This is a genomic window from Pelodictyon luteolum (genome assembly GCF_001622165.1).
Classification (GTDB): domain Bacteria; phylum Bacteroidota; class Chlorobiia; order Chlorobiales; family Chlorobiaceae; genus Chlorobium; species Chlorobium luteolum_B.
Genome location: NZ_LVWG01000036.1, coordinates 1 through 57,671 on the forward strand (window position 1 = coordinate 1; position 57,671 = coordinate 57,671).

Consider the following 57,671-nt stretch of genomic DNA (forward strand, 5'->3'; position numbering starts at 1 on the left):
AAAACAAGAAAGGCCGTCTCAGATCAGTATGCTGAGACGGCCTTTTCTCTGTACGGGCTTGAAGGAGGGGATCAGTTGGAGCGGACTACCTCTTCTGCTGCGAAGAAAAATCCTGCCTCGACGGCGGCGTTTTCAGCAGAATCCGAACCATGGACGATGTTCTCGCCTTTGCTGTCTGCATAGAGTTTGCGGACGGTGCCTTCGGCGGCTTCGGCCGGATCGGTTGCTCCGATCAGGGTGCGGAAGTCCGCAACGGCATTGGCCTTTTCAAGAATCATCGGAACGCATGGGCCTGAAGACATGAAGTCGACCAGTTCGCCGTAAAAGGGGCGCTCGCGGTGGACGGCATAGAACTCTCCTGCGGTTTCCTTCGTGAGCCTGGTCTTTTTCATGGCCACGACGCGGAATCCTGCGCGTTCGATCTGGTTGATGACTGCGCCGATCAGCTGCTTCTTCACACAGTCGGGCTTGAGGATGGTGAGGGTTCTTTCCATTTGAGTCGGTCGGTTTTTCGGTTATGGGTATGAAAAAGAAAGTGCCAGCGAAGATACAAAAAAGTCCTTGAATCCGCCACCCCAGGAAGTTCAGGCTTCGTCGATTTTCTGCAGCAGATCCTTCATCGGCTGGTAGGTAATCGGAAGGAAGTCGCTGTATGCCAGCTGTACGGTTCCCTCTTCGTCGATGAGCACATAAGCGCGCTGAGACATGCCGAGGAAGCCGACTGCACCGTAAGCCGTCGCAACCTCTTTCTCTTTGTCGCTGAGGAGGGTGAAGGGGAGCTGGTGCCGGCCGGCAAAGCTTTTATGGGATTCGGGGGTGTCGGAGCTCAGACCGAGTACCTCAATACCGCGCCGGGTGAATTCCGAAACGTTGTTGCGGTAGTCGCAGAGCTGCGCTGTACACACCGGAGTATCGTCACCGGGGTAAAACACAAGCAACACTTTCTTTCCCCTGAAACTTGAAAGGGAGATCATCCGGTCCTCGCTGTCGGGTAGGGTAAAGTCCGGGGCGGGAGTTCCTGTAGAAATCATTGGAGTCCTGTTTGTCCTGTTTGTCTGTTGATCTTTTCAGATGTTTCATTATCGAATTCTACAAGAATGCGCCCGACGCGCTGTCCGTTCATTTTTATTACCCGGAACTGGATGTTGTGCCACCGGAGGGTGTCGGAAACCGCAGGTACTTCACCGAGGCGGGTCATCATGAACCCGCCCATGGTCTCATAGGGGGCTTCCTTTTCCCCAGAAAAGTCGTCGGCCTCAAGATAGAAAGTCGAGAGGAACTCGTCGACAGGAAGAAGGCCGTCAATGATCCATGTCCGGTTGCTCCGGCGCAGGATCCTTTTTTCTTCGCGTTCCAGGTCATCGGCCGGTACATCGCCAACGATGCTTTCAAGAACATCGGTCAGGGTAATGGTGCCCTCTACCGATCCGTGCTCGTCGATGACGAGCGCCATATGCACCCTGTTTTTGCGGAACAGCTCCAGCACATGGAAAGCCGGAACCGATTCCGGAACGAAGAGCGGAGGTTTCATGGAGGCCCGGATTGCCTCCCTCATGCCTCCCCGGCCGCCAAGCTCGAAGCTCACCAGATCGACAGAACGTACGACGCCCATGAGGTGGTCGAGGCTTCCGGCACCAACAGGGAAGCGTGACCGGCCGCTCGCCATGATGGTTCCGGTCAGTTCTCCGTCGCTTTTTTCAAGGTCAAGCCAGTCTGTTTCCGATCGGGGCGTCATCATGGCGCTGGCCCGTTTGTCGCTCAGCCGGAATATTCTTGAGACCATGTCATACTCGACGGATTCGAAGATGCCTTTTTTTGCACCCTGCCGGATGAGGAGCATCACGTCTTCATCACTGACCAGAGGTTTCTCGCTGCTCTCTATGCCTATGGCTTTCAGCACGAGGTTTGTTGTGCCGTTGATGAGGGTGATGGCTGGTGCGCTGAAGCGGCAGAGCATGTCGATGGCTCCGGCGATCTTGAGCGCGATTCTTTCAGGATGCTGCAGTGCGATTTTCTTTGGCGCAAGCTCTCCGATGACGAGGGTGAAAAATGTGACTCCTATTACTACAGTAGCTACGGCAAGCTCTCCGGCATACGCTGCGAGCGATGGGACGCCGGCAATCATGGCAGCAACCGGGCCAGCGAATGCCAGTCCACTGAATGCGCCGGCAAATGTGCTGATGAGGGTTATGCCGACCTGAATGGCCGAGAGGAAGCGGCCGGGGTTTTCAAGAAGGCGAAGGGCCGTTCCGGCGGAGAGATTTCCTGCTTCGCGAAGCTCATGGAGACGGGTGGCGTTCGAAGAGATGATGGCGAATTCAGCCATGGAGAAAAAACCGTTCGCGGCAATCAGGCATGTAAGGATCAAGGCTTCCAGTAATTCGGGCGGCATGTGTTCGGATCTAATTCATCTTTGCCGGTCGAGCGGCGCTTGCAACGGAGTATATCTTTCTTTGTGTTCTAGATAATAAAATAACAGTTGACGGGGATTTATTTTATGCGTAAGATTTATCGGAAAATAGAGGCACCACCCATACACACATCTCAACAGGGAGCTGGAGGCTCCAATCCATGAGCATCCGTAGGACGGGGCGGCTGTTTGTACCGTTTTTCTTATTCATCCTCGCTTCATGCAGTTCCGGCATTGAGGATGCCGGCCTGCCTCAGGAGCTATACCGTCAGGCTCGTGAACACAGCCGCAAGGGGGAGTACCGCCAGGCGCTCAGTTGCTACGCCCGGGGTCTCGAAGGAGAGGATCTTTCCCACCCTTCTCTTGAGGCAGTTGTGGCGCTCAATGAAAAACGTTCCCTTGAGGGTCTGACCGGTTCGTATGCCGAGGCGTTCACCACGACGGCACTGCTTAGCGGCCTGCCGGAAGGCACCCTTACCGATTCTCTCCGGAATGCGTTGCTGCTCGACCGTTCCCGATGGCTCGGTGAGCTCGGCCGGCTCAAAGAAGCCGCCGATGCCCTTGACGGACTCAGGAGTCCTTTGCCGGAGGTGCAGCTAGAGCAGGCCTCGTATGCACTTCGCGGAGGGTTCATTGACCGGGCTGAGGGCATATACCGCGGTCTTGTCGACAGTGAACGGGATCCCATCATACAGATGCATGCATGGTCGGGCCTCATGCAGTGCGGAGCACGCCGTCCGGGCGTTGTGGAAAATGATCTGTTGGAGATGGCACGGAAGATTGTGGCGCTTTCGGGACGGGTCATGTCGACGAAAGAGCGTCCGGTCGAGCGTGTGCAGGCGCTTCGCCATGCCGCATCGAGCCTTCAGCTCACCCAAAAGCACCGCCGCGACGCGAGCTTCCTTTTGTTCCGCGCGCTCTCGATTGCCGGTGAAGCCGGAAGGCCATTCCTCGAGGAGGTCCTGCGTCTTGAGTCGAACGCCGCCATTGTCCGTAAAGAAGAGCCGTTCAGGGAGTCTGCGTCATACTTTGACATGAAGAATATGCCCTATGCCGAGGCTATGGCACTCTTCATGCTTTCGGGGAGCGACGGGGTCGACCCGGAAGAAATGACGAAGGCGCTGCAGGGCGGCTTTATTGCCGCCCGCGATGCGGCTCCTCTCTGGCCTCGACCCTGGATGCGGCAGCTTGAGACGCAGGCCCTGTTCCGGCTCAATGGGCTGCTCCTCACGAACTCCAGAATTTTCGAGATCTTTGATGCCGCACAGCAGTCGTCCATGCTGAACCTTTCCCGTGCCCTACTGCGCCGGGCAGACCTATTCAGCCCCAAAGGGGCAGAGCCCGATTCGGTGATGGCAGAGGTTCGCACACTGCTTCAGGACATGGGTGGACTCCGTCAGCGTAAAGTGGAGATGCTCGTCAATGCCGGCGGTGAAGAGCGTCGCAGGGTCACCGACAGGTCTCTGAACATGAAGCACGGCCGCTTGCTTGAGCTTCTCTCCACCCTGCGCGCATCCCATCCTGTGGCAGCTGAAGCCCTTTCGCTCAACCCGGTGACGCTGCGTACCGTCCAGCATGCCCTCAAAGATGATGAGGTGGCTGTAGCGCCCGTCTTTTCAGACAGCCTGGCGGCCCTGTTGGTCATCGGACGGCGGAGTGTACAGATTGCATCGTCCCGTCTGCCTTTCGATAGTGAGCACCCTGCGGCAGCCATTGCCTCCAGACTGCACCGTGAACTTGCCGCCTCTGCTTCGCCTGAGGCAATGCGGGGCGGGGAGTGGGAGTGGTTTACTCGCAGCATGGAGGGACCAGCCAGAGATGCAGTGAAAAATTATCGGCGCGTCATTGTGGTTTCCGATGCGTTGCTGCCGCTACACCTTTGGAGCGGTGTTGGCGATCCTGCTTCGGGTCGGCAGGTTTCTTTCCTTCGTTCCTTCAGGGAGCTGGTGATTCTTCGCGCCAATGCCGCACTTCCTCCTGCGGCTTCCGAGATCTGTTTCTATGGCGCCGAAGATCATGACGGCGCTGCGGCCCATAAGATGTATTTCCCTCGCGACAGGGTGTTTGTTCTCTGGAAGGCCTATGGGGACGAGGATCTTGAAGCGATGAAGCGGGAGATCGGCGAGTCGATGCAGGAGACGGTTTCGGGTGCTGCTGCCCTGCAGGCGCTTCGTCGCGACGACCCTCAAAAATGGGCAGCTGTTTCTGTATACGGCGCTCAATAACATTGTTCGCAGCAAAGCATTTCGGTTGCAGAATCCCGCCAAACATTCCTGTTTTGTTTCTGATGTTTTCTGGATCCTCCTGTTTTTTTTGTTTTTTATTGACAGTTTGTTTGGCGTTTTTGTAAATTATGTGTAGTGCCTGTTCTATGCTTTACCCTCATACTAACGGCAACCCCCTGAACAGCGGTTATGCAGGATCCCCTTATGCAGGAACCCTTATCGGGCAGTACCATACTGTCGCGTGTTGCAAGCGATCTCAAGGCCGCCCGTCTGCAGCGGGGCCTCTCGCTGGATGATGCAAGCAGGATACTCTTGATTCAGAAATCGCATATCGAGAAACTTGAGGCCGGAAATTTCACTTTTTTCCCCGGTGCTTATGTCTTCGCTTATATAAAGGAGTATCTCCGTGAGATGGGCCTTGGCGATGAAGCGGTTCTTGATGCATGCAGAAAAGAGCTTTCTGTCTCTACGGGCCTGAAGCGGAATGCCGCTCCGGAAGGTGTTGCCCGAGAGGCTGTTCAAGCTGTCGGGGCATCGAAGCTTCAGGCTTTCCTTGAGTTCATTTTCAGCAGGAGAAAAACGATGGCCCTCGTTGCCGGCGCCCTTCTTGCTGTTGCTGTTTTCGCCATGGTTATGCGCTTCCTGCCTTCAGAGGAAGCTACTCTTTCCAGCGTCCCCGAAGCCCCGTCGGCATTGCTTCCTGACTCCTCCCAGGCCCCCTCGGCCGCTGCCGAATCCGTCCAGGCTCCAGCGCCGGCGGTTTCGACCTCTTTACCCAGGCCTGTTGCGAATGCAGCAGTGCCCTCTTCCGCCAAGCCCACCGCCCCGCGCTCTCCGGCCACCTCAGCCGCCACCGAATCCGTCCGGCCTGCAGTGCCGGCAGTTGCGGCCTCCTTGCCCGGGCCTGTTGTGAACGCTGCAGTACCCTCTTCCGCCAAGATGACCGCCCCGCACTCTCCGGCCCCGGCCGACGCCTCTGAAAAATCGCGGTCTGAAGAGCCGTTCACTCCTCCGGCGCCAGCCAGATAGCACATGGTCCCCTCCATCGCCCATTCAGTTTCCGATAATTGAGATAAAAAAAGTCCCATTTATCGGAATTAATTGTTATCCTTTCTCATTGTTTGCATTACTATTCGTTGCTTATGGTGAATAGTTCACAATTGTCATGCACCGCAGGGCGGTTACATAAGCCCGTGTGGCGGGCTTCTTCCCCTTGGTGGTAAAGGATGCGTTGTGATTCCATCAGTTTATTCCCTATTATCCATTTTTCCATGGCGGGACCCCGTTCCTGCTTAAGGCATAGACCTACTGCAGATGAAGATATATGATGACATTGCCGCTACCGTCGGGGGTACGCCCCTTGTCAGGCTCAGCAGGATGTCTCAAGGCTGCAGGGCCACGGTCCTCGTAAAACTTGAGTCGTTCAATCCGATGTCCAGCGTCAAGGACCGGGTTGCGATGGCCATGATTGAAGATGCTGAGCTATCTGGCCGGCTTCATGCCGGGACCACCATTATCGAGCCGACCAGTGGCAACACCGGCATAGGTCTTGCTTTCGTCTGTGCGGCAAAAGGGTACCGGCTCATTATCGTCATGCCCGACACCATGAGCGTCGAGCGGCGCCGACTGATGGAGATCCTTGGCGCTGAACTGGTGCTGACGCCGGGATCCGGTGGTATGAAGCAGGCTATTGGAGAGGCGGAGCGGCTGGCAGGTGAAATCCCCGGCAGCCTGATGCTCCAGCAGTTCCAGAACCCGGCCAACCCTGCCATGCACCGCAGGACGACGGGAGATGAGATCTGGCGTGATACGGATGGTACTGTCGACGTGTTTGTTGCGGGAGTCGGTACGGGAGGAACCATCACCGGTGTGGGCCAGTTCCTCAAAGAGCGCAAGCCGGCCGTAAGGATCATTGCTGTCGAGCCTGCCGACTCACCGGTGCTGTCCGGCGGGGAGCCCGGTCCGCACAAGATTCAGGGCATCGGGGCGGGTTTCGTGCCTCCGGTGCTTCAAAGAGAGGTGATTGACGAAATCATTACTGTCGGCAGCGATGAGGCCGGTGCCGCAGCCCGTGAGCTTGCAAGGTGTGAGGGCATCCTTGCAGGTATTTCCTCCGGGGCGGCGCTTGTTGCAGCACTCAGGGTTGCTAAACGTCCCGAAATGGATGGAAAGACGATAGTCGTACTGCTTCCAGACAGCGGTGAGCGGTATCTTTCAACCTGGCTGTTCGATGAGCCGGCTGACGGAAGCCGGGCCTGAGGTACAGTCAGTCCCTCTCCACAGCTAAACACAAAATACAACAAGAATTGAAGCAGTTCACATGAAGGTTTATTTTGACAACAACGCCACGACTCCCCTGCACCCTGAGGTGAAGAAGGAGATGATTGCTGCCATGGAAATGTACGGCAACCCTTCCAGCATGCATGCTTACGGTCGCGAAGCCAAGGCGAACGTAGAGGATGCACGGCAGCGGGTTGCCAGCTTCATCAATGCCGACGATCAGGAGATCGTCTTTGTCGGCAGCGGTTCGGAAGCCAACAACACGGTGCTTTCCCTCTTTGTCTGCGCTTCGGCCCAGTGCATCCCCGGCACCACCGCCCGGGGCACCATCATCACAACCAAGATCGAGCATCCATGCGTGCTTGAAACCTCGGAGTGCCTCATGCATCGCGGGGTCAATGTCAAGTTCCTTGACGTCGACCGGTACGGCCGGGTCGACCTCGACCAGTTGAAAGACATGCTCAACGACGACATCGGACTGGTGTCGGTGATGATGGCCAACAACGAGATCGGCACCATGCAGGACATTGCGTCCATTACAAAAATGGTGCATGAATGCGGCGCATTCATGCATACCGATGCCGTGCAGGCTGTCGGCAAGGTGCCTGTGGATGTGCGTGCTCTCGGTGTTGATTTCCTGACCATGTCGGCGCACAAGATTTACGGGCCTAAAGGTGTCGGCGCTCTCTACGTGAAGCAGGGTACTCCGTACTGCCCCCTCATAAGGGGTGGCCATCAGGAGAGGGGACGGCGCGCTGGCACGGAAAACACTCTCGGTATTCTCGGGCTCGGCAAGGCTGTCGAGATGCGTGCACTTGAAATGCATGATGAGCATGACCGGCTTCTCGGACTGAAGGACGTGCTCAGAAAGGGCATTGAGGAGAAGATTGACGATATCCATTTCAATGGTCATCCGACAGAGTCGCTCGCCGGCACACTCAACGTATCCTTCCCGGGGGCGGAAGGGGAGTCCATCCTGCTTTACCTCGACCTTGAAGGCATTGCCGTATCTACCGGTTCGGCCTGCGCTTCCGGATCTCTTGATCCTTCCCATGTGCTGCTGGCAACGGGTGTGGACGCGGAACGGGCGCACGGTTCGATCCGCATCAGTCTCGGCCGGGAGAGCACGATGGAGCACGTCCAGCATATGCTCAATGTGCTTCCGGGGGTCATTGAGAGAATCAGAAACATGTCAACGGCATACATAAAAGGAGGAACACATGCTGCAAGCAGGTGAATGGGCATACAGCGAGAAACTGAAAGAGCATTTCATGAACCCGAAGAACATCCTGCAGGGTGAGGACACCGATGCGTTCGACGGGGTTGGCATGGAGGGCAACCTGCAGTGCGGCGACCAGATGATGGTCGTCATCAAGGTCGATCGGGAAAAAGAGGTAATCACCGACTGCCAGTGGAAAACGTATGGTTGCGCCAGCGCTATTGCCAGCACTTCCATTCTTTCTGAAATGGTCAAGGGAATGACTCTCACCGAGGCATTCAACATTTCTCCGAAGGATGTGGCCAAGGAGCTCGGCGGCCTGCCGGAAAACAAGATCCACTGCTCGGTGCTCGGTGACAAGGCCCTGCGTGCCGCCATCAATAACTACTATGTCCGCAACGGCATGGAAAACCGGGTGATGGAGGAGAAGGCCAAGATCGTATGTCAGTGCATGAACATCACCGATCACGACATAGAGGAGGCCGTGCTTGAGGGTGCCCGCACCTATTTCGAGCTGCAGGAACGTACCAAGCTCGGCACCGTCTGCGGCCAGTGTAAGGACGAGGCGGAAAGCCTGCTTGAAAAGTTCAAGCACCTCCACTTCGGGGCCTAGGAATGGTGCCGATGCCGGAGGGTCGAAAATTCCACATACAGACGTTCGGATGCCAGATGAACGAGGCGGACTCGGGTATCATTGCCCGGGTCCTTCTTGATGCTGGCTTCCGCCGGTCCGGCTCCGAACTGGATGCCGATGTCATTTTCCTGAACACCTGCGCCGTCCGTGAGAATGCTGTCGAGAAGATCGGCCACCTCCTTGAGCACCTGAAGGGAGCCAAAAAACGCAGGAAGACCCTTCAGGTCGGGGTCCTCGGTTGCGTTCCCCAGCACCAGCGGGAGGAGATGTTCTCCCGCTTTCCCGCCATTGACTTCATTGCCGGTCCCGACTCATACCGCCGGCTGCCTGCCCTTATCGAAGAAGCAGCTTCGGCCGTCCGACCCGCCATGCTCGACTTTAATCCCGCAGAGACCTACGAGGGGATTCAGCCTGTCCGTGAGAGCCGGATAAGCGCCTTCATCCCCGTCATGCGCGGCTGCAACAACATGTGCGCGTTCTGCGTGGTTCCATTCACCCGCGGCCGTGAGCGCAGTCAACCGCTTGAGATGGTCACGGGCGAGGTTCGTGAACTTGCCGAAGCGGGTTATCGGGAGATCACCCTGCTCGGCCAGAACGTCAACTCCTACAGCGACCCCGACTCAGGGGCGGGTTTCCCGGGCCTGCTGGATGCCGTTGCCCTTGCGGCTCCCGGCGTGCGGATCCGCTTTACTACCTCGCATCCCAAAGATATCTCCATAGGGCTCGTTGATACCATCGCCAGCCGGCCGAACATATGCCGCCATGTGCACCTTCCGGTCCAGTCGGGATCAGACAGCGTTCTCCGGGGAATGAACCGGGGCCATGGCATCAGCGAGTATCTGGAGAAGATCCGCATCATCCGCGATGCTCTGCCCGGCGTGACCCTTTCAACGGACATCATCGCAGGGTTCTGTGGAGAGCGGGAGGAGGACCATCGGGCCACTCTGGATCTGCTCCGCACCGTCCGCTTTGATGCCGCATTCATGTTCCATTATTCCACAAGAGAGGGGACATTGGCCTCCCGTACCCTTCCGGATGACGTGACGGAAGAGGACAAGAAACGGCGCCTCCAGGAAATCATCGACCTGCAACAGGAGATTTCAGCGGAGAACAACCGGCTTCAGGTCGGCACGGTTGCCGAAGTCCTTGCCGAATCGGAAAGTCGCCGCTCGCCCGATCGTCTGCTCGGCCGTACCGATGGCAACCGGGCGGTGGTTTTCGACCGTGGAGAGTGCATGCCGGGTGATCTCGTCCGTGTGCGCCTCATCTCGTCAACCTCAGCAACCCTCAGCGGACGTCGGGAAGGCGTCATTCGGGCTTTTTTATCTTGAGCCGGATTCGTAAATTGAATTTTGATTGCCTCCCAACTAAACCGCCAGTTCAACAGGCTCAGGAGTGAAGTAACGCATGCCATCTACCCCAAGTACCGGATTCATCAATAAAGTCAGGGCGCACCTTGAACTGCTCGACCCCGTAACCTGGATCAGCGTTTTCCCCGGACTGGCCTGCGGTGCCATGGCTTCCGGAGCCATGCAGGCAACGCCGCATGATTTCCTCGTCCTGTTCGCTATGTTTCTCATGTACGGGCCGCTCGGTACCGGCTTCAGCCAGTCGGTGAACGATTATTTCGATCTGGAGCTCGACCGGGTAAACGAACCCACCCGTCCCATCCCTTCAGGCCGTTTGACGAAGAACGAGGCGCTTCTTAACTGCATCGTCGTCATCCTTCTGGCCATGGGGATAGGCATCTGGCTCGGCCTCGACACCGGAGGACTGCGCGGCATGGTCATCACAACCATGATTTTTTCTGCGCTCTTCGTTGCCTATATCTACTCAGCGCCTCCCTTCAAGCTGAAAAAGAATATTTTTGCCTCTGCCCCCGGCGTTGGCTTCTCCTACGGTTTCGTCACATTCCTTTCCGGCAACGCGCTCTTCAGCGATATCCGTCCGGAGGTGGTGTGGCTTGCGGCCCTGAACTTCTTCATGGCCATCGCGCTCATCATCATGAACGACTTCAAGTCGGTCGAAGGCGACCGGGAAGGCGGCATGAAATCCCTGACCGTCATGATTGGTGCGAAGAACACCTTCATTGTCGCATTCGCCATCATCGACATGGTTTTTGCCGTGCTGGTATGGCTTGCCTGGAGCTGGGGCTTCATAGTGCCTATGGCGCTCGTGGTCCTGGGCCTCGTGCTCAATGTCGTGCTCCAGATCCAGTTGCTCGCCGATCCGAAGGGCGGCGTATCGTTCCTCAAGGGGACCGTAGAGGACGGCTTCGGCAATGCGATCGGCAAGAGCGATGTGCAGGAGCACAACACCTTTCTCCGTTTCCAGGTGGCTAACAATGTCCTTTTTCTCGTCAACAACCTTGTGCTTGCCGCCATGATCGGCATGAGGTACATGCCGTCCTAGGGCTTTTTATGCGGGCCGTCCACTCCGCTGATACCTAACCCCCCAATAAACCCTAAAGCCATGGATACACTTCAGCATAATGCGCTCGTCGCACTGTTGACTTTTGTTTATGTGTTCAGTGTTCCGCCCCTCATGGACTTTTTCGTCTCCCGTCACGGCCTGCCCCGCGACATCAGCCGAAAGATCACACACATCTCAGCAGGCTCCGTCATCATCTTTCTGCCGCTCTTCCAGGACGGTGACTGGACCCAGTACCTCAACGTGGCCATCTTTGTTGTCTGGGCCATCCTGCTTGTGCAGAAAGGGCTGTTTGCGGCCGAGGATGATCAGGCGGTGAAAACCATGACCCGCACGGGCGACCGTCGGGAACTGCTGCGCGGTACCCTCTATTTTGTTGTTGTCGCCACCCTTTGCGGCACCCTCTACTATAAGCAGTTCGAAGGAGTGCTCGCCATGGCAGTACTCGGATGGGGCGATGGTCTTGCCCCGATCATCGGCACGCGCCTGGGGAGACTCAAATATCAGGTGCTGAGCCCCAAGAGTGTGGAGGGGAGCCTTGCCTTTTTTGCGGGAAGTGTGGCTGCAGGGCTTTTCTTCGTCCACCTCATCGTGCCTGAAGCCTATGATCCCGCCAAGATCGTGCTCATCGCCCTTATTGCTACGGTGGTCGAGGGGGTATGCCCGAGGGAAGTCGACAATATCGCCATTCCTGTCGCCGTCATCGCCGCTGCGAGCTTCTTGTAGGGTAGGCAATGAAGAATGAGGCAATGCCGGTACTGTATTTTATAAGCGACATCCATCTCGGACTGCAGGAGGAGCCGGAAGAGCGCCGCAAGCTTGATGCGCTGTCACGGCTCTTTGCCGAAATCCGCCGGACCGGGGGCTCGCTCTACATGCTTGGCGACGTCTTCGACTACTGGATGGAGTTCAGCTCCGTTGTGCCAAAGGGATTTACCGGTTTTTTTTGTTTATTGTCAGAGCTTGTCAGGGCGGGCATCGATGTTACCTATCTTGCAGGGAACCATGATTTCCATCTCGGTACGTTTTTCGATCGGGAGCTCGGAGTGAAGACGCGCTATGGCACCTACGAGTTCGATGCCGATGGACGGCACTTCACGGTCGCCCACGGGGACGGCCTCGGAGAAGGTGACCTCAGCTACCGGCTCTTTGCAAAGTTTGTCCGCAACCCGTTCAATCTCGGCCTCCTGACCGGTTTCCATCCGGATCTTGCAATCTGGCTCATGAAGTGGCTTTCCCGGCTCTCGAGGAAACACAAGCCGGGCAACAGGGTTATGGAGACGGACCGGCTTCTGGATTTTGCCCGCATGCTTGTCAAAGAGCGGAGCGTGGATTATTTCCTCTGCGGTCACAACCACGTAGAGGGTGTGCATGAACTTGAGGGCGGTGCCCGGTATCTGAACCTCGGATCGTGGATTGACGGCCATTTTCCCTACGCGGTCTATATGGACGGCCTCATGCAGCTTAAGGAACTCTAAATACTAAACCTCAGATCATGAGCAATTTGAACAAGGTGTTGAAACTCGGTCTGCCGAAGGGCAGCCTGCAGGACTCGACCATCGATCTTTTCGCGCACGCCGGATTCCACTTTTCCGTCCAGAGCCGCTCCTATTTCCCCTCGATTGACGACGACGAACTGGAGGCCATCCTCATTCGTGCCCAGGAAATGGCCCACTACGTGCAGCTTGGCGCCTTCGACGTCGGGCTTACCGGGAAGGACTGGATCATCGAGACCGATGCCGATGTGGTCGAGGTTGCCGACCTGGTGTACTCGAAGGCCTCCATGCGACCCGTACGCTGGGTGCTGGCTGTTCCTGAAAACTCTCCGGTGAAGACGGTGAAGGATCTTGAGGGCAAGCATATCGCCACCGAGGTTGTGAACATCACGAAAAAATATCTGGCTGCCAACGGCGTGAACGCTTCGGTCGAATTCAGCTGGGGCGCGACGGAAGTGAAGCCGCCGGATCTTGCCGATGCGATTGTCGAAGTCACCGAAACGGGGTCATCGCTGAGGGCAAACAAACTGCGGATCGTTGAAACCATCCTCGAGTCCAACACCAAGCTTATCGCCAACCGCAAGTCCTGGGAAGATCCATGGAAGCGGGAGAAGATCGAGAGCATGGCGCTCCTGCTCCAGGGAGCCATCAACGCGCAGGGGAAGGTAGGCCTGAAGATGAACGCACCGAAGGAGGCACTTGAGAAGATCACTGCGATCATCCCCGCCCTCCGCCAGCCGACTGTTTCCCACCTTGCCAATGACCAGTGGGTCGCCCTAGAGGTTATTGTGACAGAGAAGATCGTCCGCAAGCTCATTCCCGAGCTGAAGCGGGCCGGTGCCGAGGGCATCTTTGAGTATGATATCAACAAACTGATCGACTGACCCTGCCCCGGCGGATCCCTCTTCGTGGGGGATGAGTCCCTGGCATTTCCGATGCAACTGCCGGCCGCCCCCTGGGGCGGCCTTTTTTTCATCCCTATGCTTCTCTTCTATCAGATACTGATTCTTCTCGGTCTCCTCATATTCCTCGCCATCCAGTTGGCGAACCTGCTGGAGCTGCGCCCCCTTCCCATGAAGGGCCCGGGAGGGGGGAAGGTGTCGGTGCTGGTGCCGGCACGCAATGAAGAACGATCAATAGCAGGATGCGTCCGCTCCCTTCTCATGCAGGATTATCCGGATTTTGAGGTCATTGTTCTTGATGATGGGTCTACCGACGCTACGCCTTCCATCCTTCAGGCGCTCAAGGAAGAATCATCCGGGCGGCTTCGGGTGCTTCGGGGTTCGGCGCTTCCCGACGGCTGGCATGGCAAGAGCTGGGCCTGCCAGCAGCTTGCGGCCGAAGCCTCCGGTGAGATGTTCCTATTCACCGATGCCGATACCCACCATAGCCCTGACACGCTCCGGCGTTCTGTGGGAGCTATGCTGGAAGGCCGCGGTGACATGCTCTCCCTGACGCCGAAGCAGGAGCTCGGTTCGTTCTCCGAGCGCCTTGTCGTTCCTCTTGTCTATGTCATTCTGATGAGTTACCTGCCGCTCCGCCTGGTACGGGCCTTGCGAAACCCGGCGTTCTGTTTCGCCAACGGCCAGTTCATTCTCTTCCGACGGGAGTTCTACCGGAAGATCAGAGGCCACGAGGCTGTCCGCAACGCGCTTGTTGAGGACGTATGGCTCTGTATGGCGGTGAAAAAGGCTGGAGGCCGCGTCCTCTCGTTCAACGGCACCGATACCGTCAGCTGCAGGATGTACCGGAGTTTCAGGGAGGTATGGGAAGGCTTCTCAAAAAACCTCTTTGCGGGACTCGGGAGCAGCACTCCGGCTCTTGCTGCATTCGTGCTCCTTACCGCCGCCTTCCATCTCGCTCCCTGGGGGTTTCTCTTCTACGCACTCTTCGCAGGCGCATCAGGTACAGCCGCTGTGCTGTTGCCCCTCCTGCAGCTGGCAACAGCTCTTTTCGGCCGGGTAATTCTCGCCCGCCGCTTCGGCCAGCCTCCGGCACTCGCACTTCTCGACCCACTGGCCCGCACGCTGCTTATGGCCATAGCACTGAACTCGCTGCGCGAGGCCCGGTGGGGGGGCGGAGCGCTTTGGAAGGGGAGGCGATACCGATTTTCATAAGCGGGGGGGCTGGCGTAAGGCGATAAATTTTTTTAAATTAGTCTACAACGGTTTTTCGACAATCAATTCAACAAGGATCTGCCTCATGGGTTTTCTATCAAAAATATTCGGAAAAAAGGAAGAAGTGCTTGAGCTTCCGAAGGTCCGTGAAGACGTCAATCTCCAGAAGACTCTCGAAGGCCATCTCGACAGGGTGCTCGGCGTGAAGTTCAGCGCCGACGGTAAAACGCTCCTCAGCGGCGGCTTCGACGAGCTGGTGATGCTCTGGGACGTGGAGACCGCCAAGCCGCTCTTTACCATGAAAGGCCATGAGACCTGGGTGGAGTGCATCGATTACAGCCGTGATGGGCGTCATCTTGCAAGCGGGAGCACCGACAGCACCGTCAGGATATGGGATGCTTCAAACGGCCAGTGCCTGCACGTCTGCAAAGGCCACGATACGGCGGTACGCATGGTTGCCTTCAGCCCCGACGGCAAGACGCTCGCCAGCTGCTCGCGCGACACCACCATCCGTCTCTGGGACGTGGAGAGCGGTGCATGCAGGAGCGTGCTCAATGGGCACAAGTCCTATATCGAATGCCTCGCCTACAGCCATGACGGCCAGAAACTTGTGAGCTCGGGTGAAGAGCCTGTCATCAAACTCTGGGATGTTGCCTCGGGAAAAAACATCGCCAACTATGAGACCGGCGATACCCTCTCCCATACCGTACTCTTCAGTCCTGACGACCGCACGATTGCGCTTGCAGGGCGTAATGCAAAAATCCGGATCCTCAACGCATCGGACGGTTCCCTCATCCACGTGCTCGAAGGCCATCATGACGCAGTACGGGGCCTTGCCTACAGCCCTGACGGAAAATATCTGGCCAGCGTATCGAACGATGAGTCCCTGAGGCTGTGGAACGCCGCCGACGGCCACCATCTTCATACCTACCGCGGCCATGTGCTCGAGGTCCAGTCGGTTGACATCTCTCCCGACGGCAAGACCATCGCCACCGGAAGCGATGACCGGAAAATCAAGCTGTGGGCCGTCACTGATACGCCTTGATGGGTCGTATTTCGTGTATTTTCCTGTCCGGAGTGCCGCTTTTTAGCGTTTAAATGCGCCAATTTGCAGTGCAAACTGCAAAACGTCCTTTTTGAATCAAGGCGGAGTGCGTACATTAACATTATGGGCGCTGTATGAAGGCGCCCATGGAAAACGCCGGATTTCCCGGCAAAAAACAGCAAGAGGACCATATGGACAATCAGGTTGAAGGCACGGTAAAGTGGTTTAACGAGGAAAAAGGGTACGGCTTTATCCAGCAGGGCGAGGGCAAGGACGTGTTCGTGCATTACAGCGCCATCAACGGCTCCGGCCGTAAGACGCTTGTCGAAGGACAGAAGGTCTCGATGGAGGTCACCCAGGGAGAGAAAGGGCTCCAGGCAGCCAACGTCACTCCTCTTTGATACTGCCCCTGCGGCAGCAGCAACCCTCAGCGAACAGATAGATTCCGGACCGGACGTGGCGCCTGCCGCCGCCCCGGTGTCGGTATGCGCTCCCGGCAGTAGCGGATGGGCGTTTGGCGTAGCCGTTTCAGCGGAGGACAACCGGCAGTAATGCCACTTTTCCGGGCGACAGAGATGGATACCATTCTTCTTGACATCGGCAATGTGCTGGTCACAGTCGACTTCATGTCGTTCTGCCGGGGGGTAGCCGCACCGGGCCCTTCTGTGCCCACAGAGATTTTTCGTAAGTACTGTTCGGGTCCGATCAAAAACCGGTACGACACGGGTCTCATCGGCTCCGGGGCATTCCTTGCGGAGCTCTGCTCTGATCGGCTTGTACGCCCGATGGCTGAAACAGAACTCCAAGAAAGATGGCAGCGGATATTCTCCCCGTTTCCCGGTTCCGAAGCCGGGGTTGCCGCCCTTGAGGATTTGGGGCGCATCTGGATCATGAGCGATACCGACCCGCTGCATTTTGCCTATCTCCATCATGCATTTCCTTTGCTACGCGGCCGCGAACGCTATTACCTCTCCTTCCGTCACGGGTTCCTGAAATCTTCCCCTTCCGCTTTCCGGCACGTGCTTCTCGATTCCGGTGTAAATGCAGGTCGCTGCATCCTTATCGATGACCGGGAGGATAACTGCCGTGCTGCCGTGGAGGCCGGAATCAGCAGTGTCCTCTTTACTTCCTGGCCTCAGGCGATTGCGGCATTGCAGAGAACTGACGGGGGGGTCGCATGATCAGTGTGAGGGTTTCTGTCGATGAGGTGGAGATGAGCTTCATGCGCTCCGGGGGAGCCGGGGGCCAGAACGTCAACAAGGTTGAAACGGCTGTCCATCTTTCGTTTGATATTGCGGCCTCTTCTCTGCCCGAAGCCGTGAAGGAGCGGCTGCTCATGAGGAAGGACCGGAGGATATCTAGGGACGGAGTAATTATCATCAAGGCCCAGCGGTTCCGCTCACAGGAAAAGAACCGGGAGGATGCGCTTCTTCGTCTGCAGGCGCTTGTAGATAGTGCGGCCGAAGCACCGGCGAGGAGAAAGACGACGCGGCGGACGAAAAGCTCAACCGTTCGGCGGCTTGAGGAGAAGGGACGCCTTGCAGAAAAAAAGGCTTTGCGCGGGCGGATCAGGAGGCCTTAAAGTTCTTACATGACCGGTTCGTCGGGGCTTTGCCCAGAACCTGCGATGAAAATGGTTCGGTCGTCAAGCTTGGCCTTCAGAAGGCTGACTTCCGCCAGGTAGTTCTGCATATCGGCTTTTGCGATGGTTCTTGACGAGGTGGTCTTGAGCGCTGTCATCGGGTTGATTGGCCTGCCCCTGTGGATGATGCGGAAGTCGAGATGCGCTCCTGTCGAGTTGCCGGTTGAGCCGACGTAGCCGATGATTTCACCCTGCTTGACTCTCTTTCCGTAGCGGGTGCCGACGGCATATCGGCTCAGGTGGAGGTACTGCGAATGGTCCCCTCCCGAATGCGCAATGGTTACCATGTTGCCGGCTCCGCCTTTGCGTCCTTTGAATATCACCCTCCCTGAGGCCGTGGCGCGCACCGGTGTGCCGGTGGGGGCTACGAGGTCGACGCCGCCGTGGAAGTGCCGGGTGCGGAAGATCGGGTGGGTCCTGTATCCGAATCGGCTCGAAACACGGCTGTAGCCGCAGGGCGCGGCAAAACGGGCAATGCGTTCGACCGAGTGCCCCCGTTCATCGTAGTACCCGTTTTCGCCTTTATTGTTCGTATAGCTGTAGGCGCTGTACGTTGTGCCCTTGAGGTTGATTTCTACGGCCAGAATCCTGCCGCTGCTGATAAAGTCGTCCTCAAGCCATTTTTCTTCGAAGAGCACCCTGTATGTGCTGCCGGGAGGGACGTCGCGGCGTAGGTCCACTCTGGAGGATAGCAGTTTTTTCATGCCGGGCAGGAGACCTGAACGGCCAAGCCTGTTGAGTGATGCGGAGAGGCTTTTCTCAACGACGCCTTCGAGTGCTACAGTCCGGGTGCTGTACTCCTTCAATTCCTTTTCGACATGAAACGGATCGGTTTCGGCTGTCCGGCTTACATGGATGATGGTTGCACGGTCCTGAAAATACGAGAACCGGAGCAGTCTGCCTGCGCTGTCCTTTTCGGTTTCGTACGTTTTGCCGGGTCGGAGTGAGCGGGGTCTGAATTTGCCTTTGAGCCCCTCGCTGATGCTGTGTATTTCTACGGGGGTGACTCCCTCGGACTGCAGGATGGTGTAGATGGACTGACCGGAGCGGATCGTGTTCGTCGAGACGATCGTTTCGGCTTCCTGAGCTGTTTCGTCGATCTGCACCGTTTCGCTCTCGCCGGTGACACCGAGTTCATCAACATAGCTTCCGAAGCCGGGAAGGAGAGTGAGGGCGAAAAAGACTGTGACGAGTGTTCCAGCAAGGAACGGCAGCCAGAAAGCAGGGGTTGTGTTTTGTCTGAGGTGCGCCAGCTTGGCTGAAACGTTTCTTACTAACTCGTTGAGGAGGTGCATAGGCTCTCATTCGGTCACTCGACGCACCAGACGCCGAAAATTTCTGGGGACCTGACAATTTAGTATTTTCTTTCCACTCTTGGAACCCCTTGATCCGGTTTAATCATGGGAAACCCTATCGGGAGAGATAAGGATGTCCTCAAACGCTGATGGCCCGGAGCTTATTCCGGGGATATACCACTACTGTGACCGCTGGTGCCGACGCTGTCCCTTTACGGACCGATGTCTCCAGTTCCGCCTGGAGACTGAAAAGAGGAATACCGCTCATTCGCTCGAAAGGCTGGATGTGTTCGGTGTGCCGTTCTGGCACGAACTTGCCAGAGGCCTTGAGCAGGCAACGCGCTTGATTAAAGACGCTGCCGCCCGAGCAGGCGAAGGCGTTCCCGCAGGTGCTCTTTTCACTGAAGAGGAGCCGGTACCTGCCCCGAGTCGCCGGAGTGCGAGAGCACACCCTCTGGCGCATGCATCGCTCACGTATCTCGGTATGGTTGATGACTGGTTCCGTGGTGCCGATGCTGAAGGAAGGCAATTCGCACCTTCTGATGATGCTGTGCAGGTCATCAGGCACTACCAGTACCTGATCTATCCCAAGATTGTTCGCGCCATTGACGGTCGGATGCACGCTCTCTCTCCCGATGATCCAGCGGCTAAGCGGGATTCGCAAGGGTCGGCCAAAATCACCCTGCTGGCTATAGACCGTTCGCTCGCCGCCTGGAGTATCCTGTACGGCATCCATCCGGGCTCTGAGGATCGTACGATTGAAATCCTTCTGCACCTGGACCGCCTCCGTCGTTCCCTCGCGGTCGTTTTTCCCGATGCCCGTGACTTTCTGCGGCCGGGCTTTGATACTGAAGCTTTTTCCTAGAACCAATCCTGATGAAACATCCCATGCTGAATACCAATGCAGACCGCCTTGTAGAATTTCTTCTCCAGTGCAATCCCGGACAGCCGCGCACCCGCGGGAATTGGGAGGTAGACCATGAAGGGGTCCCCTTCATCCTTCCTTCTATCGGCGGCATCACCCTGAACATCCAGGCCGGGGACCCCGCCTTCGGATGGCAGGGGGACCACATTGAGCCTGGTGTGAGCTGCACGGCCGATACCTCAAAGCCCTTCGAGCATCCCAACGTGGGGCTGCAGATATACTCCTGCGCCGGCAACACGGCCACCATAATGACGGGAGATGCGAAGGGATCGGAAGGGCGCGTGCTTGGCCACCACGGCGGATCCGAGCATGTTATTGTCGATTTTCCCCGGAATGTGAAAGAACAGCTGCTCTACACCGACACCATCATCATCAGGGGGCGCGGTCAGGGACTCAAGCTTACAGACTATCCGGAGATAGCCGTTTTCAACCTCGACCCCGGGCTGCTCCAGAAGATGAAGATCAGGGAGGTCGGAGAGGGTGTCCTGGAAGTGCCGGTAACGACTATCGTACCTGCGGTCTGTATGGGGTCGGGTATCGGGTCCGCGCATGTGGCCAAGGGCGACTACGACATCATGACCAGCGACCCCGAAACCGTTGCGGAGTACGGGCTCGACCGCATCCGTCTCGGTGACTTCGTTGCCCTCATGGACCACGACAACCGCTACGGGCGCGCCTACCGGCGGGGCGCGGTCAGCATCGGCATCGTGGTGCACAGCGATTGCCGGGAAGCGGGCCACGGCCCCGGAGTCACAACCCTCATGACCTCTGCTTCGCCCGTCCTTCGTCCGGTGCTGGATCCTGAGGCCAACATCGCAGACAGGCTCGGCATCGGTACCATGCTGAAGCAGGAGAAAGCGAAGAAAAGGAAGTGAACGGGGAGGCTCGGCTGAATTTTTTCTGCTTCCGTACGGTTGTGATAGTTCCCCCTTGTGCAGTTGTAACTCAACGTTATTAAATCACAAAGGAGACAGTGTCATGGCCATGAAACTGTATGGAAGGGATCCGTTGAAGATGTTCGAAGACGTGTTCAGCGAGAAAGTATCGCCGTTCTTTTCCTCCATCATCACCCCGGCCTTCAAGGTCGACATCAGTGAAGACGACAACGCCATTTTCATTGAGGCCGACATGCCGGGCATGAAGAAAGAGGATGTCCATGTGTCGATGGAAGACGATGTCCTCTGCATCAATGCCGAGCGTGAGCAGAAGGAGGAGGAGAAGAAGAAGGGATTCCATCGCATCGAGCGTTCCTGGGGAAGCCTTTCGAGGAGCTTCACTCTTGGCGACAATGTGGACGAAAAAGCCATCGAAGCCCACTATGACAACGGTGTGTTGAAGATCAAGGTGCCGAAGAAAGAGCCGGAACCGCAACGGGGTGTGGAGATTCCTGTAAAGTGAGCACCCCCGTTTGTCCTGAAATGCAGAAAACCCTCCGTGTGGAGGGTTTTCTGCTTGTATAGGTACGTCGCGCTCTTCTCTAGCAGTTGCGGATGGTGGTGTCCTGACGGTCCTTGATGGTCGTCTCGTCGAACTCATCCCACTCGTGCTCGTCATGCTCACGCTGGTATCCGGCTTCCTTGAGGCCGAAGCTCATGTCGGCGACCATTTCGGGGCGGAGTTCCTTAAGGTTCTTCACCTCTGCTTCGGTCAGGATCCTTGATTTATCGAAGCCGAGATCAATCTCAAGCTTGCGGTTCTTGGTCTTGACGCGGTCGATGTCGTAGAAGCGCTTGGTGATGGTTGTCTGGGCGAAGGCCTTCAGGCAGCCGAGCATGTACTTGCGCACATACGGGTCCTTGATCCAGGGGTAGCCGAAGAAGGTTTTGCGTGCGTAGAAACGCGCGTAGGATTTCAGCACGCCTTTTAGCACATCCTCACGCTCCATGTTGTCGGGCTTGATGATCGGCGATACGAAGTTGTACTTCGAGTAGTCGCGCACCTCGACCCTGTCGCCGAGCTCTTTGAAGAGATCGGAGAACGGCCATGGGGTGTAGATGGTCCAGTTGGCCATGTCGGGATCCCAGTCCTTGCATAGCTGGTAGGTCTCCTCGATGGTTTCCGGGGTCTCATGCTCAAGGCCCATGACGAACTGCGCTTCTGCCACGATGCCGTTCTTCTGGAGCAGCTTGATGGCCAGCTTGTTCTCTTCGATGGTGGTTTCCTTGCGGAACCGGTTCAGGTTCATCTGGCTTGCTGCCTCGGTGCCGAGAGATACGTGCACGAGACCGGCCTTCCGGAAGAACGGGAGAAGATCAGCGTCACGCATGATGTCGGTCACGCGGGTGTTGATGCCCCAGGTTACGTTGAGCTTGCGGTCAATGAGTTCCTGGCAGAGAGAAACGAACTTCTGCTTGTTGATGGTCGGCTCCTCGTCAGCGAGGATGAAGAACCCGACATTGTATTTCTTGACCAGCACTTCGATCTCGTCGACGAAATGCTTCGGGCTGCGTGCGCGGTACCTGCGCCAGAACTGCCACTGTGAGCAGAACGTGCAGGTAAAGGGACAGCCGCGTGCGAAGTTCGGTACCGCCAGACGGCAGTTGAGCGGGGTATAGATGTACTTGTCCCAGTCGTAGAGGCTCCAGTCGGGAGTAAGGGAATCGAGATCTTCGATGACCGGGTGCGCCGGAGTGGCGAACACCTTGCCATCGTCGTCGATGTAGGCGATGCCGGTGATCTCTCCGCGGGTTTCACGGTCGTTGCCGGCGGCAATCGCCTTGATGAGGTTGACGGCGATCTCTTCGCCCTCACCGCGGACGACGTAGTCTGTTTCAGGTGCCTCGGAGAGGACCTGAGGGTACATGAAGGTGGAGTGGATGCCACCCATGATGGTGCGGATGTTCTTGTCGACCTTCTTGGCGATCTTCATGATGTCCTGCGCCTTGAAGATGGACGGGGTAATGTTGGTGGCCATCACCACATCGGGCTTGTTGGCCCTGATGATTTCTTCAATCTGCTCATCGGGCAGGTCATCGGCCATGGCATCGACGAAACGGATCTGGTCGAATCCAGCCTGTTTCAGCGCACCTCCGATATAAGCCACCCAGCTGGGAGTCCAGTTGCCGGCGATTTCAGCTCCGCCGGAGTGATAATTTGGCTGAACCATCAGTATTTTCATCGGTATCCACCCTCCAGATATGTGTGTTTTACGAAATCGGTATTGCTGCAGTCCGCCGAATGACTTTCGGCCAATAAAAATCTCTGAATGGATAATTTACAATTTATTCTGTAAATCCCACACGCTTTTGTCCGTGCGGCTTTTGGAGCCGTAAGGCCTCAGTGTCGGGCGGTTTCCATCAGCATGGTATGGTAAAATCCGAAGCTGATTTTCTCCTTCCTTTTGATCTCCATGCCGGCCCCCTGCATTGCCTGCTGCATCTGTTCATCACGGATCATCTGGATGGTTGTGCGGCGTTCTTTCTTTGGAAAGTACCCGCCGAGCCAGTGCTGGAATGCAAGGATGTTGTTGTAGGGGGCGTAGGTGAAGATGACCGGTCCCTTTGTGAGCTTGGAGAGGTTGGCGAACGCCTGAATGAACCCTTCGCTCGGGTAGTGGATGAGGACGTCGAAGCAGACGACGGCGTCGTAGCTGCCGCTGACCGACTCGATGCTCTCCACCTGGAACTCCATATTGCCAGCTACGCCTGCCGCCGTGGCATCGGCTTTGGTCTTTTCAACCATCTGGGAGGCGATGTCGGCCGATGTGACCCGGTAGCCCGCCTTTGCAAGGCGTATGCTGAAGAGTCCTGTTCCGCACCCGGCATCGAGAATGTGCGCCCCTTTCGGGAGACCCAGCTGCTCTATCCACCCGAACGCCCTGTCCATCATCACTGCGTGCCCCTGGCGGACGGTGTTGCGGACGGTTGAGAGTTTGTCGCTGCCGTAGATCGACGCCCAGCGCTGGTAGCCCTGGCCGTTGAAGTAGGAGCGAAGCATGTTCTTGTGTTCTTCAGCATTGAAGGAGGTGCTGCTCATGATATGGGTGTTACGGGTTGAATGGTTGCTTTGTTAAGGTTTTTCATTACGCCTTCTCTTCCTCGACGCCTTCGATGCGCGATTCCAGATCGGCATACAGGTTTCTGAGGGTTTCCAGTGTGCCTTCATCGGCCTGCCAGAACCCCCGTGAATTGGCTTCCAGGAGCCGGCCTGCCATTGCCATGGTTGCATGCGGGTTGAGCTCTTTCAGCCGTGCAGCCATTTCGGGATCCTGCAGGTAGGTCTCGCTGACCCTACTGTATGTCCAGTTCTCCACTGCCGAGGCCGTCGCGCTCCAGCCGTAGGTGTTGGAAAGGTGGGCTTCTATTTCCCGGACCCCTTCATACCCCTGGCTGAGCATGGCTTCGTACCACTTCGGGTTGAGCAGCTTGGTGCGTGCTTCAAGCGACACCATTTTCTCAAGGGAGGTTATCCGCTGCCGGCCACCCGTTCCGCTGCTGTCGCCGACCATGATGGCGGGTCTGGCACTTGTGAGGCGCTCCACCGTTTTCGACACTCCGCCAAGATACTCATAATAATGGTCAATATCCGAAATGCCGATTTCGGCGCTGTCGATATTCTGGTAGGCAAGGTTCACATGCTTCAGGGCTGAACGCAGCGCGTCCGGGCTTTCAGTCCACTCGCCACGGGGAGTCAGCGCGAACCCTTTTCTCGATGTGAACGCCTCGGCCAGTTCATCGTCCCCTTCCCATGAACTGCTTTCAACAAGGTGGTTTACATTGGCGCCGTAGCTGCCCGGTGCGTTCGAGTAAAGGCGGTTCGATGCCTCCAGGAAGCTGCACCCCCGCTCCTCGATCTCCTGCAGCACGTGTTTGCGGATGAAGTTCATCTCCAAAGGTTCGTCCGCCGCGGCGGCAAGACGTGCCGCGCGGTCGAGCAGGCGGACCTGCACCGACAGAAGGTCCCTGAAGATGCCGCTGACGGTCATTACCGTGTCGATGCGCGGCCTGCCCAGTTCCTCGAGCCCGATGAGCTCCACGTCGCCGATCTTGCCGAGTTCGTCGGTTTTTGTTCGTGCGCCTAAGAGTGTGAGCGCCTGGGCAACGCCCTCTCCTCCGCTCTTGAGGTTGTCGGTTCCCCAGAGCACGAGCGCTATGGACTGCGGGTATGCCCCGTGTTCCAGGCGGTACTGCCGCAACAGTTCTTCAGCCGACTGCCGGCCTGCCCTGGCGGCCTGCATGGATGGCATGGCGTAGGGGTCGAGGCTGTGGATGTTGCGGCCGGTGGGCACCACCCCCGGGTCGCGGACGAGGTCGTTTCCCGGAGAGGGAAGGACGTAGCGCCCGTCGAGAGCCCGGAGCAGGGACTCCAGCTCGGTGTTGAGCGAAAGGTTCAGTATGATCTCCTGCAGGAAGCTCCAGAAGCCATGCAGTTCGCCGGCCTTGAGTCCGGCTTTTCCGCCAAGGTACCTATCGGCTTCAGCCGCCCTTACCGCCATGCTGCCCTCCAGAAGGTCCCGGACCGGGATGTTGCGTTCCCGGCCGGTCTCTCGGGTAATCCGGCCGGTGAAGCGCCGCACGGCCTCACGGCTGATGGCGTGGAGTTCCTGCCACTCCTGCTGTGCCTTGCTTTCGGTATTTTTTTGTTCCTCGAGTGCGTGGTAGTCCAGATGGAGCTTTCCTGCGATGATTTCGGGAAGCGACTTGCCCTCCAGCGACGCCTGCGGGTGCGAGGCGATGAGGGCCAGCTGGTCGGCAAGGCTGTCGGGAGATGGAGCCTCGCCCATGATATGCAGGCCGAGCGGGATCATGCGCTCTTCAATCAGATAGAGTTCGCTTGCAAGGCGTGTAATGTATGCTTCGTCCTCCACCCCCTCGTCTCCTGCTTCAATGTCGGCCAGACGGGCGAGTTCGCGGATTTCCATTGCAAGCTCGCCTGATGGGGCGGCGCGCCATGCGGCAACAAGGTCCCCGAGCTTGCGGAGCTCCCGATAGAGACCGGCCTGTTCCAGTGGCGGAGCCAGATAGCTCACAAGGGTGGCCATGCCGCGGCGTCGGGCGATGGCGCCTTCGCTCGGGTTGTTGACCGAATAGCAGTAGAAGTTCGGCAGAGCGCCGATCAGCCGTTTCGGCCAGCAGGACGCACTGAGCCCTACCTGTTTGCCTGGCATGAACTCCAGTGCCCCGTGCGTACCGAAGTGGACCACCGCATCGGCCTGGAACTGGTGCTCGAGCCAGGTGTAGAAGGCTGCGAATGCATGGTTCGGTGCGGCGTCTTTTGCCATGAGGAGGCGCATCGGGTCTCGTTCATAGCCGAAGCTCGGCTGCTGGCCGATGAAGATGTTGCCGAGCTGGCAGCCGAGGATGTGGAACTGCCTGCGGTCGTTGAGGATCTCGCCCGGCGCATCGCCCCAGAACGCTTCGATCTCTTCATATGCAGGAAACAGGCGCCGGTAGTCCTCTACCGGGAGGTGGGCACCGACATTGCCGTCTGTGCCGTAGATGAGGCGGTTGCCTTCCAGCAGGCGGTTCCTGAGTGCCTCAACGGATGGTGGGACGTCAACGCTGTACCCTTCTGCCTGCATTTTCAGCAGCAGGCGATGAAGGCTCTCAAAGACATTGAGAAAGGCTGCCGTGCCTGCGTTGCCGAGGTTCGGCGGGAAGTTGAAGAGAACGATTGCAACCTTCTTTTCTGCGTTCGTTGCCGCCTTGAGCCGGAGGAACCGCTCTATACGCCCGGTGATGAGCCGGATTTCTGGCTTGAGGGGCAGGCTGCGGTCGCTCGAGGCCCCGGTGCCGGCATAGACCTGCGGCTCGATGGTCCCGTCAAGTTCGGTAACGGAAACGCTGAGTGCGGTCTGGAGGGGCGTGAGCCCGAGACTGCCTTCCTTCCACTGCTCCACGGGCTGGAAAGAGAGCGGTATGAGGTTCAGGCAGGGGACGTCAAGCTGGCGGAGCATGTCGACGGCATCCTGGGCACGGTTCTCGGCCGGACCCCCGACAAGTGAAAACCCTGTTGCGTTTATAAGGAGTGCCGGACGGATGGCGCCCGGAATCTCGGGATGGAAGAACCGGCTGAGGGCGGGGCGGAAGTCGAGCCCTCCGGTGTATGCGAGGCAGGTTTTGATGCCCTTTTCTTCAAAGGAGCGGAGCAGGTACTCGATATGGTCCATGTTGCGGCTGAGCACGGTCGAGCGCATCGTGAGGATGGCCACCGGCCCTTTTACGAGTTCCGGGCGGTGCTTCTTCTGCCACTCGAGGAACTCGTGCGCACTCTGGAACTCTTCATTCGAGTCGGGATGGAAGAGCGCCGTATCGGGGTAGAAGAGGGGATCGGACTGCGGCAGCTTGCCTTTCCATCCTTCGGCGTAGCGGTCTATGAGGAGCGAAAGGAACCCTTCCATGTTCTCTCTCGATCCGTTCAGCCAGAACTGGTGCGCGGAAATGAAGGTGTGGATGTCGCGCGCTTTTCCGGGCAGATGCTTCAGGAGCCGGCTGGCGTTGCGCACAAGCGCAAGCTGGCGCTGGCTTTCGCCGCCGCTGTGTTTCGGCTTGAGCTTGTCTGTCCACTGCTTGAAAAATCCCGGAGGTCTCTCCTCTTCCTTTTTTGGCTTCCTGAGGGAAAAGCGGCCGAGACGCGTCTGGTTCACGAGCGCGGGGTTGCTCGTAATCATGCAGACCGGGCAGGAGAGCGGTTCTAGCAGCATTTCAAGCGGACGCACAATCTCTTCGCTGAAGAGCATGGAGCCGAACACGAAGTCAGCCCGGGGGAGTGCACCGCGGAGCTCTTCCCAGAGCTGGGGGCTGTTGTGGAGGCCGAGGCTGAACACCGATACCTCAAGGTCGGTCTTGAAGCGGCGGTTCAACTCGCCGGCCGCTGCCCTCAGCGTACCGGTGTTGGTGGCTTCCATAGTCAGAAATACGAAATGCATAGATACTGCCGGTAAATAAACATGATGGCCGCATGCGGGCCGCATTCATTTATGGTCTCGGAATGGTGTGCCTGTCTCCATTGCTGCGGGCGATGATGCCCTGTGGAGTGAGGCGCGGGAGGGGATCAGATCAAAAGGACAGGGTTTTCCTGCAGGAGGTTCGCCGGGAGGGCGATTGCTCTTCGAAACGCGGGGATACGGGTAAGGGCCGGGTGCGCCTGAGGGATAATGGTGGTCCCGGTCGTTACAGCTGAGGTTCGGGTGCCGGGTTCTGTTTGTTCAGCATGCGTCGGGATCACGCTGGAAGACAGCGCTTCCTGAAGAGAGAGCACCAGGCATTCCGGCTGCAGTGTGGCCGCACGGGAGAGCAGGGTTGCTTCAAACGCAGCGGCGGTGGCTGCATGCTGCTGGCGGACCTTTTCTTTCGAGCGGGATCCGAAGGTGCTGGTTTTGAAGAGAAGGCCGAATCCGAGCACAGAGATCCCGAAGAAGAGGAGGATCTCGAAAAAGCGCCATGCGCTCCTGAAAATGTTCGGTCTGCGTGTCGGCATCGATGGATGGTATTAAGAGCCAATATACCATGCCTGCCGCTAAAAACGAAACCGGGCCCCTTTCAGTGGGCCCGGCAGTTCGCTTATACCTCGATGCCTTCCAGACGGTCTTCAAGGTCGGAGTATATCTCCTGGAGCTTGTCGATCATGTCCGGATCGGCGTTCCACATGCCGCGTCCGCTTGCTTCGAGCATGCGGCCGACGATGTTCTTGAATGCCTTGGGGTTCGCCTTCATGAGCCGGTCGCGCATGTTCGGGTCGAAGGCGTAGGTCTCTGCGGCTTCTTTGTAGACCCAGTCGTCGACACCCTTGGTGACGGCGTCCCAGCCGAGCATGTAGGTGAAGCGGTTGCTGATTTCGGCGGCTCCGCTGTGGCCCTGCTCGAGCATCGTCTCGAACCATTTCGGGTTGAGGAGCTTCGTGCGGAACTCGACCTTCAGTGCCTTGTCTGCGTCGTCGATCTTCACGTCCGCCGTAAAGGTCTCCACATAGTTGAGCTTCACGTTGTCGCCCTTCGGGTTGCGGCGGCGTGCGGAGAGCTGCAGCGCTCCGGAGGAGGAGAAGTAGCGGTCGATGTCGGAAATACCGAACTCCGCGGAGTCGACCTGCTGCACCACCCGGTCGACGGTGCCGAGCAGGCCTTTCAGGATGTCGGTCTGCTGGTCGCCATAGCGGTTTCCGCCGTATGCGAATCCGGTGCGTTTGACGAACATGTCGTCGAGGTCCTGCTCCGTTTCCCATGCCGAGTCTTCCACCAGCTCTTCGACCTGTGAACCATATGAGCCGGGAGCCTGGGTGAAGAGGCGTGAAGTTGCGGCTTCGAAGTCGGCGCCGTTCTGCATGGCGATGTCGACATGTTTCTTGATGTGGTTCATCTCATGGGTCTCATCAGCCTTGGCGGCATCCTTCACCAGCTTGTCGAGATGGTCGACGAGCACGCCGAAGGTGTCGCGGAAGATGGAGCTGATCTGGATGAGCACGTCGATGCGCGGCCTCTTGAGCTTTGCGAGCGGAATGAGCGCGTAGTGGCTGATCTTGCCCTGTGCATCGTATGCCGGTTCGGCTCCCATCAGGTGGATGATCACCGCGACGGCTTCACCCTTGCTCTTGATGGTGTCGAGGCCCCAGAGAACCTGGGCGATGCTTTCGGGGTACTCGCCGTTGTTCTCTTCCACATGGCGCTGCAGGATGCTGTCGGCAATCTGCTTGCCGCGTTTGAAAGCCAGTTCGGAAGGAATGCGCCACGGGTCGATGGCGTGGATGTTGCGTCCGGTAGGCAGAATGCCTGCGCCGTCGCGTACAAGGTCGCCGCCGGGGCCCGAGGGGAGGTACCCGCCGGAGAGCGCATGCACGAAGCTACGCATCTCTCCGCTGTTGTCCTCAAGGGCGGTTTTCATCGCAAGACCCTCTTTCAGCGATTCGTTGATGGCTTCAGCCATCTCTTTTGAAACCTGCGCTCCTCCGGTCAGGGTGCTGAACACCGATGCCGGATTGCCGCGTTCGAAAATGGTTCCGGAAATGAAGTCGCGGGTATGTCCGTCCACCCGTTCGCGTACCTGCATGGCGGCTGACTCGCCTTTCCTTGCCCGGGTGGCGAGGGTTGCGTAGTCGCCGTAGGTTCCGTTTTCGCCGATGGCCTGCAGGATGATGGAGGGCAGTGATTTCTCGTTGCCGCGCACCTTCAGGTACTCGGTGATGGTGGTCACCTGGGTCTCAAGCTGGGGGGTTGCGCCGAACACGTGCAGCGAATTGGAGATCAGTCGACCCTCAAGCTCCATCATGTAGGTGTAGAGGCGGCTGATGTACTCCTGGAACGCTTCACCCTCAACCCTCGGGCAGTCGTCGGTCAGGTTGAGCTGGCGGGCCTTGTCGATGATGGCCTCTTCGGTCTCCACGTCGACGATTTTCTCGAGGCCGCGCTCCCTGTAGTCGTTCAGCATCTCCTTGAACGCGGGCAGCTCCTTGTAGAGGCCGGCGCGGGCAAGCGGGGGGATGTTGTGCGAAATCATGGTCGCATACCCGCGGCGCTTGGCGATGTTGGCTTCGCTGGGGTTGTTTATCGGGTAGATGTAGAAATGCGGAACCTCGCCGAGCAGCGCATCGGGCCAGCAGTCACCGGTGACGCCGAGCTGCAGGCCGGGCATCCATTCAACGGTGCCGTGCATGCCGACATGAATCATTGCGTTGGCCCCGAACTCACGGCTGATCCAGCGGTAGAATGCGATGTACTGGTGGTGCGGGGTGTTCTCCTTGTCGAAGAGCAGGCGCATCGGGTCGCCCTGTATGCCGAGGCGCGGCTGCACACCGATGAACACGTTGCCGAACTGGATGCCGCCGATGAACAGCCGGTCCGGTCCGACGGGGACGATGTCACCCGGGAACCCGTTCCAGCGGCCTTCGATACGCTCGCGCTCGCGGTCGGTGGTGATGCGGTTGAAGATTTCGCGGTCGATCGAGAAGCAGTCCTGCTCGTGGGCCTGGATTTCGTAGTCGGTGGCGCGATCAAGCATGGCGAGCATGGCTTCCGGTGATTCCGGGAGCTCGCCGACATTGTACCCCTCGTCTTTCAGTTTCAGGAGCATGGCGTAGACGCTCTTTGGTACGTCGAGCAGTGCCGCGCTTGCTTTCTTGCCCATGCCGGGCGGGTAGTCGTAGACCACGAACGCGACTTTCTTCTCGCTGTTCGGCATGTGGCGGAGGTCAGAGAACTTCTTTGCAATGAGGGAGAGGCGGTCGAGGCGGTCCTGCACCGTGTGCAGGCGGCCGTCCTTGATGGCGCCGAGCACGACGGGACAGACCGCGCCGTCCATTTCGGGAAGCGAGTAGGTCATGGCCGACTGCAGCGGTACCACGCCCTCTTTCTTCCATGAATTCACATCCTGGATGAAGAGCGGCTGGGCCACAACGTAGGGTGCGTCGATTTTCTGGAGGATCTCGTCACGCGCAGCGGCCGAGGCTCCCGGGGTGGTCGCGCCGGCAGGACCGCCGACGAACCCGAATCCCATCATATTGACGAGCATGTCGACATTGCCATGCGTAAACCACTCTCTTGCAGCCACATGTCCTTCCACACCCATCACGAACACCGGCAGGGGATTGAGGCCCCGTGACTCGATGGCGCGGATGGTGTTGTCGATATATTCCTTCTCCTGCAACAGGTGCTTGCGGAAGAAGAGCATGGCGATGTTGCGACGTTTGGCTGATGCCTTGTCGTGTTTGTGCAGCCACTTTTCATAGTGGTGCAGATCTTTCATGTATTCCGGGGCGTCGGGATGGTAGAAGCCCATGGTGGGGACCTCCTGCACCTTCTCGGCCTTCACGCCCACTTCGAAGTACTCGGCCATGATGTAGTTGAACATCCCGGCGAGGTTCTCCGCGGTCGGATGCATCCAGTAGGTATAGACCTGCATCCAGTTCTTGAAATCCTTTGCTTTCTTCGGGATCAAGGGCAGCATGGTCCGCATGATCTTCAGCAGCTTCATGTAGCCATAGAGCGCGTCTTCGTCGCGGCCCTTAACCAGCATCTTGGCAACTTTCTTCACGATGTCCGGCATGCCTCCGCCGTCTCCTGATACCACGTACGTACCCACCTTCGTCATCTGCATCACTTCAGGCATCGACTCATAGGCAAACACGGTCTTGACCTTCGAGGCTTTCAGCTGCTCGTCGAGCCAGTCGGCCTGTCCCTTGAACTGGATGAGGGTGGTGAAAACGCAGTCCGCATTGCGGATCGCTTCTGCGGCTTCGGGGTTCTGGTGTTCGAGATCCTGATCGGTCCATTGGGTCAGTTCAGCATGGGCGGATATCATGTCACTGACCTCGCGCCAGACCCTCTGGTTGCATTGCTCCATCCCGACGACTGCTGCGATTCTGATTTTATCGTGCATAAAAGTAACTGAAGATGTGCTGTGAATGTGGTTGTACAGGACTCGGAAATGTAACAAAATCCTGCGACGATTGCTAACAGTTAAAAAGCCAGCCCCTCCGTAGCGGAAGGGCTGGCTTGATGAAGATAGAAGAACACGGGAATCCCGGAGGATCGTTCCCGATACTGCTCAGTACGAGAAATCTACTCCCAGCACGTAGCTGCGGCCGGGGGCGCGGAAGTTCACTATCTCTTCATATTGTTCATTGAAAAGATTATTGCAAGCAAGTGTGCCGGAAACGCTCTGTGTGAACTGGTACTTCGTACCAAGATTGAACACAACATAGTTTCCAGGATAGTTGATGCCGGCAACATTCGTTTCTGAGCTGATGTTTTTGTATTTGCTGAGATACCTTCCGTTTACATTCAATGCCAAGTCTTTGGTCGCTTTCCAGTTGACACTGGCTGAGGCCATGTGTTCCGGGCGGTATGGGAGCCATTCCGGATCTGGGTTGGCATAGTTGATGTTGTACATGAGGCTGCCCGGGGTATACATTGATCCCAATGATTGATGCTTGGCATTCATATAGGTGTATGCCAAGTTGACGTTTACCTCATCGACTGGGCGTACATTGAGGTTGGTTTCGATGCCCCAAATGCGGGCCTTTGGGATGTTCTTGTATTGGTATATGGGAGATGTTGTCCCTCCGTAGTAAGTGTACGTTCCAATCTGGACGGATTCAATCATATCTTTGTAGTCATTGATGAATCCAACAACATCAACAGAAATGTTGTCACTAATCTGGTTGAATACTCCCAGTTCATAAGCGGTCATTGTCTCTTTGTTTAAGTCGCCGTTAGGATAAACCGCTCCGTATCCACCGGCATCCGTAACAAAGCGTTCATATATGGATGGGGCTCTGAAACTTTGACCCCAAGATCCCCTGAGGCTCATCTTTTCCGTTGCCTTGTAGTTAAGTGCGACACGGGGGCTGATGGCATCAACCGACTTATTTTTGATTTGAGAGGTTGTCGGAGTTGTCGGGGTAAAAACGCTTGTAATCGCATTATAGCTGACGGCATCGGCATTGATGCCGCTCCAGTCGTAGCGAACCGAGCCTAGCGCGGTAAGCTTGTTGGTGATTTTCCATTCATCCTGAATGAATGATGCGAAGTTTTGCTCTTGTTCATCATCATAAGAACTGTTAGTCGTGAAAAGCAGTGATGATGTGACCTTTACCAGATTCGCGTCCACGCCAACGAGAAGGCGGTGGTCATCGTTCAGCCGCCAGTCGAGTTTCGTGCCGATGCCACCTCTGTCCGCATAGGTTCTGTTGAAAGTTGACGTGGTCGGATACTCGTTTCTGGTAGAGTTGAACGTATAGTAGGTTCTTGTGTCGAGTGAGATGTTGTCATCGAAAAGCTTGACATAGTTCAAGCCAGCAAGTGCATTCGTCCGATAGGTTCTTGCTACGGCATATTTCGCACTGTATGTATCGTAAGCGTGCGCGGCATCAGGCCATTGGTACTGGTAGCCTCCTTCGGTGTCGTTATAAATACTCGAAATCTGAAGGTACTGAGTTGCGTCGATATCGTACCGGGCTTTGAGTTTAAAGTCGTTCAGATAATATCCGTTGTTCTCCCGATATCCGTTGTCATCGCTATGAGTGTACATCAAGCTATAGCGCCATTTGCCCTGTTTGTTGCCATAGCCGAAATAGCTACTCCAGAAGATTGGTGTATAGCTTTCCCTGTATGTGCTTTGGTCTCCGGACGGGGGAGCGTCATAGAATCCCATGCTCGACCCGGCGAGAATTTCCTCCTTATCGGCAAGATGCCCTGTGACGCTTACTACGCCGCCCATTGCAGCTGATCCGTACAACGTTGCTGCAGAGCCTTTTAATACCTCAATGTTGTCCACTGAGTTCATACTGGCGGTCTGCCAGACGATTTCGTTTGACTGTGGAGCATTGATTGGAAAGCCGTCGTAGAAAGCATTTACCCTAGTGGCAATGCCACCTCCTTGATAGGTGTTTGAGCCACGTATCTGTACCTGAGAAGCGGTTTGTCCGCCTGCGCGGGATACCACTACGCCTGGTACCGATTCAATCAGTCCGTCAAGCGTCGGGTTTGGCTCTTCCTTGATTGTCTCTTTGTTTATTACGTTGACAGTCACAGGCACATCAAGTCGGTCCTGGCTGTACATGGCTGCGCCGACCACGACCTCGGAGGCCATGATGGTTGTCTGGCCGAGAGAAATGTTGGCTGTTGCTGTTGCATCTGCGCCGACCGTCACTACCTGCGATGCAGGTGCGTAGCCTACGATGGAGACGGAGAGTTTCTGGGTTGCTGCGGGGACGTTCCGGAGGGTGAAGTTCCCGTCCATGTCGGTCGCGGTGCTGATGGTGGTGCCGCCGATGGTGACGGTTGCGCCGTAGACGCCCTCTCCGTCAGCCCTGTCGGTGACTTGGCCCTTCACTGTTCCGGTATCCGCGCCGTAGGAGGTCAGCGGTACCAGAAACGCCAGCATGCACCATGCTGTCGCTACGATACGGGTAAATGAACGCACCCGTGTCTTGGTTGATTTCATGGCTGTGTGTGTTGTGTGTGTTAGGAAAACCCCTGAACATCATCACAAAAGCCTATCAATCGTCAGTCGTACCTGTTCGGCATCGCATCATATGGGTAATTGTGAAAGTTACGGAAACTTTATCATTAAATGCAAGTTACGGCGTAACAGCGGGTGGTTCGGGTGGTAAAAAAAGAACCCCCGATGATATCGGGGGTTTGCTGGTCTTATGTGGACTTCAGTCTGTTCCTTCCTTGTTCCTTAGATCACGCCGAGCTCTTTGCCGATGGTGCAGAATTCAGTGATGACCTTGTCGAGGTGCTCCTTCTCATGGGTGGCCATGAAGCTTGTGCGGAGCGCTTCGTGACCGGGCATGACGCCGGGGCGGATGAATGCGTTCACATACACGCCTGCTTCAAAGAGCCTCTTCCAGAAGTAGAGGGTCTTCATCTGGTCGCTGATGAGTACGGTGACGATGGCGGTGCGCGAAGGCATGAGCTTGAAGCCCGCCTTCAGTAGTCCCTGACGGACATAGTCGGTGTTCGAGACGAGGCGCGCCATCAGTTCCGGCTGCTCGCGGATGATCTTGAGGGTCGTGAGTACTGCCGCAACGCTTGCCGGGGTCGGCGAGGCGCTGAAGATGAGGGAAGATGCGTTGTGCTTGATGTAGTCGATCACCTTGTCGTCGCCGACAACGTATCCGCCGAGCGAACCGAAGGTTTTCGAGAAGGTGCCCATGATGAGGTCGACATCATCCACGAGATCGAACTCGGACGGGGTGCCCCTGCCGCCTTGGCCGATCACGCCGACAGCGTGGGCGTCGTCGATGACGATACGGGCGTTGTATTTCTTTGCGAGCTCAACGAGGCGCGGAAGGTCAACGATTTCACCAGAAACGGAGAACACACCGTCGGAGACGATCATGCGTCCTGCGTTGTCCGGGATCTTCTGGAGGACCCGTTCGAGGTCGTCCATGTTGTTATGGTTGTAACGGACGAGGTTGGCCCCTCCGCCCTGTGCCATGATGGAGGCCGCCACGAGGCTTGCATGGTTGTCGCGGTCGGAGACTATGTATTCACCTCGCTGCACGAGGGTTGGAATGATGCCCTGGCCGGTCTGGTAGCCGGTGCTGAAGAGCAGGCAGCGTTCCTTTTCGAAAAAGTCCGCCAGCTGTTCCTCAAGTTCGATGTGGAGTGTGACGGTGCCGGTCATGTAGCGCGATCCGCTGCAGCTGGTTCCGTATTTCTCGATGGCGGCAATGGAGGAAGCCTTGACTCTGGGGTCGGAGGTCAGGCCGAGGTAGTTGTTGGAGCCGGCCATCACCAGCTTGCGGCCGCCGAATGATACGACCGGGCCTTCGTTTTCGTCTATGGGGTGGAAGAACGGATAAACGCCCTGGGCCTTCACTTCATCGGCAAGGGTGAAGTCAAAGCATTTCTTGAAAAGATCTTTGGGTTTCTCCACAGTGATGTAAATTTGCTTCAGCTGTTACGGGCAAAGCTGGAATTTCTCGTTTTTGCGGCCGTCGCTTTTTGTGTTTCTTTCGGTGACCGGGTTTCAGTATGGGGGTAAGATGCCCAGAAACCGAAATGTATTAAAATTTTTATTTTTTCTGATACCGTGGAGCCCTGTTTTTTTACGGACCACGAACCCTCCACAAGCTTATGGCTGAAACAATACTGGTAACGGGCTCTACAGGATTCATCGGGCGAAGGATGCTCGTTCATCCCTCCCTTCGCGGCGAAAGGGTGCGGGTGCTGCTCCGTCCTGAAAGTCCCGTGCGCGATATGCCGGATGGTGTCGAAGCCGTTCGGGCAGACTTTCTGGACCCTCAGGCGCTTCATCGCGCCCTCAGCGGTGTGGACCGGATCATTCATCTCGCCGGGGTGACCAAGGCAGCGCATGAGTCCGCTTTTGACGAGGGCAACGTGCTTCCCGTCAGGAACCTCCTGCTTGCTGTACGACAGCACAACCCCGGGCTTCGGCGTTTCGTTCTGGTTTCATCTCTTGCCGCCGCCGGGCCTGCAAGAGAAGGTATTGAGGGTGCCCGGGAAGAGGACGCTCCGCACCCCGTCAGCGCATACGGGCGCAGCAAACTCCGTGGCGAAGAGGCGGCGCTGGAGTTCGCGGGCGACGTCCCTCTGACCATCCTCCGGCCTCCGGCCGTCTACGGCCCCGGTGACCGTGATGTGCTGCAGGTGTTCCAGATGCTCCGGAAAGGGTTGCTGGTTACCGCCGGCAATGCAGGCCGCCAGCGCTTCAGCATGATCCATGTGGATGACCTGGTCCGCGGCATCATGATGGCAGCCCGCGCTGAGTCCCCGAGCGGCCGTATTTATAATATAACCTCTTCCGCGCCCTGGTCCTGGGACGGGGTCGTGGCCGCCGCCCGCCCCGCATTGGGACTCCGGAATGTGCTGCGCATTTCGCTGCCGGCACCTGCCGTCATGCTGCTTGGCACCCTTGCCGGTAAAGCGGCATCGGTTATCGGCAGGACTTCCATCCTCAATCGCGACAAGGCGGTCGAACTCCTGCAGGACTACTGGGTCTCTTCCCCGCGCCGGGCGGCTGAGGAGCTCGGCTTCACGTCTGAAATCACTCCCGAGGAAGGGGTTGCCGGTACCATTGCATGGGCCCGGCGGGAGGGTCTCTTGTGACGTCTTTCGGGTACTTATACTTCGTTTTTGGCGTATATCCATTTTTTTCCTATATTTTCACATTATAGGAAGCCGCACCACTATGTACCTTCAAACGCGTATTGTGCTTCAGGCTGACCCTGCCGACTGATTAAGTTTCCGGGGGTTGTCAATCTGTTGTAGCATGCGTATAGGAGTTCCGGCGCTCTCCAGTACCCACCTTCCGCTACCACGGGCTGCAATGTCCGGTTAAGATCGCCTGACCATACATCCTTGCCACGCAGCCTTTTCAGGCCCGCGTGCCCTCCCTGCACCTCCCATGCATCGGGGAACCCTTGCCCGTTTCACCCATCAGGCGCTGCTACGCAATGAGCTACTTCATCTACTTTCCGGTGCCTACCGGCTTAGGGGGGGGCGTTTGTCCAATTGAACCCCTTATGGGCATCGCCATTCTTTAACGGGAGTGTGTATGAAAAGGCGTATCCTGAGGCTGATTCTTTTCCTTGCCATGAGCATTTTCGAGGATGTGTATGCCAAGGAGTTCGTTGTAAGCGAATCTGCCGACAATGTGCCGGGGTCGCTCCGTGCTGCAATCGATGGCATCAATGCTTCCTCCGACGTGGACAATGTGATTACATTTTCCACCCCCACGGTGACGGTAAGCAGCGCGTTGCCGACGCTGGTGAACCCGGTGATGTTTGTTGTCCCTGCCGGAGGGGTCAGTGTTGTCGATTCTGGGCTTATAAACGGAACGGCACTTTTCGCCGCCTCAGAAAGCTCCTTGGGCGGGTTGGTGAACGGTATGGTTGTGAGTGCTTCGGGAGGGTCAAAGATTGCGGCAATAAAGAACGCAACGGGTGCTGTGCATATTTCTGGAGATATGGCGGCAGCCCTCACGACAACCACCACCAGTTCATGGTACTCATACGGGATTCATGCCGGTGACGGGTCGATTACCGTTGACGGAAATCTTTCCGGATCTATTACTGCAACTGCCAAAACCAATTATGCGTATGGGCTCCGCGCCGTCGGTGCTGCAACTATCGGGGGCGACTTGAGCGGAACCATTGCTGTTACTGCAGGCACCGGATACAGAGCGTACGGGATCTCCTCCGATAATGCGACAACAATCGGCGGCAGTCTGTCGGGCGCCATTACTGCTGTGGCCGGCAGCTACAGCGCATACGGGATTAAGGCGTCCGCGCTGTATGTCGGTACCGATATAAGCGGTGCAGTCACTTCAACTGCTGGAACCTATGATGCCTGCGGTTTAACCCTTGGTGGAAGCCTGACTGTCGGTGGCGACATCTCCGGCACCATCACGGCGAGCGCTCTGGATGGCAATGAGGCATACGGCGTCCTGGCAGCATCGGCCATTTCCATTGGCGGAGACATTTCCGGAACGATACAGGCAACCGCTTCAGGGACCGATGCAGCCGGCCTATACTGTTATGGCAGCACCATCCATGGCACTACCTCCTCCGACCCCGCAAATATCTCCGGTTCGATCAGCGCCGTCTCGTCGGGAGCTTCTGCCGCTGTTATGGCCTGGACGGAGATGAACCTCTACGTGACAGGTACGCTCTATGCCGAGGGGGCGTCGGCATACGCCATCCGTTCGGGCATGTTCAACGGTACGGGTGGTTTTACCGACAACACCACAGAACGGGTCGACACGGTTGTGCTCGCAAGCGGTGCAGTGCTGACCGGCGGTGTCTATCTTGGTGACGGCGACGACACGCTGATGCTCAGCGGCACTGCCGATATCCAAAGTGTGCCGTCGCTTGACGGCGGGACGGGGGATGACCGGCTGGTGTTCAGCGGATGGAGCGGGTCGTTCTCAGACGCCATGCAGGGATGGGAGCACCTTGATGTAGGATCGGGCTCATCGCTCGGCATGGATGCGTTAGGGTCGTTTTCCGGTGAAGTTTCGGTGCTTGAGGGCGCTGTCCTTCGCCCGGGCGCTGCAGGGGGCCGTGACCGTATTGCGGGGAGCCTTCTGAACCATGGGCTCATTGAGCTCCGCGACGGTAATGCCCATGGAGTCCTCACGGTGGATGGCAACTATACAGGAGGGGGATCGGTCGGCATGGACGTGGGTGCCGGAAGTGCGGACCTGCTCTCGGTGTCTGGTGCCGTTTCCGGTACCACCACGCTGCTGCTTTCCATCGCCCCTTCGGTGACGGAGTTTGCTGCTGCCGAGCCCTCACTGCTCATTCATACCGACACTGCTGTTGCTGCTGATGCATTTGTGGTGCAGGATGCTACCGATTACGGCCCCTATGTTGCCGGGGTGATGGTGGTGGCGGAAGCTACGGGATCGGCCGACTGGTACTACGGGGTGAGCGGGCTTCATGATGATGCGCTGACGGCGCAGGCGCTCATGCCGGTTATTACGGGTCCGCTTGAGGATTTTGTGCCGCGCTTTTCGGACCGGAAGGCCTACGGAGGCTCATCGGGCGTTATGCCGGGGTTCGGCGGGGGGTGGACCCGGGCAGGTGAGTCGTGGAGCCGGACAGTGCTTTCCGGCGATGCCGGAACCCTCACTGACGGCACCAGCCGGTTCGTGCAGCTCGGCTGGGACCTCTGGTATGGAGCGGGCGCGAAGTCTTACCGGGGAGCGGGGGTGTTCGGGGGCACCGGCACGCAGTCTGCCAGCGTGGTTTCGACCGGGGGGCGCCCTGCCGGCGGTGTTGAGGGGACCAATTACTCCGGCGGGATCTATGCGTTTCTGGTCCGGCCGCGCTCGTACCGCCTGGAAGTGGCTGCGGTGTTCGGGTACCATGAACTTTCACTGAACTATGAGACGAGCTCTCCCGAACATCTCGCCACCGGAAGTCGTATGGTGTCGGCGGAGGGGGAGCTGCAGCTGGGGCTCGGGGCGGGTCTCGCGCTCTCACCACGGCTGCAGGCGGTCTGGCGCCATGTGGACGGGTTCGGTCTTGCGCCGCTCTCGACAGGGCCGCTTATGGTCGAGGATGAGGATGGGCTTATCGGTCTGGCGGTTCTTGGACTCACCCTCAACACGGACTGCCCGGGCTGGTACCTTGTAGCTGAAGCAACGGTGCGGGTCGATGGCTCCCCGACGAATGCCGTCCGGTACCCGTTACCCGCAGTGACACTCTCGACTGAAGCGGAAGCGGTGCTCTGGGGCGGTAGCCTCACCGTCGGGAACCGTGCCGGCGGCATGCTGGACCCGGTATACTGGCTGAAGGCGGGTGTGCTCGGTTCGGCGGGCTCCATGGAGAGCTACCGGCTCTCTCTTGAAGCGGGGGTGAAGGTGCCGTTCTGACCACCTCCCTGGTATCTATCAGGAAGTTTTCAGCCGAGGAGCTGCTGCATCAGGCGGAGCAGGAGGTACTTTTCGTCAGGGTATGGGGAAAGACCCTTGAGTGCAGCGTCGGTATCTTTCAGTGCCGTGATCGCCCGTTCTGCCTGGATGGCGGAAAACGCACCGGCGTATGAGATGTAGCTTCTGACGAAATACTCCTGCCTGCCGTACATGCCCAGCACTTTTGCAATCTCGCCCTGCGGCATGGCGCGTACTTCGGGCTGGGCTATTTTCCACAGCCGCATGAAGAAGGTTGTAAGGTAGCGGACGATGTTGCCGAGCCCTTCCTTCTGTCCTTCGCGCTCCATGATCATCAGCGATATGCCGCTCGAGAGGCGGAGGTTCCTTCCTGCTACCGCTTTTTCCAGTTCAAAGACATTATAGGTTTTCGAGATGCCGACGCACTCGTAGACGTCTGCGGCCGTGATGCGTCGCTCGCCCTGGCGTGAGGATGCGTAGGTGGTCAGCTTTTCGATTTCCTGGCAGATCTCCCTCGAAGATGGCTGTATGTAAGCAGTAAATGCCTTCAGCGCTTCGGGGTCGAACTCCCATCCCGCCTCATGGGCGCGTGCGGCCGCGAACAGGTCGGGGGTTTTCAGGAGGGGGAAGTCGTGCCGGAACGATTTCAGGAGGCTGTAGGGCGGTTTGTCCACATCCTTTTTGTCAAGCTGCTCGGCGTCGAAAACAAGGATGGTGAACTCCGCCGGGTTTTTCATGTAGCCGGCAAACTTCATCTCATGCTGTTTCTGCTGGTCTTTTCCTGCCGGCTTCTTGATCTTGTCGAACTGACGGACGACGATGAGCTGGCGCGGGGTGAACATCGGGTACTCTGAGGCGAGGGCAACGAGTTCACCGAGGGAGGTGTCGGGTCCGTACACGACGCGGGTGTTGGCCGCCGCTTCAGCTTCGTCAGGAAATGCCGCGCTTTTTATGAGCGCCGTGAACTCCTCCTTCAGATAACTTTCCGGTCCGTGAAAAAAATAGACCGGCGAAAGGCTGCCGGCAAGGATGTTCTTTTTCAGTGTTTCCATCTGCTTGTAGTACCCCGCCCTGTCGCCGCTCTTGGCGTCAGGGCGGGGTCGGAGGTTGGTTTCGGGTTCAGAACGGCAGGTCGTCCTTGTCGTTTTCGATCATCGGAGCGGATGGTGCCGTCTGGGGAGGAGGAACGTCCTGCGGGCCCTGCTGCCGTGCAGGCTGCTGGGGCGGGCTGTAGCTCTGCTGTCCGCCATCGCCGTATCCGCTGCCGCCCTCACGCATGCCGCCGAGCATCTGCATGTCGGTGACGACGATGTCGGTTGCATATTTTTTCTCGCCGGTTTTCTGGTCGTCCCAGCTTCTCGTCTGTATGCGTCCTTCGACATAGACCTGACGTCCTTTCTTGAGGTACTGGCCGCATATTTCTGCAAGCCGCCCCCATGCCACGATGCGGTGCCATTCGGTACGTTCCTGCATGGCGCCGCTGCTGTCCTTGAAGCTTTCAGATGTGGCCAGGGTGAAGTTGGCTACGGTCTGTCCAGAAGGGATGGTACGGAGCTCGGGGTCGCTGCCGAGGTTGCCGATGAGCATTACTTTATTCAGTCCTCTTGCCATGATGAGTGCTCCCGTGTTTTGGGTTGGATTGAATGGTTTGGTGTTCCCGGAGCCCCCGGGTGCTGTCTGGAGTCGGGGGGCTCTTTATTATAATATAGTGCAGTATACGAGTCTCATTCCGGATAACATAACCATACGGCGCATTTACTGCAGAATGCAGGGCGCGGTTGCCCCTCAGACCATGCGTCCGCCATCGATGACCGGGCCTTCCCGGCAGAGAAGTATGGTTTTTGTCCCGCCGTCGGGTGCGCTGACCTCCACGCTGCATCCATAGCAGATCCCGAACCCGCATCCCATGACTGACTCAAGCGAGACTTCAGAAGCAATGCCCGCTTCCCTGGAGAATCTGGCCACCGCCCGCAGCATCGGGGTGGGTCCGCATGCGAATATCCTCGGGGTGCCTTCCGCCGTGAGTGAGGGAACGAGGGACTCCAGAAGTCCAAGCACCGTGCCGTGGAACCCTTCAGATCCGTCATCGGTGGCGAACCGGCATCCGGTGAGCCCTTCCGGGAGGAGATCGTCTTTTGTCCGCCCTCCGATAAGGTTCACGACTTTTTTCCCTCTGGCGGCGAGTCGCTTTTCAAGGAAGCGCATCGGGGCAGTGCCGATCCCGCCCGACACGAGGACCGCAGTGTCGAAGTCTTCGGCTCCAAGGCTGAAGCTGTTGCCGAGGGGGCCAAGCACGGACAGTTCCGTGCCGGCGGTGCAGCGGCAGAATATTTCAGTGCCCTTGCCTATCTCCTTGACCATCAGCGTGATTTGGCCGTCTTCGGCGTCGTGGATCGAGAACGGGCGGCGGAGGAGCGGCTGTGTGGTGTCGTTCACCCTGACATTGACGAAGTTTCCGGGCTCCGCAATTTCGGAGATGAGGGGGCAGTCGAGGGTGATGAGGGTGACGTCGCGGCTGATGCGTCGTGATGCGGCAACGGCCGCCCTGATGTCGGTGATGGTGCTCTCTCGGGGCATGGCGGGGTTCGGTTTCAGTGGGTCGGACAGCCTGTCGTCCGCAGTCGGTGCTTTTTTCTTAGAAGGGTAATTAATGCAGGGGCGCCAACATTTGCAAGCTCTGTCAGCGGGGAAGTATCTTCTGCATATCTTTTGCAGAGTCCTTTGAGAGTTATATCTTTCAATCTTTGATTTTCATTCATCAATACCAAAGTCCGGTTCATGCGCATTCTAACATTTACGGGTAAGGGCGGTGTCGGCAAGACCAGCGTATCGGCAGCAACAGCAGTCCGGCTGGCAGAGCTGGGTTACCGTACCCTCGTGCTCTCAACGGACCCGGCACACAGTCTTTCCGATTCCTTCAATCTGCCGCTCGGCGCGGAGCCTACCAAAATAAGGGAGAATCTCCATGCGATTGAGGTGAATCCGTATGTGGATCTGAAGCAGAACTGGCAGTCCGTACAGAAGTACTATACCAGAATATTCATGGCCCAGGGCGTTTCGGGCGTCATGGCCGACGAGATGACCATCCTTCCCGGCATGGAAGAGATCTTCTCGCTGCTGCGCATCAAACGTTACAAGTCCTCCGGTCTATACGATGTCCTCGTGCTCGATACCGCCCCGACCGGCGAGACCCTCCGCCTGCTCTCCCTGCCCGATACCCTCTCCTGGGGCATGAAGGCCGTCAAGAACGTCAACAAGTACATTGTCCGCCCCCTGAGCAAGCCGCTCTCGAAGATGTCGGACCGCATTGCATACTACATACCGCCGGAAGATGCCATCGAGTCGGTCGACCAGGTGTTCGACGAACTTGAGGATATCCGCGAAATCCTGACCGACAATGTGAAGTCGACAGTACGCCTTGTCATGAATGCCGAGAAGATGTCGATCAAGGAGACCATGCGCGCCCTGACCTACCTGAACCTCTACGGGTTCAAGGTTGATATGGTGCTGGTCAACCGCCTGCTCGATACCAATGAGGACAGCGGATACCTTGAGAACTGGAAAGCCATCCAGCAGAAATACCTCGGCGAGATCGAAGAAGGATTCTCCCCCCTGCCGGTGACCAAGCTCCGTATGTACGAACAGGAGATCGTCGGCCTGAAAGCCCTCGAGCAGTTCGCACATGACATGTACGGCGACACCGATCCCAGCGACCTCATGTACGACGAACCGCCGATCAAGTTCGTGCGCAACGGCGACATTTACGAAGTGCAGCTGAAGCTCATGTTCGCCAACCCCGGCGACATCGACGTCTGGGTGACCGGCGACGAACTCTACGTACAGATCGGCAGCCAGCGCAAAATCATAACCCTGCCCATCAGTCTCACCGGCCTTGAGCCCGGCGACGCGGTGTTCAAGGATAAATGGCTGCACATCCCGTTCGACCTCAACCACCAGGGCCGCCACCAGACGGACAAGCAGTACAGCAGCAAGGCCTGATGGTCTGACCGGTTTGCTTTGAGGGAGTTTTTTTCTTAGTTTTTAAGAGTACGACAATAAACCACAATCGCGGGAAGACCCGCTTAACAGGAGGAAGATATGTCAGAGTCCTACCAGAAACTCCGCAAGGATTTCAAGGAACTTGAGTTCACCGACCGCCTCACCTTTCTTGCCGAAAGTGCACTGCTTACAGGTCAGAGCGCCGTCGTCGGCGGCCTGGAGCTCGCAGGCACCGTGGTCGAGACGGTTTCGGGCACCGTTGGTTCCCTGCTTGATGCAACCGGAGTCGGCAGCCTCCTCGGCCGTACCGGCGGAGTAGTCGGCGAGACCATCGACCGCGTCGCCATCACCGTGAAGGACGTATCCCGTTCGGCCGGTGACCTTTACAGCGATGCTGTGAAGAACGTCGAGAACGTGACCGACAACGCAGCCAAGGCCATCGGCGATGCAGGTGTCAGCGCTTCCGAAGCTGTCAAGAACATCACCGGCTCGTTCCAGAAGCAGACAGGCAAGAAATAAGAGCTCAGCGCGCTGCTGAAAATCTTTTTGTATTTTTTAGCCGATTGCTTTAAATTGAATTAAAGTTTTCATATTCTAGTAAGTAGGTGTATTTCCAATAATAAAATTCCATAAGGAGGAATTATGAGTGGTGGAGGAGTATTTACTGATATCCTTGCCGCAGCCGGCCGCATTTTTGAGGTCATGGTTGAGGGGCATTGGGAAACTGTCGGCATGCTGTTCGATTCGCTTGGTAAAGGTACCATGAGGATCAACCGCAACGCTTATGGCAGCATGGGCGGCGGTACAAGCCTCCGCGGTTCTTCACCTGAGGTTTCGGGTTATGCCGTGCCTTCCAAGGCTGTCGAGTCGAAGTTCGCAAAGTAAGCACACACGATGTGTTTCTTTCGAGGGCAGTGTCGGCCATAGGCTGTACACTGCCTTTTTTTTGTCCGCTCCAACCCTTTTCCGCAGCCCGTCAAGTCACCCCGCTTACCCTTCCGGTTTCATTCATTTATGCACCCGTTTTTCCATTGCATCTCGGGTGAAGGTGCTGTTGCGTAAATTCCATTAGTTTTTCTATTTTAAAGGTTTCAATGCAGACTTGTCGATAACCGTGTAACGTGATCGGACCCGGGTAAATGGCCAACATCTCATTATATGTGTCCGGACAGACGGAACTTGCCGATGTCACGGAATTCTTTCAGAAGCAGCTTCTCGGCGAGGGGGAACAGCCCATCGCCTTCTTTGACGGGGTTTTCTATGAATCCCATCAGGAACGGGTCGGCAACATAGCCTTCCAGGACTACCTTATATACTCCGACCGTGCGGTATATCTCTGGGCGCGTGGCGCATCGAAGGACTATCTTGACCGCTTCGAGCTCAGCGCAGTCACAGTGAACAGCCGCAACAAGGACAGCGCTTTCGCCACCCTCAACCTCAAGATCCGCAGGGAGGAGAAGGAACCGGTCTATGTGATATTCGACATGGTCGAAATCCAGGAGGCTGAGCTTATCATCCGTATGCATACGGTCATGGAGTCGGTCATCGAGGAACATCTCGGCACCGGGTTCCGCAAGCCCGTTCCCGACGCCATAGCCCACCGCCTGCTTGACGCAGGCCGAAGCATCTGCATTCCCCGCCAGTTCACCATCGCCCTTGATGCGCCCTCTCCCTCCCAGCAGGACAGTTCAATCGGCTACGGCCAGGATCTTCTTGAGCAGTACAAGGCCTCGATCGGCTATCCTCCGGGCGAGGCACTTCCGGGACAGCAGCCGGGACAGGGCTCGCCACGCGGACAGCAGGGCAGAGGTGCCAATCAGCCGTCGGGTCCCTTTGGCGGACTCGAGAACATGCTGCCGACTGATCCTGCTTCGCTGAAACGGATTGCCGGGTCCATCAAGGACCTTGTCGGCGAGGCTCCCTTCAAGCTCCGTGACCAGGTGATGAAAGATCTGCAGCACGTGCCGGGTGATGTAGCCACCGTGCTGACGGCGGTCAATGAACTGGTGGCAAACATTGCGGGCAACCCCCAGGCAGAGCGTTTCGTCATGACGGCCATCAAGACAGCGGTACGCAACGACGGCGTGCTTGGTTCCATCGGCAAGATGATCAAGGTATCGGGGATCGGGGGTGGATCGAGAAAACAGCAGCCGCAGCGTCAAGAGGGCGGAGCTCCCGGCGGCGGGCGATACGAGGACGATGAGGACAACACGATCCGCCGCAAAAAAATCTCCATCAGGGATGAGGAGCCCCGGACGGGCAGAAGTGATTTCGATTTCAAGGACGATGCGTTCGAGGTGCCCCCCATGAACGACGCTCCTCCTCTCGGCAGGAAGAAAATCAAGATTCAGGCTGACGAGGGCGATGTGCCGGCGCTTGTCAAGGACATGATGGATATGGACCGGCCTGCCGACGAATGTCCCGAAGAGAGCGGTGTCGGAGAGGTCCGGAGGAAAAAGATAAAGATCATGGAGGCTGAGGGAGAAAACGCTCCAGAGACTGCATCGGAAGATGCGGCGCAGGAGGCAGTTTTCCCTCCTGTAAGAAAAAAGATATCGGTGAGGGTTGCGGGGAGTGAGGAGGAGCCGATCCTCCCTGAAGACGTTCTTCTCGACGCGCTTGGCGAACCTGCTCCGGAGAAAAAAGATGCCGGATGCTACGGCACCATAGAATCCGACCCCCTCATAACGGCGCCGGAGGCGCAGCCGAAAGAGGAGTCCTAGGGCGGCAGGCCGGGTCCGGCATCGCTTCTATGGTGAGGCGTTCCGGCACACGGCGGGCGAGGCCGTTGGTACAGTGTAGTTTCAATAAAGGTCAACTCTCCTCAATAGTTTTTGTTAAGCAACATGAGAATTATTCTTTATCTGGGTAAGGGCGGGGTCGGAAAGACCACGGTCTCGGCATCAACGGCCACGGCGATTGCCCGCCGCGGAGGCAGGGTACTGATCATGAGCACCGACGTGGCCCACAGCCTTGCCGATGCGTTCGGCGTCGAGCTGAGCCAGACCCCCATTGAGGTCGAAAAGAACCTCTTTGCCATGGAGGTCAACGTGCTGGCCGAGATCCGCGAAAATTGGAACGAACTGTACTCCTACTTCTCCTCCATCCTCATGCACGACGGTGCCGACGAAGTCGTTGCCGAGGAGCTTGCCATCGTCCCCGGCATGGAAGAGATGATCAGCCTCCGCTATATCTGGAAGGCCGCCAAATCCGGAAACTATGATGCGGTCGTTGTCGATGCCGCTCCGACGGGCGAAACCATGCGTCTGCTCGGCATGCCCGAGTCCTACGGCTGGTACTCGGATAAAATCGGCGGCTGGCACTCCAAGGCGATCGGATTCGCTGCACCGCTCCTCTCGAAATTCATGCCGAAGAAGAACATCTTCAAGCTCATGCCGGAGGTGAACGAGCATATGAAAGAGCTGCACGGCATGCTTCAGGACAAGAGCATCACCACATTCCGTGTTGTCCTCAACCCGGAGAACATGGTCATCAAGGAGGCGCTGCGCGTGCAGACCTATCTGAACCTGTTCGGTTACAAGCTTGATGCCGCCATCGTCAACAAGATCCTTCCCGCGAAATCAGGCGACAAGTACCTCCAGAGCCTCATCGACATCCAGCAGAAGTACCTCCGCGTGATCGAGAACTGCTTCTTCCCGCTTCCGATCTTCCGTGCCGGGCAGGCAACGGCAGAGGTCATCAACCCGGACCGCCTGTACGAGCTCAGCCAGGAGATGTTCGGTGACAAGAACCCTGCCGACGTGCTCTACACCAACGACAGGACCCAGACCCTCGAGAAGGTCGACGGCAAGTACGTCCTGAGTCTATACCTTCCGAACGTCGAAGTGCAGAAGCTCAACGTGAACATCAAGGGTGACGAGCTCCTGGTGGACATCAACAACTTCCGCAAGAGCATCATGCTCCCGAACGTGCTCATCGGCCGCAAGACGGAAGGTGCTGATTTCGAGGCGGGAAACCTCAACATCACCTTCGCGAACTGAAGCGCCTGATGCCCTGCCGGAGCAGGCCTTAGTGAACCGGTGTTATAGATGCAGATGGGCCGCCTTGCTTAAGGCGGCCCATTTTCTTTCTACGCGGTTGAGGGGGTAGGGTCACATCCCAGTGGAATCAGTGCAGACGGAGTCGTTCCCTAAGGCGCACGGGTACCGACCGGTCGCCGCACGTCCGGAGCATCTGAAGGATGGTTTTTCTGAGGACGGGGTGCAGAGGGTTTGCGATGTCGAGCAGCGGGATGAGCACGAATTTTCTGCGGTGCAGTTCCGGGTGGGGAATCCGGAGCGTAGCAGTCTCGATTATGCAGTCTGCATAGAGGAGGATATCGAGGTCTATGACCCTCGGGCTCCATCTCCGGTATCGTTCGGGCCGGCCGAGTTCCTGCTCTATAGCCTTTGTTGCGCTGCGAAGGTTTTCAGGCGTGAGGCCGGTTTCTATCTGTACCACGCCGTTGTAGAATCGTTCCTGTTCCTCTTCCCCGACCGGCTCTGTCATGTAGACGGGCGAGGCTCGGAGCACCTTCGTTTCCGGGAGCGCGCCGAGCCGACATACGGCTTCCTGCAGGTGACTGAGGCGGTCCCCGATGTTCGATCCCGTTCCGATGTATGCTGTGTGGAGCTTCATCTTCTTCAGTCGCGCTGCATGGTGCAGTCGGCTTCTGCATAGTCGCAGATTCCGTCGACCGGAGGATTGCGCTTGCGGACCTTTATGCCTACTTCGCTGACCGCGGGGAAATCACCAAGCAGGTCCCGGGCAATCTCCCAGGCGACAGCCTCGATGAGGAAGTATTTCTTTCCGGTAAGAGCCATGCGGATCCGGCTGTACACCGCCCCGTAGTCCACTGTTTTCGTGATGTCGTCGTTCATGGCCGCCCCGGTGAAGTCGAAGGTAAGCTCGGCATCGACCTCGTATTTGGCTCCGATCCGGTGCTCTTCACGGAGCACGCCGTGGTGGGCGTAGAAGACCATGTTCGAAAGCCTGACCGAGGAGCGGGAGATGTGTGTCATCTTGCGGCGGAAAAAGTTGGCGGCGTGTGTGTTTCAAACTAACAATGTTGCTCAGAATCGGCTGAATTCAAAATCGAAAAAGATAAAACCGGGGGCGGACCTTTTTTAGGATGGAGCATGGAAAGGAAAAAGTGTAACTTTACGGGTTCAGTAGATTTTATTAATGGTTGCAAGTAGCGATGAAGATGAAGAATCAGGATTGTCACGATTTTTATGAGGGGTGCCGCTCACGGGCGGTGATGCTTGCGCTTGAGGAGGACCGCTATACGGGGGACGTCACCACCATGGCGACCATCGACCCCCAGCAGCAGGGAAGCGCTGTTGTGAGGGCAAAGGAAGACGGCGTCATCGCTGGTGTCGATGTCGCCGCACAGGTGTTTGCGGCATGCAACCCGTCGCTTAAGCTTGAGGTGCATCGTAACGATGGTGAGCGGGTTGTACAGGGTGAAAGGGTGTTTGACGTACATGGCCTTCTGGCACCGATACTGCTCGGTGAGCGGACGGCACTGAATTTCATGCAGCGCATGTCGGGGATTGCAACCAAGACGAGAGCGTTCGTGGACCTGGTGTCCCATACGGAGGCCAGGATCCTCGACACCCGGAAAACCGCTCCGGGGCTTCGTTATTTCGACAAAGAGGCGGTGCGCATCGGCGGCGGGCGGAACCACCGCTTCGGGCTGTTCGATCTTATCCTCATCAAGGACAACCATATCGATGCCGCCGGCGGTGTCGGCCCGGCACTCAACCGGGCAAGGATGTACCGGGAAAAGCATGGTCTCGACGTGAAGATCGAAGCCGAAGTCCGCTCACTCGACGAACTGAGCGCGGCCCTTGCCTGCCGGCCGGACATCATCCTGCTCGACAACTTCACCATAGACCTCATGCACGAGGCGGTGGAGTATGTGCGCTCGATGCCCTCGGGCGTGCTTCTGGAGGCATCCGGCAACATGAGTCTCTACAATGTGAAGGCGGTTGCTGAAACCGGAGTCGATTTCATTTCTGTCGGCGAGCTGACCCACAGTGTGCGTGCGCTCGACCTTTCCATGACCATCACTCTCGGCTGAAGATACCGTGGAGATAGGTGTGGACATCGTGGATCTTGTCCGGATCGAAAAAGCCTACGGCCGGTACGGACGGAAGTTCCTTGAGCGGATCATGACGGGGGAGGAGATCGAACTCTGCCTGAAAAAGCCCTCTCCCCTCGCCAGCATCGCCGGCCGGTTTGCGGCGAAGGAGGCTGTCGTCAAGGCACTCGGAACCGGCATTACGGCTGCGGTGCACTGGAAGAGCTTCGAGGTCCTGAATGATCCGGCCGGCAAGCCGTTCGTTCGCTCCTCCCAGCCCGGCCTGCTGCCGGAGGGATGTTCCATCAAGATCTCCATCGCCCACGACAGGCATTCCGCAGTGGCGACAGCGCTTCTTTGCCGGGGCCCTGAGTCCTGAGGGGGTTCCCCGGCGAGGGGGGATCGGCAGGGTGCGGGCGGGCGGTAATGCGCTGCAGGGAAGCAAAAAAAAAGGCAGGATGCCCGGGGGTCCGGGTCCTGCCTTTTTCACGTTCCTCCGTTCGGCCAGCGCGTCAGCCCCTGTGGTCGGGAACCGGAGTCGCCTCGTCGGTGATGCTCACTTTAGCTTTGATGATCTCATAGATCTTTTCTTTCGTGATGGTGTCGGTGACATAGTCGCGGAAGTCGGCTGACATGTAGGTTTTCATGAGCTCTTCTGCGTTCATAGCGGTGTTCTTCGCCGCTTCCTTTTCTGCGTACTCCCTGATTGCGGCTTCGTCGATTTCCAGATTGTTCATTTCGGCGATCTTCTGGCTGATGATGAGCCAGCGGGCATGGCGCTCGGCGTTGGGCTGCATAGCCGTCTGGAACTGGTCGGTGTCGAAGGCTTTCGGGAAGCTGCCGCCCATCTGGCGCTTGGCGTTTTCCACGAGCATGTTCGAGAACGACGCTACCATTGTTTTCGGGGTCGCAACCGGGTTCTCGTCGATCAGTTTTGCCGAGATGGACTCGAGCAGGTCCTCTTCGGACTTCATCGAGAAATGCTCATCGAGCTGGATTTTGACGTCGGCCCTGAAGTCAGTTACGCTCTCGAAGCGCTGGCCGGTGATCTCCTTGACGAGTTCATCGGTCAGTTCCGGAAGTTCCATGCGCTTGATTTCGCTGATGCTGACCCGGAAGCGGACGGGCGCGTCGCCCTCATTCTGGCCGGGAGTTTCAACCTCTACGGTTTCCCCTGCTTTCTTTCCTTCGATGGCCTTGCGGAAGGGGTTCTCTTCCGGCAGGTATTCCAGATTGAAATGGTGGTTTTCGGTTTTCCCCTCGCCCTCGTCTCCTGATTCCGTGAGTTTCACTACGTCACCAATGACGGTGTCAGTGGCCGTGGCGGCCTCGTCGACGCTGACCATGGTGCCGTGGCCCTTGAGGATGAGGTTGATTTCCTTTTCAACAGCCGCGTCGTCAATGGTGTAGACGGAACGGGTGAATGAGTAGCCGCTGAAATCTTTCAGGTCGAACTCGGGGTGCACTTCATAGCCGAGCCTCACGCTCAGCTGCTCGGGCGTGAAGGTGAAGTCAATGATGCCTGCGCGGCTGGCGGTCTTGATTTTATCGGATTCGACGATTTCGCCGAAATGCTTCGATGCGAGTTTTTCGGCGATGGAAGCTTCAACGGCCGGGCCGGCGAGTTTCTTTATCAGGCCTGCCGGGGCGTGGCCTTTACGGAACCCCTTGAGCTGTACGGTCTTTTTTGCCTCTTCAAGTTCCTGTTCGTAATCGTTGGCGAATTCGTCCGCAGTGAAGATGAGCTCCAGTTCCTGTTCGGTTTCGCTGATGTTCTTGATATTCTTTTGCAAGGCTCTCTGTGGTTTGGTGGTAATGGTCAAAAATCAAAGTCCAAAAGATACAAATTATAACCGGTATTTAAAAAGAGAAGCCCTCAGCGGGAGGGCCGGTAGACGAGCGTTGAGAGCGGAGGCCCGAGGACGAGGGCCCGGGCCGCTTCTCTGATGTCCAGCGGGCTGAGTGCTTCGATTGCGGCGGTTTTTTCTTCGGGAGGGACATACCGCCCGAAGTAGGATATGTCGGTGGCGACCTGCGACATCCTGCGGGTCATTTTTTCCATTCCCATGATGTGCGAGCCGAGGAGCTTTGATTTCGCGGTTTCGACTTCAACGGGATCGGGATGCATGAGGGCAGGGCCATGGAGCAGCTCTTCGATGAGCTTGAGGGACGTGTCGATTTTCAGGGCGTCGGTGCCGGTGTATATGTTCAGGGTTGTGAGGTCTTCGTAAAACGACATGGCCGAGTATGCGCTGTATGCCAGTCCGCGCTTTTCGCGCAGTTCGATGTTGAGCAGCGAACTCATGCCGCTTCCGAGCATGGAGTTGAGCGCCATGGTGGCATAGAACAGGCGGTCGTTGCGCTCTATGGCGGTGCCCTGCACAATCTGCGATTGTGAGATCCGTTTTTTCAGCGTTTTCTCGAAAGGCCGGTAATCCTCCGGGCGGAACCTGGTGCGTGTGGTTTCCACGGCAGGGGCAGGTGCTTTATTGAGGAAGCGTTCGGCAAGCCCGGTTATTTCCATGTGGCGGACGTTGCCTGTGGCGCTGAGAATCATTTTCGTGGGCCGGTAGTGCTCCTGGATGAACGACGTCAGGTGGCTGGCCGAGAGGCCTCCGACACTCTCCATTGTTCCAAGTATCGGCCGTCCCAACGGGTGGCGGGGGAAGGATCGGAGATCGAACTCCTCGAACACCATCTCTTCCGGCGCGTCCTCCACGCTGCTGATCTCCTCCAGCACCACCTCTTTTTCCTTCTCAATCTCTTCAGGCGGGAACACCGGGTCCGTTACGAGGTCGGCGAGCAGTTCGAACGAAGCTTCCAGGTGCCGGCTGAGGCAGCGGAGGTATATGCAGGTATGTTCCTTGGTGGTCCAGGCGTCAAGGTAGCCGCCGTGCTTTTCGATGTCCCGGGCGATATCGAGATAGGAGCGTCGGCCGGTACCTTTGAAGATGGCATGCTCAATGAAGTGTGCGAGCCCCTGAGCGTCCTCGGGATCGTCCCGGGAGCCGGCTTCAATGAGTATGCCGAGCGTCACGCTCTCAACCGACGGCACGCGGTCCGTCACGACCCTCAGGCCGTTGGGAAGCCGGTCCTCAAGAACCGATTCCCTGGTTGGTGTTTCTCTTTGCTGGCGCATCGCACGAAAAATTTCTGGTGCTCTTCATTGGAATTGAGAGCAATGTAGTTTTTATTCTTATGTTTAAAAACAGAGACGCTCACTGGCGGAGCGTGCGCCCTTCCGGAGGGGTCGAACTACCTTAAGCCAATTCATGTCCACTGCATCCATTGCCATTACCGGCGCGACCGGTTACATAGGTTCGCAGCTGCTGCTTTCGCTCACGAGGGGTGCCGGCTGTGGCGTTGGAGTTCGTGTGGTGGCCCGTGACGGCTCGGACTGCTCTTTTATCGATGCCATGCAGCTGGAGGTCGTAAGGGCGGACATCCAGAACCAGCCTGCTCTTGATCTGGCTTTCCGGGGCATCGACACGGTGTTCCACTCTGCGGGGCTGATTTCCTATACAAAGCGTAGCAAGGGTGATCTGTACGACGTCAATGTCCTCGGTACCCGGAACGTCGTCAACGCCTGCCTCCATGCCGGGGTTCGGCGTCTTGTCGTGACCAGCTCGATTGCGGCGGCCGGAGCCACCGAGGACGGTTCTCCGGTTTCCGAGTCGTCTTCTTTCCAGGACTGGCAGCGCCGGAACGGGTATATGGAGTCGAAGCACCTTGCCGAACTCGAGGTCATGCGCGGAGCTGCCGAGGGGCTTGAGACTGTCATGGTGAGTCCCGGGGTCGTCATCGGCAGGGATCCCTCGAACCCGGCTTCCAAGAGTTCGTCGAACGATGTTCTTCGCCTCATCTATAGGGGACGCATTCCGGTGCATCCAGAGGGCGGGACAGGTTTTGTCGATGTCCGAGATGTTGCCGACGCCCTTCTTGCCGCCTGGCGCCGTGGCCGCATCGGCGAACGCTACCTGGTGGTGGGCCACAATTTGACATTCAAGGAGCTCTACCTTCGCATCGGCACCCTTGAGGGCAGCCGCACGCGACCTTCCATTGCAATCCCGGAATCCATCGGGCTCATGGCGGGCATCGGCGGGGAACTCTATTCCTGGCTCTCAGGGCGTCCGTCGTTCATCAGCATGGAGAGCATCCGCCTTGCCGGGCGGAGAGCCTCATACAGCAATACGAAATCAACGGAGGAACTTCAGGTCAGCTACCGGCCGCTTGAAGAGACTCTCTTAAGCGCAGTAACCTGAAGGGCCGGTTTTTTCTTCACCATACCCCAAACGCACCATGGATACACCTAGACCCGCAGTGACCCCCGTAGGCATTGATCCGGCAAAACTCAAACAGCTGAACCTCGCGGTCGACGCCCTTGAAAAGCAGTTTGGCAAAGGTGCCATCATGCGCCTCGGGGATGATTCGGCAGTGATGCAGGTCCAGTCGATTTCAACCGGATCGATGACCCTCGATTTCGCGCTCGGCGTCGGAGGCCTTCCCCGCGGGAGGGTGACGGAGATTTACGGCCCCGAGTCGTCCGGTAAAACCACCCTTGCGCTCCATGTCATTGCCGAGGCCCAGAAGGCCGGCGGCATTGCTGCTCTTGTTGATGCCGAGCATGCGTTCGATCCCAGTTATGCCCGCAGGCTCGGGGTGGACATCAATTCCATGCTGATCAGCCAGCCGGAGTCCGGCGAGCAGGCGCTCTCCATTGTTGAAACACTCGTCCGAAGCGGTGCGGTCGACGTGGTCGTTGTCGATTCCGTCGCAGCCCTTGTGCCCCAGGCGGAACTTGAGGGAGAGATGGGTGACAGCGTGGTCGGTCTGCAGGCCCGGCTCATGAGCCAGGCGCTGCGCAAACTTACCGGCGCAATCTCCAAGTCGAGCAGCGTATGCATCTTCATCAACCAGTTGCGCGACAAGATCGGTGTCATGTATGGAAGCCCTGAAACGACCACTGGCGGCAAGGCGCTCAAGTTCTATTCCTCTATCCGGCTCGATATCCGCAAGATCGCCCAGCTGAAAGACGGCGACGAAATCATCGGTAACCGTACGAAGGTCAAAGTGGTCAAGAACAAGGTTGCACCTCCCTTCAGGATCGCCGAGTTCGATATCCTGTATGGTGAGGGCATCTCGCTCATGGGCGAGTTGATCGATCTTGCTGTGGAGTTCGGTGTGGTCAAGAAGGCGGGTTCGTGGTTCAGCTATGGTACCGACAAACTCGGCCAGGGACGCGAAGCCGTCAAGAAGGCTCTGCGCGAAGATCCCGAGCTGTTCAAAAAGGTGCATGCTCAGGTAAAGGATGTAATGACCGGCAAGCCGGAGATCCTGCAGCCCTGACAGAATGAAAATCGGAAAGCTCGACATCGACCGCCCCGTCATCCTCGCACCCATGGAGGACGTGACCGACCGGGCGTTCAGGCAGCTCTGCAAGCGCCACGGGGCGGACATTGTCTATACCGAGTTCGTCAGTGCCGAGGCGCTCCGGCGCGGTATTGAAAAGACTGTCCGGAAACTGAAGGCGGACCCGGTCGAGCGACCTCTGGCTGTGCAGATTTTCGGCAGCACGGTGGAGTCTATGATTGAGGCTTCGGTGATTGCCGAGGAGTTCCAGCCCGATTACCTCGACATCAATTTCGGATGCCCGACCAGGAAGGTTGCCGGCAAAGGTGCCGGGGCTGCGCTTTTGAAAGAGCCGGAAAAGATGGCAGCCATTGCCGAGGCCGTGGTGAAAGCCGTCCGGCTGCCGGTGACGGCCAAGACCCGGATTGGCTGGGACCACGACTCAATCAACATTCTTGACGTGCTCCGGCGTCTCGAGGACGCCGGAATTCAGGCACTTGCACTGCACGGTCGGACCCGGAGCGACATGTACAAAGGAAAGGCTGACTGGGGGTGGATTGCGGAGGCCAAACGTCATGCCCGCATTCCCCTCATCGCCAACGGTGATGTCTGGAGTCCCGAAGACGCGCTCCGGATGTTCCGGGAAACCGGTGCAGACGGGGTGATGATCGGGCGGGGCTCGATCGGCAATCCGTTCATTTTTTCGGGGACGAAGCATCTCCTGAAAACAGGCACTCCGCTGCCACCACCCGATTTCCGCCTTCGCATCAAGGCTGCCATTGAGCACCTGCAGCTCTCGGTGGAGTTCAAGGGGGAGAAATACGGAACGCTTGAAATGCGCCGCCATTATGCCACCTACCTTAAAGGCCTGCCGAAGGTCTCGGTGGTGCGCAATAAACTGGTGCGCGAGGAAGATTGGCGGGCAGTGGAGGCTATCCTCCTCGACTACCGCGAAGAGTGTGAGGGCTATGCCCGTGAGGGGCGGATCCGCGAGTATGCAGAGTACCTCAACGACCATTCAGATAAACTTGTATTGAACTATAAAGCATCGAACACAACCATATGAGCAGTTCCGAGAAACAGTGCCGGGTCGCCATACTCGGCGCGACCGGCCTTGTGGGCCGCACCATGCTGCAGGTCCTTGAAGAGCGGAATTTTCCCGCAACAGACATCATTCCGCTCGCTTCAGCAAGAAGCGCCGGACAGAGTGTGACGTTTTGCGGGAAAGAGTACGTGATCCGCGTGCCTTCCGCGGAAGCCTTCCGCGGGGTCGACATCGCGCTCTTTTCGGCCGGCGCTTCAGCCAGCCGCCAGTGGGCTCCTGTGGCGGCAGCAGAAGGCGCGGTCGTCATCGACAACTCTTCCGCATTCAGGATGGACGAGGGAATCCCGCTCGTCGTCCCCGAGGTGAACCCCAAAGATATCTTCGGTCCTGACGGCAGGGCGGAGAAGATCATCGCCAATCCCAACTGCTCGACCATCCAGATGGTCGTTGTGCTCAAGCCTCTCATGGACCGATACGGGCTCAGCCGGGTGATTGTCTCGACCTACCAGTCGGTGACCGGAAAGGGCAAGGCCGGGCGCGATGCTCTTGAAAGCGAACTTGCCGGAGAGCGGCAGGAGGAATTCACCCATTTCCACCAGATTGCCTTCAACGCCGTGCCGCAGATCGATGTCTTCACCGACAACGGCTACACGAAGGAGGAGATGAAGATGGTCAAT

The 57,671-nt window shown here is 57.5% G+C and carries 49 protein-coding genes (1 of these 49 running past the window's edge); 31 read left to right on the forward strand and 18 right to left on the reverse strand.

Going from position 1 to position 57,671, the window contains the following annotated elements; all coding sequences use genetic code 11:
* Positions 1-71: 71 nt before the first annotated feature.
* The 3 genes from A3K90_RS09455 to A3K90_RS09465 form a co-directional block, all read right to left on the reverse strand.
* A complete protein-coding gene (locus A3K90_RS09455) occupies positions 72-494 on the reverse strand; it encodes a nucleoside-diphosphate kinase (protein ID WP_011356992.1) in 423 nt (140 codons plus the stop codon).
* 90 nt (positions 495-584) lie between these two features.
* Positions 585-1,031: a peroxiredoxin gene (locus A3K90_RS09460; protein ID WP_303682371.1), complete on the reverse strand. Its 447-nt coding sequence runs from the start codon at positions 1,029-1,031 to the stop codon at positions 585-587.
* Positions 1,028-2,392: a hemolysin family protein gene (locus tag A3K90_RS09465; RefSeq protein ID WP_303682372.1), complete on the reverse strand. Its 1,365-nt coding sequence runs from the start codon at positions 2,390-2,392 to the stop codon at positions 1,028-1,030. Before A3K90_RS09465 ends, A3K90_RS09460 begins: the two co-directional genes overlap by 4 nt.
* A 179-nt stretch (positions 2,393-2,571) precedes the next feature.
* Between A3K90_RS09465 and A3K90_RS09470 the strand changes: the two genes are divergently transcribed.
* The 15 genes from A3K90_RS09470 to arfB all read left to right on the forward strand — a co-directional run bounded on the left by A3K90_RS09470 (position 2,572) and on the right by arfB (position 17,438).
* Positions 2,572-4,635 carry a hypothetical protein gene (locus A3K90_RS09470; protein ID WP_303682373.1) on the forward strand — a complete coding sequence of 688 codons (2,064 nt, stop codon included), beginning with the start codon at positions 2,572-2,574 and terminating at the stop codon, positions 4,633-4,635.
* Between the two features lie 189 nt (positions 4,636-4,824).
* A complete protein-coding gene (locus A3K90_RS09475; RefSeq protein WP_303682374.1) occupies positions 4,825-5,664 on the forward strand; it encodes a RodZ family helix-turn-helix domain-containing protein in 840 nt (279 codons plus the stop codon).
* Positions 5,665-5,949: 285 nt separating this feature from the next.
* Positions 5,950-6,894: a cysteine synthase A gene (cysK, locus tag A3K90_RS09480; protein WP_303682375.1), complete on the forward strand. Its 945-nt coding sequence runs from the start codon at positions 5,950-5,952 to the stop codon at positions 6,892-6,894.
* 61 nt (positions 6,895-6,955) lie between these two features.
* Positions 6,956-8,152: a cysteine desulfurase family protein gene (locus A3K90_RS09485; RefSeq protein WP_303682376.1), complete on the forward strand. Its 1,197-nt coding sequence runs from the start codon at positions 6,956-6,958 to the stop codon at positions 8,150-8,152.
* A complete protein-coding gene (locus tag A3K90_RS09490) occupies positions 8,136-8,747 on the forward strand; it encodes an iron-sulfur cluster assembly scaffold protein (protein ID WP_303682377.1) in 612 nt (203 codons plus the stop codon). The genes A3K90_RS09485 and A3K90_RS09490 overlap by 17 nt, the downstream gene beginning before the upstream one ends.
* 11 nt (positions 8,748-8,758) lie before the next feature.
* Positions 8,759-10,099: a tRNA (N6-isopentenyl adenosine(37)-C2)-methylthiotransferase MiaB gene (miaB, locus tag A3K90_RS09495; protein ID WP_303682499.1), complete on the forward strand. Its 1,341-nt coding sequence runs from the start codon at positions 8,759-8,761 to the stop codon at positions 10,097-10,099.
* Between the two features lie 76 nt (positions 10,100-10,175).
* On the forward strand, positions 10,176-11,180 hold the full coding sequence (gene bchG, locus A3K90_RS09500) for a (bacterio)chlorophyll synthase (protein WP_303682378.1): 1,005 nt from the start codon (positions 10,176-10,178) through the stop codon (positions 11,178-11,180).
* A 60-nt stretch (positions 11,181-11,240) separates the two neighbouring features.
* Complete coding sequence (locus tag A3K90_RS09505; protein WP_303682379.1) at positions 11,241-11,924, forward strand: diacylglycerol/polyprenol kinase family protein; 684 nt, start codon at positions 11,241-11,243, stop codon at positions 11,922-11,924.
* A 23-nt stretch (positions 11,925-11,947) separates the two neighbouring features.
* A complete protein-coding gene (locus A3K90_RS09510; protein WP_303682380.1) occupies positions 11,948-12,676 on the forward strand; it encodes a UDP-2,3-diacylglucosamine diphosphatase in 729 nt (242 codons plus the stop codon).
* A gap of 17 nt (positions 12,677-12,693) precedes the next feature.
* Positions 12,694-13,578, forward strand: a complete 885-nt coding sequence (gene hisG / locus A3K90_RS09515; RefSeq protein ID WP_303682381.1) for an ATP phosphoribosyltransferase — start codon at positions 12,694-12,696, stop codon at positions 13,576-13,578.
* Positions 13,579-13,674: 96 nt separating this feature from the next.
* Positions 13,675-14,811, forward strand: coding sequence for a glycosyltransferase (locus tag A3K90_RS09520; RefSeq protein ID WP_303682382.1), 1,137 nt, complete (start codon positions 13,675-13,677; stop codon positions 14,809-14,811).
* A gap of 85 nt (positions 14,812-14,896) precedes the next feature.
* On the forward strand, positions 14,897-15,856 hold the full coding sequence (locus A3K90_RS09525) for a WD40 repeat domain-containing protein (RefSeq protein WP_303682383.1): 960 nt from the start codon (positions 14,897-14,899) through the stop codon (positions 15,854-15,856).
* A gap of 191 nt (positions 15,857-16,047) precedes the next feature.
* Positions 16,048-16,257, forward strand: coding sequence for a cold-shock protein (locus tag A3K90_RS09530; protein WP_011357007.1), 210 nt, complete (start codon positions 16,048-16,050; stop codon positions 16,255-16,257).
* A gap of 174 nt (positions 16,258-16,431) precedes the next feature.
* Complete coding sequence (locus A3K90_RS09535; RefSeq protein ID WP_303682384.1) at positions 16,432-17,037, forward strand: HAD-IA family hydrolase; 606 nt, start codon at positions 16,432-16,434, stop codon at positions 17,035-17,037.
* Positions 17,034-17,438, forward strand: a complete 405-nt coding sequence (gene arfB / locus A3K90_RS09540; RefSeq protein ID WP_303682385.1) for an alternative ribosome rescue aminoacyl-tRNA hydrolase ArfB — start codon at positions 17,034-17,036, stop codon at positions 17,436-17,438. The genes A3K90_RS09535 and arfB overlap by 4 nt, the downstream gene beginning before the upstream one ends.
* Before the next feature lie 5 nt (positions 17,439-17,443).
* Here the strand turns inward: arfB and A3K90_RS09545 are convergent, their stop codons facing one another.
* On the reverse strand, positions 17,444-18,793 hold the full coding sequence (locus A3K90_RS09545; RefSeq protein ID WP_303682386.1) for a M23 family metallopeptidase: 1,350 nt from the start codon (positions 18,791-18,793) through the stop codon (positions 17,444-17,446).
* Positions 18,794-18,926: 133 nt separating this feature from the next.
* Between A3K90_RS09545 and A3K90_RS09550 the strand changes: the two genes are divergently transcribed.
* The 3 genes from A3K90_RS09550 to A3K90_RS09560 all read left to right on the forward strand — a co-directional run bounded on the left by A3K90_RS09550 (position 18,927) and on the right by A3K90_RS09560 (position 21,116).
* Positions 18,927-19,658, forward strand: coding sequence for a hypothetical protein (locus A3K90_RS09550; RefSeq protein ID WP_303682387.1), 732 nt, complete (start codon positions 18,927-18,929; stop codon positions 19,656-19,658).
* A 23-nt stretch (positions 19,659-19,681) separates the two neighbouring features.
* Positions 19,682-20,593 carry a DUF4438 domain-containing protein gene (locus A3K90_RS09555; RefSeq protein WP_303682500.1) on the forward strand — a complete coding sequence of 304 codons (912 nt, stop codon included), beginning with the start codon at positions 19,682-19,684 and terminating at the stop codon, positions 20,591-20,593.
* 103 nt (positions 20,594-20,696) lie between these two features.
* Positions 20,697-21,116 (forward strand): Hsp20/alpha crystallin family protein, encoded by a 420-nt coding sequence (locus tag A3K90_RS09560; protein WP_303682388.1) that lies wholly within the window; start codon positions 20,697-20,699, stop codon positions 21,114-21,116.
* A 79-nt stretch (positions 21,117-21,195) separates the two neighbouring features.
* Here the strand turns inward: A3K90_RS09560 and bchE are convergent, their stop codons facing one another.
* The 7 genes from bchE to A3K90_RS09595 all read right to left on the reverse strand — a co-directional run bounded on the left by bchE (position 21,196) and on the right by A3K90_RS09595 (position 36,034).
* Positions 21,196-22,836: a magnesium-protoporphyrin IX monomethyl ester anaerobic oxidative cyclase gene (gene bchE / locus A3K90_RS09565; RefSeq protein ID WP_303682389.1), complete on the reverse strand. Its 1,641-nt coding sequence runs from the start codon at positions 22,834-22,836 to the stop codon at positions 21,196-21,198.
* A 158-nt stretch (positions 22,837-22,994) separates the two neighbouring features.
* Complete coding sequence (gene bchM / locus A3K90_RS09570; RefSeq protein WP_303682390.1) at positions 22,995-23,693, reverse strand: magnesium protoporphyrin IX methyltransferase; 699 nt, start codon at positions 23,691-23,693, stop codon at positions 22,995-22,997.
* A gap of 46 nt (positions 23,694-23,739) precedes the next feature.
* Positions 23,740-27,585: a magnesium chelatase subunit H gene (locus A3K90_RS09575; protein WP_303682391.1), complete on the reverse strand. Its 3,846-nt coding sequence runs from the start codon at positions 27,583-27,585 to the stop codon at positions 23,740-23,742.
* Positions 27,586-27,710: 125 nt separating this feature from the next.
* Positions 27,711-28,136, reverse strand: a complete 426-nt coding sequence (locus A3K90_RS09580; protein ID WP_303682392.1) for a hypothetical protein — start codon at positions 28,134-28,136, stop codon at positions 27,711-27,713.
* Positions 28,137-28,219: 83 nt separating this feature from the next.
* The gene (gene bchH, locus A3K90_RS09585) at positions 28,220-32,023 is read right to left on the reverse strand and encodes a magnesium chelatase subunit H (protein WP_303682393.1); all 3,804 of its coding nucleotides are present in this window, start codon (positions 32,021-32,023) and stop codon (positions 28,220-28,222) included.
* A 168-nt stretch (positions 32,024-32,191) separates the two neighbouring features.
* Complete coding sequence (locus tag A3K90_RS09590) at positions 32,192-34,591, reverse strand: TonB-dependent receptor (RefSeq protein ID WP_303682394.1); 2,400 nt, start codon at positions 34,589-34,591, stop codon at positions 32,192-32,194.
* A gap of 240 nt (positions 34,592-34,831) precedes the next feature.
* Positions 34,832-36,034 carry a pyridoxal phosphate-dependent aminotransferase family protein gene (locus tag A3K90_RS09595; RefSeq protein ID WP_303682395.1) on the reverse strand — a complete coding sequence of 401 codons (1,203 nt, stop codon included), beginning with the start codon at positions 36,032-36,034 and terminating at the stop codon, positions 34,832-34,834.
* 200 nt (positions 36,035-36,234) lie between these two features.
* On the opposite strand from A3K90_RS09595, the gene A3K90_RS09600 reads away from it, so the two are divergent.
* Positions 36,235-37,227: an NAD(P)-dependent oxidoreductase gene (locus A3K90_RS09600; protein WP_303682396.1), complete on the forward strand. Its 993-nt coding sequence runs from the start codon at positions 36,235-36,237 to the stop codon at positions 37,225-37,227.
* A gap of 448 nt (positions 37,228-37,675) precedes the next feature.
* Complete coding sequence (locus tag A3K90_RS09605) at positions 37,676-40,498, forward strand: autotransporter outer membrane beta-barrel domain-containing protein (RefSeq protein WP_303682397.1); 2,823 nt, start codon at positions 37,676-37,678, stop codon at positions 40,496-40,498.
* Between the two features lie 29 nt (positions 40,499-40,527).
* Here the strand turns inward: A3K90_RS09605 and holA are convergent, their stop codons facing one another.
* From holA to A3K90_RS09620, 3 genes are all read right to left on the reverse strand, one after another.
* Positions 40,528-41,568 carry a DNA polymerase III subunit delta gene (gene holA, locus A3K90_RS09610; protein WP_303682398.1) on the reverse strand — a complete coding sequence of 347 codons (1,041 nt, stop codon included), beginning with the start codon at positions 41,566-41,568 and terminating at the stop codon, positions 40,528-40,530.
* Between the two features lie 67 nt (positions 41,569-41,635).
* Positions 41,636-42,127, reverse strand: a complete 492-nt coding sequence (locus A3K90_RS09615) for a single-stranded DNA-binding protein (protein WP_303682399.1) — start codon at positions 42,125-42,127, stop codon at positions 41,636-41,638.
* 174 nt (positions 42,128-42,301) lie between these two features.
* Positions 42,302-43,093 carry a dihydroorotate dehydrogenase electron transfer subunit gene (locus A3K90_RS09620; protein WP_303682400.1) on the reverse strand — a complete coding sequence of 264 codons (792 nt, stop codon included), beginning with the start codon at positions 43,091-43,093 and terminating at the stop codon, positions 42,302-42,304.
* 201 nt (positions 43,094-43,294) lie between these two features.
* Between A3K90_RS09620 and A3K90_RS09625 the strand changes: the two genes are divergently transcribed.
* The 5 genes from A3K90_RS09625 to A3K90_RS09645 all read left to right on the forward strand — a co-directional run bounded on the left by A3K90_RS09625 (position 43,295) and on the right by A3K90_RS09645 (position 48,516).
* Entirely contained in the window at positions 43,295-44,515 is a 1,221-nt protein-coding gene (locus A3K90_RS09625; RefSeq protein WP_303682401.1) for a TRC40/GET3/ArsA family transport-energizing ATPase, read from the forward strand.
* 99 nt (positions 44,516-44,614) lie between these two features.
* On the forward strand, positions 44,615-45,034 hold the full coding sequence (locus A3K90_RS09630) for a chlorosome protein C (protein ID WP_011357027.1): 420 nt from the start codon (positions 44,615-44,617) through the stop codon (positions 45,032-45,034).
* 123 nt (positions 45,035-45,157) lie between these two features.
* Entirely contained in the window at positions 45,158-45,400 is a 243-nt protein-coding gene (locus tag A3K90_RS09635) for a bacteriochlorophyll c-binding family protein (RefSeq protein ID WP_011357028.1), read from the forward strand.
* Positions 45,401-45,654: 254 nt separating this feature from the next.
* The gene (locus A3K90_RS09640; RefSeq protein WP_303682402.1) at positions 45,655-47,238 is read left to right on the forward strand and encodes a hypothetical protein; all 1,584 of its coding nucleotides are present in this window, start codon (positions 45,655-45,657) and stop codon (positions 47,236-47,238) included.
* Positions 47,239-47,361: 123 nt separating this feature from the next.
* Complete coding sequence (locus A3K90_RS09645) at positions 47,362-48,516, forward strand: ArsA family ATPase (RefSeq protein WP_011357030.1); 1,155 nt, start codon at positions 47,362-47,364, stop codon at positions 48,514-48,516.
* 127 nt (positions 48,517-48,643) lie between these two features.
* Here the strand turns inward: A3K90_RS09645 and folK are convergent, their stop codons facing one another.
* Together folK and folB are read right to left on the reverse strand one after the other, a co-directional pair.
* Complete coding sequence (gene folK, locus A3K90_RS09650; protein ID WP_303682403.1) at positions 48,644-49,153, reverse strand: 2-amino-4-hydroxy-6-hydroxymethyldihydropteridine diphosphokinase; 510 nt, start codon at positions 49,151-49,153, stop codon at positions 48,644-48,646.
* Between the two features lie 5 nt (positions 49,154-49,158).
* On the reverse strand, positions 49,159-49,536 hold the full coding sequence (folB, locus tag A3K90_RS09655) for a dihydroneopterin aldolase (protein WP_011357032.1): 378 nt from the start codon (positions 49,534-49,536) through the stop codon (positions 49,159-49,161).
* A 185-nt stretch (positions 49,537-49,721) separates the two neighbouring features.
* On the opposite strand from folB, the gene nadC reads away from it, so the two are divergent.
* Both nadC and A3K90_RS09665 read left to right on the forward strand, forming a co-directional pair.
* Positions 49,722-50,600 (forward strand): carboxylating nicotinate-nucleotide diphosphorylase, encoded by an 879-nt coding sequence (nadC, locus tag A3K90_RS09660; protein ID WP_203415239.1) that lies wholly within the window; start codon positions 49,722-49,724, stop codon positions 50,598-50,600.
* Positions 50,601-50,607: 7 nt separating this feature from the next.
* Positions 50,608-50,979: a holo-[acyl-carrier-protein] synthase gene (locus A3K90_RS09665; RefSeq protein WP_303682404.1), complete on the forward strand. Its 372-nt coding sequence runs from the start codon at positions 50,608-50,610 to the stop codon at positions 50,977-50,979.
* Between the two features lie 133 nt (positions 50,980-51,112).
* Here the strand turns inward: A3K90_RS09665 and tig are convergent, their stop codons facing one another.
* Together tig and A3K90_RS09675 are read right to left on the reverse strand one after the other, a co-directional pair.
* Positions 51,113-52,393, reverse strand: a complete 1,281-nt coding sequence (gene tig, locus A3K90_RS09670) for a trigger factor (protein ID WP_303682405.1) — start codon at positions 52,391-52,393, stop codon at positions 51,113-51,115.
* A gap of 83 nt (positions 52,394-52,476) precedes the next feature.
* On the reverse strand, positions 52,477-53,739 hold the full coding sequence (locus A3K90_RS09675) for a pitrilysin family protein (RefSeq protein WP_303682406.1): 1,263 nt from the start codon (positions 53,737-53,739) through the stop codon (positions 52,477-52,479).
* A 133-nt stretch (positions 53,740-53,872) separates the two neighbouring features.
* Here A3K90_RS09675 and A3K90_RS09680 point away from each other — a divergent pair, with 133 nt between their 5' ends.
* The 4 genes in view from A3K90_RS09680 to A3K90_RS09695 are tightly spaced (at most 37 nt apart) and all read left to right on the forward strand, a layout consistent with a single transcriptional unit that may run on beyond the window.
* A complete protein-coding gene (locus A3K90_RS09680; protein WP_303682407.1) occupies positions 53,873-54,862 on the forward strand; it encodes an NAD-dependent epimerase/dehydratase family protein in 990 nt (329 codons plus the stop codon).
* A gap of 37 nt (positions 54,863-54,899) precedes the next feature.
* Entirely contained in the window at positions 54,900-55,946 is a 1,047-nt protein-coding gene (gene recA / locus A3K90_RS09685) for a recombinase RecA (RefSeq protein WP_303682408.1), read from the forward strand.
* 4 nt (positions 55,947-55,950) lie between these two features.
* Positions 55,951-57,015, forward strand: a complete 1,065-nt coding sequence (dusB, locus tag A3K90_RS09690; RefSeq protein WP_303682409.1) for a tRNA dihydrouridine synthase DusB — start codon at positions 55,951-55,953, stop codon at positions 57,013-57,015.
* Positions 57,012-57,671, forward strand: partial view of an aspartate-semialdehyde dehydrogenase gene (locus A3K90_RS09695; protein WP_303682410.1) — the 5' portion only. Its footprint extends 363 nt past the window's final position; only the first 660 of its 1,023 coding nucleotides appear in the window; its start codon is at positions 57,012-57,014; its stop codon lies beyond the right edge, outside the window. Before dusB ends, A3K90_RS09695 begins: the two co-directional genes overlap by 4 nt.

Excerpts from the sequence above, each read along its gene's own strand:
- A3K90_RS09600 (WP_303682396.1), top strand. The coding sequence starts at position 36,235 with ATGGCTGAAACAATACTGGTAACGGGCTCTACAGGATTCATCGGGCGA.
- A3K90_RS09645 (WP_011357030.1), top strand. The coding sequence starts at position 47,362 with ATGAGAATTATTCTTTATCTGGGTAAGGGCGGGGTCGGAAAGACCACG.
- A3K90_RS09505 (WP_303682379.1), top strand. The coding sequence starts at position 11,241 with ATGGATACACTTCAGCATAATGCGCTCGTCGCACTGTTGACTTTTGTT.
- A3K90_RS09675 (WP_303682406.1), bottom strand. The coding sequence starts at position 53,739 with ATGCGCCAGCAAAGAGAAACACCAACCAGGGAATCGGTTCTTGAGGAC.
- cysK (WP_303682375.1), top strand. The coding sequence starts at position 5,950 with ATGAAGATATATGATGACATTGCCGCTACCGTCGGGGGTACGCCCCTT.
- A3K90_RS09535 (WP_303682384.1), top strand. The coding sequence starts at position 16,432 with ATGGATACCATTCTTCTTGACATCGGCAATGTGCTGGTCACAGTCGAC.
- bchE (WP_303682389.1), bottom strand. The coding sequence starts at position 22,836 with ATGAAAATACTGATGGTTCAGCCAAATTATCACTCCGGCGGAGCTGAA.
- A3K90_RS09580 (WP_303682392.1), bottom strand. The coding sequence starts at position 28,136 with ATGCCGACACGCAGACCGAACATTTTCAGGAGCGCATGGCGCTTTTTC.
- A3K90_RS09640 (WP_303682402.1), top strand. The coding sequence starts at position 45,655 with ATGGCCAACATCTCATTATATGTGTCCGGACAGACGGAACTTGCCGAT.
- A3K90_RS09460 (WP_303682371.1), bottom strand. The coding sequence starts at position 1,031 with ATGATTTCTACAGGAACTCCCGCCCCGGACTTTACCCTACCCGACAGC.
- A3K90_RS09525 (WP_303682383.1), top strand. The coding sequence starts at position 14,897 with ATGGGTTTTCTATCAAAAATATTCGGAAAAAAGGAAGAAGTGCTTGAG.
- bchG (WP_303682378.1), top strand. The coding sequence starts at position 10,176 with ATGCCATCTACCCCAAGTACCGGATTCATCAATAAAGTCAGGGCGCAC.
- A3K90_RS09680 (WP_303682407.1), top strand. The coding sequence starts at position 53,873 with ATGTCCACTGCATCCATTGCCATTACCGGCGCGACCGGTTACATAGGT.
- holA (WP_303682398.1), bottom strand. The coding sequence starts at position 41,568 with ATGGAAACACTGAAAAAGAACATCCTTGCCGGCAGCCTTTCGCCGGTC.
- folK (WP_303682403.1), bottom strand. The coding sequence starts at position 49,153 with ATGAAGCTCCACACAGCATACATCGGAACGGGATCGAACATCGGGGAC.
- A3K90_RS09625 (WP_303682401.1), top strand. The coding sequence starts at position 43,295 with ATGCGCATTCTAACATTTACGGGTAAGGGCGGTGTCGGCAAGACCAGC.
- A3K90_RS09510 (WP_303682380.1), top strand. The coding sequence starts at position 11,948 with ATGCCGGTACTGTATTTTATAAGCGACATCCATCTCGGACTGCAGGAG.
- A3K90_RS09485 (WP_303682376.1), top strand. The coding sequence starts at position 6,956 with ATGAAGGTTTATTTTGACAACAACGCCACGACTCCCCTGCACCCTGAG.
- A3K90_RS09520 (WP_303682382.1), top strand. The coding sequence starts at position 13,675 with ATGCTTCTCTTCTATCAGATACTGATTCTTCTCGGTCTCCTCATATTC.
- recA (WP_303682408.1), top strand. The coding sequence starts at position 54,900 with ATGGATACACCTAGACCCGCAGTGACCCCCGTAGGCATTGATCCGGCA.
- A3K90_RS09555 (WP_303682500.1), top strand. The coding sequence starts at position 19,682 with ATGCTGAATACCAATGCAGACCGCCTTGTAGAATTTCTTCTCCAGTGC.
- A3K90_RS09490 (WP_303682377.1), top strand. The coding sequence starts at position 8,136 with ATGCTGCAAGCAGGTGAATGGGCATACAGCGAGAAACTGAAAGAGCAT.
- dusB (WP_303682409.1), top strand. The coding sequence starts at position 55,951 with ATGAAAATCGGAAAGCTCGACATCGACCGCCCCGTCATCCTCGCACCC.
- nadC (WP_203415239.1), top strand. The coding sequence starts at position 49,722 with ATGAAGAATCAGGATTGTCACGATTTTTATGAGGGGTGCCGCTCACGG.
- bchH (WP_303682393.1), bottom strand. The coding sequence starts at position 32,023 with ATGCACGATAAAATCAGAATCGCAGCAGTCGTCGGGATGGAGCAATGC.
- A3K90_RS09615 (WP_303682399.1), bottom strand. The coding sequence starts at position 42,127 with ATGGCAAGAGGACTGAATAAAGTAATGCTCATCGGCAACCTCGGCAGC.
- A3K90_RS09560 (WP_303682388.1), top strand. The coding sequence starts at position 20,697 with ATGGCCATGAAACTGTATGGAAGGGATCCGTTGAAGATGTTCGAAGAC.
- bchM (WP_303682390.1), bottom strand. The coding sequence starts at position 23,693 with ATGAGCAGCACCTCCTTCAATGCTGAAGAACACAAGAACATGCTTCGC.
- A3K90_RS09590 (WP_303682394.1), bottom strand. The coding sequence starts at position 34,591 with ATGAAATCAACCAAGACACGGGTGCGTTCATTTACCCGTATCGTAGCG.
- A3K90_RS09605 (WP_303682397.1), top strand. The coding sequence starts at position 37,676 with ATGAAAAGGCGTATCCTGAGGCTGATTCTTTTCCTTGCCATGAGCATT.
- A3K90_RS09545 (WP_303682386.1), bottom strand. The coding sequence starts at position 18,793 with ATGCACCTCCTCAACGAGTTAGTAAGAAACGTTTCAGCCAAGCTGGCG.
- A3K90_RS09550 (WP_303682387.1), top strand. The coding sequence starts at position 18,927 with ATGTCCTCAAACGCTGATGGCCCGGAGCTTATTCCGGGGATATACCAC.
- A3K90_RS09470 (WP_303682373.1), top strand. The coding sequence starts at position 2,572 with ATGAGCATCCGTAGGACGGGGCGGCTGTTTGTACCGTTTTTCTTATTC.
- A3K90_RS09475 (WP_303682374.1), top strand. The coding sequence starts at position 4,825 with ATGCAGGATCCCCTTATGCAGGAACCCTTATCGGGCAGTACCATACTG.
- A3K90_RS09455 (WP_011356992.1), bottom strand. The coding sequence starts at position 494 with ATGGAAAGAACCCTCACCATCCTCAAGCCCGACTGTGTGAAGAAGCAG.
- hisG (WP_303682381.1), top strand. The coding sequence starts at position 12,694 with ATGAGCAATTTGAACAAGGTGTTGAAACTCGGTCTGCCGAAGGGCAGC.
- A3K90_RS09575 (WP_303682391.1), bottom strand. The coding sequence starts at position 27,585 with ATGCATTTCGTATTTCTGACTATGGAAGCCACCAACACCGGTACGCTG.
- folB (WP_011357032.1), bottom strand. The coding sequence starts at position 49,536 with ATGACACACATCTCCCGCTCCTCGGTCAGGCTTTCGAACATGGTCTTC.
- A3K90_RS09635 (WP_011357028.1), top strand. The coding sequence starts at position 45,158 with ATGAGTGGTGGAGGAGTATTTACTGATATCCTTGCCGCAGCCGGCCGC.
- A3K90_RS09620 (WP_303682400.1), bottom strand. The coding sequence starts at position 43,093 with ATGCCCCGAGAGAGCACCATCACCGACATCAGGGCGGCCGTTGCCGCA.
- A3K90_RS09465 (WP_303682372.1), bottom strand. The coding sequence starts at position 2,392 with ATGCCGCCCGAATTACTGGAAGCCTTGATCCTTACATGCCTGATTGCC.
- A3K90_RS09530 (WP_011357007.1), top strand. The coding sequence starts at position 16,048 with ATGGACAATCAGGTTGAAGGCACGGTAAAGTGGTTTAACGAGGAAAAA.
- A3K90_RS09630 (WP_011357027.1), top strand. The coding sequence starts at position 44,615 with ATGTCAGAGTCCTACCAGAAACTCCGCAAGGATTTCAAGGAACTTGAG.
- miaB (WP_303682499.1), top strand. The coding sequence starts at position 8,759 with ATGCCGGAGGGTCGAAAATTCCACATACAGACGTTCGGATGCCAGATG.
- arfB (WP_303682385.1), top strand. The coding sequence starts at position 17,034 with ATGATCAGTGTGAGGGTTTCTGTCGATGAGGTGGAGATGAGCTTCATG.